Here is a 54,641-nt window from a genome sequence, read left to right as displayed (position 1 = left end):
GTAGCAAGGCGGTCGCGAAGGCGAGCCTGGGCTTGTTGCGCATCGGTGAGCTCCTGATGATGGGTTTTGTCGGCGGCCTGCAGGCGGGCCTCCAACGCAATGCGTCTGGCCTGCTCTGCGTTGTTCCAGTCGATAACGGCGAGCCCCGCCGCCAGGCGCTCGTCCTGGAACAGGCCCGCCTGCACCGCGAGTTGCCGCCGATAGTCGTTGGCCTGCCACTTCCATGCAGCACCGCCACCCAGGCCGAGCCCGAGCAGCAACGCAACAGCGGGCAGGCGCCAGTCCAGCAGGCTCACTGAAGCACCGCCAGCGCCCGTTCATAGAGCTTCTGGCGATCCTCCAGACCATTGGTCCCGCCGTTGATCTTCTTGGTGATCTGGAGGAACTCCCCCCGATCCGCCATACCATTGAGCCCGTTGGTCTGCCAGAACCAGGCCGCCGACAACGACGCGTAGACCGGGTGCTCCAGCAGCTCAGGGTTACCGAGCAGCCGGCCATCACTGAACAGCGCCTCGCTGCAAGCGTTGTAGTTGAACTTACCGGTAATCTGGATCAGTCCCCGGCCGCGATACTTCTGGCCATCACCATCGGCCTCGGGTGTGTTGCCCAGGCGCTGGGCCAGCTTGCCAGTGTCGTATTTCTTCAGGTACTCATCGCCACCCAGCTCACGAACATATCGGAGCTGCCCGGACTCGTGACCGATCTGAGCAATGAAGGCCGCGATGCGCAACCGGGTGATGATCCCGTACTTGCCCATAGCCGCGTTGAGGGCAGGAACAAAAACGCCGGCTTGTTTGCCGGCGTTGGGGAGAATGCGCAGCAGCTGCTGCTCGTTGATGGGCATAGTGTTTCTCCAGGTAGGTGATGGCCATCAGGCCGATGGGGACAGCTCGACTGTCTTGACTGGTTTGGTTTGTTTTTTCTTCTTGCTCTTGGCCTTCGCCTTGCCTTTCTTGCCGCCGTTGCACTCGATCAAGGTCCTCCAGCCTCCGGTGGTGAAGGTGTGCTCCACGCTGTCGACCAAATAGTCGCCGTCGAGCCCGTCCTTGAAGCCCGCCGCCCTGATCGTTTGCTCGGCGATCAGGTCGGCACGCCCAGCCATTTCCAGGCGAACCCCCGCCGTGCTCCGGTTGAATGCCGCCAACCGCGCCTGGGCAGCCTGTTGCGCTGCAGTTTCGTTCGGATAGACATGCCGCTCGGTATGCACTGCCGGCAGGGAGCTGGGAGCTTCATCGTTCGAGACATCGACAGTCTTCAGTTCGCCGGACTTCTTGTCCTGGTACTTGGCCTGGACGGCCTTGTTTGTGGTTTTGTCGCCAAGCCGGAACTGGTACCGGCTGACGTCATGCCGCGTGATCGTCACGACGGGCAGGGTCTTGCCGCTCGCGCTCTTGCCGTCCTGCCGTGGCAGCACCAGCAGCTTGCCCTCGGCGACCTTGGCCGTGCTGTCGTACTGCTTGGCCAGCCGCGTGATGAAGTTGAAATCCGACTCGTTGAACTGGTCGACCCGTGGCACCTTTGTCTGTACCGGGCATACCGCCTCCCATCCGTTGCGCGCCGCGATGTCCCGGACGATCTGTTGCAGGGGCACGCCCTCCCAGCTGCCGCTGCGCGTCGTCTTGCCGGATCCGCGCATGTCGCTGGCTTTGCCCCGGATCACGAGTTGATCAGGCGGGCCGCTCAGCTCCACCTCGTCGACCGTGTAGCGACCGAGCCTAACCAGCGCCTGGCCGGCGTAACCCATCGAGATCTCGATCGAGGCCCCACGTGACGGCAATGCAACGGCCTGGCCTCGATCGTCGATTCGCAGTTCGAACTCGTCGGACTCCAGCCCGGGCTTGTCGGAGGTGCGCAGCATCAGCAGGCGGTCATTGATCAGCGCGGTGATATCGCGCTTGTCCGCCTCAATGCGAAATACCGGTGTCATTGCTCAGCTCCAGAAATGAAAAGCCCCGCTTGTGCGGGGCGTGTGGGGTGCGCGGCCAGGTCAATCCCAGAGCCGCACGGTCGCATCGGTGGCAACTTCGATATCAGGCAGCACGATCAGTACACCCGCGCTGTAGGGCTGCGCGATATCAGCCAAGCCCTGATTCGCGGCCAACACCGCTTCCACCGTGCCCACCAGGTGCCCGTAGTAGTGCTGGCACAGGGTGTCCAGCAGATCCCCGTCAGATGTTCTGCAGGTCGTCGCCATAGCTCACAAACTCCAAGCTGAAGCCCTGCCGGCGAGGGATCCCTCCGGCGAGCAGGTTGCTCTGTTCCTCATCAACGCTCAGTAGGCACCAGTTGCCCAGGACCTCGCCGTATCCTGTCGTGAGCCCTAGCGGTTGCAGTGCCCGGCCGAAGCTGCGCAACGTGTCCAGTTGCTTGATCCCGGCCTTCTGCCCTGGGTAAACGACGCCCCTGATGCTGAGCTTGTCATCGCCCTGGCCAACGCTCTGCTGCGCGATCGAGCGCGATAACCGTTCTTGGCCAGCCCAGCGGAATGCCGTCTGTCGCCGCAGCTCATCAAACGCTGCAGTGTCCAGGTTGAAGTAGTACGGCTGGGAGTCGGGCTTGAGCGGCTGAATGATCAGCAGGTGCGGGAAGGGCTTCACCGCGTCGACCGCCGGCGTCTGATCCGACGCAAACGATGCGGTCGGCATGATGCTGTCCAGGGAAGGGCTCACCTTGCCGGCGATCTTGTTGATCGCCGCCCCGGCTTTTGCGGCCTGTTCCTTCAACGTACCCAGCCGTTCTTGCACCTGTGCAACCGCTGACGTCGCCTGGCCATACATCGACGCCACCCGTCCGACCGTCTCCTGGGCGGCGGTGATACCACGCATAGTGCGCTGCAGCTTCGCACCGATAGCAGGCCCGACGAACGGGATACCTTCCAGTTCCGAGGCCGCACCCGTGATATCGCTGATGGCCCCGTTCACCGGCGCTAGCATTTCATCAGCACTTCGCCGGCCAGCCTCTCCCGCTGCAACCAAGGACTTGAGCCCTGATTGCAGTTGCTCCATATAGGCCATGGGCCCTCCTTATACGTGTGGCTCATCGCTCAGTTGGCGAACCTGCTGCTGACGCGCGAAGTCCTCCATCTGCCGTTGGATGTGCGGCCAGATTTCCTGAGCCATCTGCGCGGGATCTTTGACGTCGCCATGCACGTTCACCGGAATGTTCGGTGCGAACGTGAACGACTGCTCGACCTTCGGCGCCTCCGGCTTGACCGCTGCCGCCTTGGCCAACTCCGGAACGCTCGGTACCGCTGCAGGCGCAGTAGCCAGATCCCGCACAACATCACCCATCGCCGCCGACTGGGATTGGGGCTTGACCAACTCCGCGCCGGGGAACCTCACTCGATTCTCCGTCAGCGCCGGCAGGAGGAAAGGATCTTTCGAGTTCGGGTCGCGTGGGTCATACGACACCTGCGGCGCCAAGGGCTGGGCCACCGCCGGGGGTATCGCGACCGGTGGCTGAGCTATCGGTACCTGAGGCTTAACCAACGCGGCGCCGGGGAAACCCACACGGTTGGCAGTCAGCGCAGGCAACAGAAACGGGTCTTGCGAGTTGGGGTCGCGGGGATCGTAAGACACGGTCGCTACCGGCTTGGTGACAGTCGTCGCTGCCGGGGGCAGCTCTGCCTGGGCTACTGCTTCCTCTTTCTTCTCGCCGAACAACGCCTTGCCCAGCCACGAGCCGCCCTCCTCCCCCGCCATTCCGCCGATGATCGAGCCAGCAATGCCGCCAATGGCCGTGCCGATCACCGGCAAGATCAGCGTTCCCAACGCCGCACCGGCCGCCGCCCCCGCCGCCGAGCCCGCTGCCCCACCCAGCAAGCCACCAAAGCCTTCGGCCTTTTCGTCCTGGGTATGGGCGTTCATTGCGAGATCGACCGCACCGACGCCCAAGTCGATCACGTTCATTCCCGGCAACCGCTTGCCGGCTTTGGTGAAGTTTCGGGCAGACTTGAACATGTCACCCACTGCACTGGTCGGTGCAACAGGGACCTTGGGGACCTTCGGCACATCAGGAACCTTGGTGACCTTCGGCACCCCTTTGGGCCGGCCAGGCCGCTGGGGAGGTCGTGGCCGACCAGGACGGCGCCGAGGACGACGACGGCGGTCCGGCGCGCCATCGCCCCCGCTACCAGTCCCACGGCCGAAGGCGTCCGCATTGACCACGAACACCTTCTGCGTGTCCCCCACCTTCGGAAGCGACTCGCCTGCACCGTCGTTGCCTGCACCGCGCAGGCGGTCCAGCAACCCAGGCTTGCGGCTCGTCCCCGGCCCCCTCGATCGCGATCCAGCGGCGTCACCAGCAGCGGAAGCGCGCTCGGCCAGACGCTCCAGCACGTTACCGCGGCCAATGTCGGCCAGGCCCTTTGTGATCCGGTAACCGCTGATGATCGACTTCAAGGCCAGATAGCCTGCCACGATGGCCCCGATTCCCATCACGGCGACCTGGGCGCCGTCCGACAAGCTGACCAGGCCTTTTGCCACCCAGCTGATTCCCTTCGCTGCCGCGTCCGTCGCAGGACGGATCGCGTCCCCGATAGACCGCATGGCCTCGTTGATGTCGTTCTTGGCCTCGGTCCACATCTGCGCCGACGTCTCGCGGCGCTCCTGCAGGTTCTTGTCGAGGATCCCCGTGGCATCCTGAGCATCCTTTTTCAGCTGCTCATATAGCCCTCGGTTTTGCCCGTATGCCGTCAGCGCAGCCTTGACTTGCATGTCCGCAAAAATGTCGCCGGTCTTGAGACTTTGTTCCAGCGCCTCCAAGGCCTTAATGGCCTTTTTCGGGTCGACCTCCTTGTCAATCTTCGCCTGAGCGTCAGCCATCTTCTTGGCCTTCGCCGGGTCCGTCGTTTGGACGTACTTCTGCGCGAGGGCCATGGACGATTCCAGAACCGACATGCCCTTCTGGATACCAGTGTTGAGCGATGCCTGGTAGTCGATTCCCGCGTCCTTGTAGGCTTTGACGACGTCACCGGCGCCGATCTTTTCGATCCAGTTCTTGAGGTTGTTGGCCGCTTCGTCCGAGCTGCCGGCAGTTTTCATCTGCACCTGCAACATTGCACCGAGCTGGGCCACCGCCTCGGGACCGGTGCTACCGGTTTTTTCCATACCGGCCAGCAACACCGGGAACCAGCGGGCCATGTCCGAGGCTTCGAACGAACCCGCCTGGCCCTGCAGGGCGATCCCTTCCAGGGTCTTTTCCATAACCTTGGGGTCGCTGATCTTCGCGTTCTGCTCCAGGGCCTGGATCATCGACGCAACGTCGACGCCACTGGCCCCCTGCCCTACTGAGAACTTGGCTGCCACGGTGGAATAGGACAGGGCCTTGTCCAGTTCCATACCGGCACCGACCAACTGGTTGACCAGGTCGGCAACACCATCACGGCTCATCCCGGTATCCTGCGATACTTGGATGATCTGCTTGGCCATCGCCTGCTCTTCGGGCTGATTCGCCACCCCGGCCTTGATCGCAATATCGCGGATCGTGGCCTGGTACCCTGCACTGATCATCGTTGGGATGGTCACTGCTGCAACCGCAGCCGTGGCCTTGCCTACCGTGGACTTGGCCCCCTCCTTGCCCTTGTCCAGTTGCTGCCGGCCTTTGACTTGCAGATCCACGGCTTTGGCCGTCCGGCCGAGGCGCTGGTATTCCTTTTCCAGCCGGCCAACCTGGACGCCCTGTTTGCGCAAGGCATCCAGGTTCGCGTCCAACCGGCGGAGCAGACCAGCGGCCGAGGCCGAGCCGGTGTCGTGCGCTTTCTTCCACTCTTCCCTGAGCTTGATCGTCTCGCCAATCGTGCTCTTGAGCACCTTGGCCTTGTTGCCTTTCTGTTCCAGCTTTGAAATGCCGTTTTCGGCAGTCTTCAAAGCAGACCCAAACGACGACGCAACTGCGCCGCCGATCACTAGCGAGAGCGCCAGATTGCTTGCCATTGCTCACACTCCCCGGGCTCAGTCCGTGAGCCACCAGACCATGTCCGCGTAGGACATGGTCATGATTTCAGCAGCGGAAAAGTGCAGCTCTTGGGCGAGCCGCTTTGCTGCCAGTTTCTGCCAGGCGGCATTAAAACTCGTCGTCTTGCACCAGACGAAAATAGCCGGTCTGCAGGCGGGTGTAGTCTTTCAGCGTCAGCCCTTCCAGATCCTTGGTACCGACCTCGGCCAGCGAGGCGAACAGGTTCAGCTCGCGCTGCTCGTCGTTATCGCCACCCGTGGCCTGGGCGTTGCGCAGGTCGCGCACGGTGGGGGCACGCAGGCGCAGTTTGTCGACCTGGATGCCGTTGGCTTCGGATGCCTTCGTCAGAGTCACGGTAACGCTGTCTGGGGTGATGACCAGCCAGCTCGGGGTCTTTGCTTGAACGCCCATAGATGCAGTCCTTACGAGTAGTGAGAGGGGTTAGAGGCCGAGGGCGGAGCGCTCAGCGGCCAGTTGGTCAACACCGTTGATGACGCGCTTCATGCCGAGAGGGTCGATTTCGTACATGACGCGGCCGTCGAGTTCGAGCTTGTAGTACGTCACCGCGACGTTGTGCTTGATCTCTGCCTTATCACCAGGCTTCCAGTCCCCCATGTCGACTTCCTTCAACGCACCACGCAGCGTCACCACCACTGCGGTGACTGCGCCTTTGAGCCCGCGATAGGAGCCCCGGAACGTGCCGTTGAACGCGGTACCGTCAGCCAGGCCGAAGAACCGCATCGAGTCTTTACGAACGCCGGTAGTGACGAAACCGGCTTCCATCTTTTCCATGCCCTGGATGATCTCGATCGGCACATCCATGCCGCCGACGCGATGCTCTTCCATCTTGAGCGTGAGCTTGGGGAGCGTGAGGCTCGGCACGTCACCTTGAAAGCTGATGCCGTCGACGAACAGGTTCAGGTTTGAGAGGGTTTGAGGAATCATTGCCATTGCAGGGGCTCCTTAGGAATTCTGGTCCAGGACTTCGGTCAGCCACTGGTTGGTGACCTCGACGCGGAAATTGGGGTTTTCAGCAGGCGGGACATCGGTAAAGCGGATGTTCCAGTACACCTTGCCCTGCTCCAGTTGGCTGGCCGTGTTCAGGTCGGGGTCAGCGAACACCTCGAAATTGATGATTGCGCCCTGGGCCTTCAGGTCGCGCATGAAGTTCTCCAGGCCCTCGGTCACGTCCTTGACGTAGGTCGCGGTGATCGAGCGGTCCACGGCCCACTTGTGCCCGTAGAGGATCGCATCCATGACGATATCCATGGTCCGGACACGGGTGACGAACGCCCATTTCGGATCACTCGACAGCGTGCGGTTGCCCCACAGGCGGTAGCCATCGTCGCGGATGATGGTGGTGATATTGGCGTTGTTGAGCAGGTTGGCCCGGCAGGTTTCGTCGCCGTCGAGGAACTCGACCGAACGCGTGGTTCCGGTGATGCCCACGAACTCCTTGTTCGACGGCGAGGCCCAGAAGCCATATTCGTTGTCGGTCCAGGCGAACAGGCCGGCGACCCAGGCCGACGACGGCGAGTTAACCGTGGCGTCGGCCGAGGTGTCCCAATACTGCACACCCGGGTCGACCAGATACGCGCGCTTGGCGCCGAAGTTCTCCGCGTAGGCCAACGCCGCCTCGTCGGTAGTGCCCGGGCCGTCGATGATGGCAATACCGCGCAGCTTGTCGGCTAGCGCCACCAGGGCAGTGCCGACGGCCTGGGTGGCGCTGTGCTTCGGGGTTACCAGCAGGCGCGGCTGGGCGTTGAAACGGCTTTTGCCGTCGAGCAGCGCCTGCAGGCCGGTACGCTTGCCGTCGACAAGCACCCCGCCGATGATTGCGGATGTCTGCGCGGCCGCGTCTTCCAGCTTCGCCACGCCGCAGGCGACGATCACCGCCTTGGCGCGGGCATAGATGGCCTTGCACGCTACGGTTATGGCCGAGGCCGGACCGAAGGCGGCGACGGCTTCGCGCTCGTTGGTGATCAGCACCAGGTCATTGGCCTTGGCCGTGGCATCCACCCCGGGGGTGAAGGTGTCGACCAGGCCGATGATCGAGGACGACGGGAGCGCGATATTGCGCGCGCCTGTGTCGACGTTCGTTACGGTAACGCCGTGAAAGAAACCACTCATGTGAACTCCAGATATGGAAAAGCCCCGAAATCCGGGGCTGAAGGGTTGAAGCCGGAGACAAAAACGCCCCGGCAGTGCGGGGCGTCAGCCAAGCAATTCGGCCAGCCAAGGCGGCTGTAGCGGCCGCTGTTCAATGTCGGGAAAGTGTTCAGACTCCGGCCAATCGCGCAAAAGTTGCAGAAACGCCAGCAGCGTTGCGAACTGCTCGGTGGTCAAAGTCGTCGGCCGCCCCAGATCCTGCTCATCGCGGTGCCGCTCACGCAGCCAGCTCACCTGCGTAATCGCGGAATCGCGCCAAGCACGCTCCTTGAGCACCGCATATTTCGGGTCTACCGGTGGATCAACCAGCTCCAGATCGCCGCCAATACCCACCCGAATAACCTGGCCGAGAGACAGTCCCTGCAGCAACTCAACCCGGCGGGCCGCCGAAACTTTGATTGCATCTGCCGGGATCTGCCCTGATGCATGAACCAGCGTGTCGAAAAACCCGGTTTCGCCCGGGCTGTAGAAAGTAGTCATTTGCCCCCCTTACTTACCAATCACCAGGTAGCAGATCTGGCCACCGGAGTTCGTATAGTTGTTCTGCACCCGGATCACGGAGTTGGAGACGATGGTGGCCCCCGGGGCGTAAGACGATTTCGTCGACATGGTCGTAAAATTCATGGTTGCGAGCACTCGCCAGGCTGCGGTCGGAAACGTCAACGGCAACGGTATGTCCACCGTTGGACCGACAACATCAGGTGCGTCGATCGCCTGGGGCACGCCAACCGCACGCCCCCACTGCACAATCAACCCACCCATCCAACTCGGGAAAGCGATATAGCCGTTATCGGTGAGCAGTGCGGAAAAGCCGGCGCGGAGCTTCTTCGGCGTGACAATGACAGCATCGTCAGTGCCCGCATCGACTTGCGTCTGCGTACCAATCCTGGCCCAGCCAAACGCGTTTTCTGTCGCTTGTTTTACAACCGCCGCGATTGCTTGAAAGACCCGCAGGGCACTCATGGGGCGTTCGTTATCAGCGCCGGCCTCGGCCATGCCTTGAGTTGCCACCACAAGGCCTAGCGTCGGATTGCCGTCGAGGCCGGCGGCGTTAGAGATGCTGAGCCCAGCACCGGCGACAGCAATCGACCGCACCTCGATCACGCCACCGCCAAGGTGCGCGTAGAACCCTAGACCCGCAACATCCCCCATCGTCTTCAGTGCTTTCGGCACGCCTTCCAGGCCTGCCCAGGGAAGCTTGCTCAGGCCAGATCCGACTCCGGACAGCACCCCCTCAATGGCGACCCCAGCCGAAGTGATGCGAACGCCATTTCCAACCGCCCAAGGCTGATCACCCAAGGCGAGGAAAACGCTTTGAATTGCACCCGATCCTCCGACAAAACCCATACCCGCTTGAATTGCCCCCCGATCATCTGTGCCCAGCACCCCGATGTTCCATGCTTGAGCCCCGCTCTGCTTGAGGAACATGTTGTAGCCATCGAGCCAGAAGTTTCCGAGAACGGTCCCGCCTTTTTTGCTCAACGCATCGGTGATGCCGTAGTCCGCCAGGGTCGTAGGGTTCCAACCTTCGACGACCAGCCCGCGCTCATTGATTCGTACCTGGGTATAAGCGCCGGGCGTTTTGTCGCGAGGCAAAACATTCAGTAACGATGTATCAACGTACTCTCGCGTTGCCAGAACCACGGACGGGTCGATCTTGAGCTGCACGTTGGCCGTACTGGTGACAATGATATTCAGCCGCACGACTTGCGTTTTGCCCGTACCCTGGGAGAGCAGCGGCTTGAAACTCGGTGCACAGTTTGCGACCGCCACCAGATCGCCAGCAGCGTCGTAGAGACCGATTTCGCGGATCCACCAGCCGCCGGCATCAGGCGGTATGACCTGCTCGGCGATGATGATGCTCGCATTGCCCGGGTCAACCTTCAGCTGATTCAAGGGAGCCCGACGGCGTTCGTTAATCAGTTTGGTCTGGGTGCGACTTGGAATGGGCTCTGCCCCATTGGCATCACCGACGCCCATCTGGGCGAAGGTCCATGGCACACCCAGGGCATCTGCATTTGCCTGCTTGGCCTCCCCCACTGCGGTGAGGATGGCGAAGAACTGGCTGTTCTGGTCAGTCATGAGTACACGTCCAGGTATTCGATTTGATGGTCACGGCCGACATGGCCAGAGGTACCCACTACTGCAATGTCGCGGGGCATCGGCGGGTAAACATCGATTTCCTCGCCTTCGGCCAGCCCCGCCGCCACGCGTAGGTAGCCGCTGCTGGAAAGTGCGATAGCCAAGCCAGTGAGGTGCCGACTGACTGGCTTGGCGTCATCGATCAGTCGCGTCAGCTCCGCATACATTTCTTCAGTGATACCCTGATCGAGGACTCCGACTTGGAGTGCAAAGGTGCCGGGCACTCCCTCAGGGTGGGTTTGCCACCACTCGAGGACCTCGATCAGGTAGCCCAAGGGCTCAACGACTCTGCGCAGCGCGCCAATCGTTCCCTTGCGCGTATGCACGTAGAACGCCGAGCGAATCACCGAGCGCTTTACAGCCTCGCTCCAGCTCTCTTCCCAGCGGTCCACCGACCAAGCCCAGGCGAGCTGGTGCAGCATATGAGCCGGACAGGTGTCAGGGTTGTAGAGAGTGCGCAGCGGGAGGTCGGGATGGTCGTGGTTAGCGGCCTCGATAGCGCGCTCCAGCAACGTGCTGTTGAGCGGTAGCAGGCTGGACATGTCAGCTACCCCATTCGACGGTGAAGCCAGTGCACCAGGCCGCCTGCGCTTTGGTCGGGGACAGGTCCTGCCAGTCAATCAGCTCAACCCGGCTCACGCCGGCGATATGCAACTGGGCGTCAATCGCAGACCGGGCGATCTCGACGCCGAGGCGGCGGCGCGGGTTGATCCACGCCGCCAGACGACGCCGGCATTCGGCCAGCGCGGCCTCCGTCTCCGGGCCGCTGCCGGACTTGTACAGCACCGCATCGATTCGGTAGTGCAGCACCTCGGCGCTTTCAACGAACAGCCGGTCACCGACCGGACGCACGTCGTCATCGCTCAGCTTGACCCGCACGGCCTCCAGCAGCTCCGGGCTGGCCCTCCCTTTGTCCTCCAGCGACAGCACTGTTACGGTAACGACCGCCGGCGACGGGCTTTCCGCCGTGGCGTCCGCGACCAGCCCCGAGGCGTTGCGGGCATGCAGGATGTAGCTGTTGCGCGGGCCGGCCGTGGTCAGCCCCTCGTAGACCAGCTGGACACGCTCGCGCAGGGCGTCGTCTTCCTCGAGCACCTGCAGCGTCGGCGGCGACGTGCTCAGGTCTTCGGCTTGCACCACCAGGCGCTTGAGCTCGACGTTGGCCGCCAACTGGTCAAGGTCGCTGCCCCGGGCGTAGGCCAGCAACAGGGCCTTGGCCGCGTCATTGATCCGCGCCCGGTTCTGCAAGCGCCGATAAGCGCCCAGCTCCAGCAGCTTGGTCACCGGGTCGCTTTCAAGGTTGGCTGTCCAGTTATCCCCCATGAACGTCTGAAAAGTCGCCAGCTCCTGCTGATACGTCTCCTCGTAGTCCAGATCCTCCAGCACCTGCGGCGCCGGCAGGGCCGACAGTTCAACAGTGCTCACGCGCTCACCTCCAAAATCTGGTTATCACCCAGGTACTGCCCCGTCAGTTGCAAGGTGATCTGGCCGCCAACGACGGCCGTCACCCGTACCCGCTCAAGCTTCAACCGGGGCTCCCAGCGACCCACTGCCCGGGCGACCTCGGCCTGTACAGCGCTTTTCCAACCCTCATTGACCGGCAGGTCGACGAACCGGCGCAGCTTGCTGCCGTACTCCGGCCGCATGCGACGACTGCCAAGGGAGGTGGTGAGAATGTCCTCGATGGACTGCCGCAGGTGGGCGATGCCCGACAGCGGCTGCCCAGTGTGGCGGTCCACTCCGATCATCGATTACTCCTCGGGAACCAGGTCCTGGTGGGAGGCGAGATATTCCAGTCCGACGGTATCGTCCGCCATGGTCGCCACGATGCCTTGCGCCACCGACAGCAAACGCCCGTCCGGCAGTTGCAGCACTCGGGAGGTGTAACGGGTGTCGCGGTAACGCAAGGCCGGGCCGGGCTTGGGCTGCGGCTGCGGCGGGTGCACAACCTCGAGGTCTTTATTTCGCATGTTTCCTCCAGGAACGAAAAAGCCCGCACTTGGCGGGCCTGTTGATACAGATGGATCAGTGCTTGTGGTTCGGTGTGTTGCCGGCGGTGTCGATGATCTTGGCACCGCCGAGGATGTCGCCGGTGACCTGCAACTTGCCGTTGACCTGGACGTCACCGGTGAGTGTGATTGTGGTCGACGTAGCGGTGATGGCGTCATCCGTGACAACCGCAGAGCTTCCTCCCACTCGCACCGTTGCGGTGCCGGTCGGCAGGTCGATGCTGTAGGTGTTGGCCTGCCAGTCATACACCAGCGACCCGCCGTCGTCGAAACGCCAGACTTCGACGTGGTCGCGGTTGTCCGGCTGGTCACCCGCATTGCCGTACAGGCCGGGCACGAACGTGCCCTGGGCGGGCTCGCCGCTGGGGCTGATCAATGCGCCCTGCTCGCCCAAGCTAGGCGACCGCCAATGCCGCGCCTTGCCGGCCGCCTGGCTGTGCCACCGCACCCAGGCGCTAGTCCAGCCGGCGCCATCGGAAACCCGCACCATTGCGGCTGCAAGGTCTACTGCCACGACCCTGCACGGGATGATCAGGCCCGCGATCATGCGGTCATGGGCTGCGCTGGCCTGACTCATTCGAGGGACTCCGGAGCAACATACGCGCCCTGCTGTCCCGATCCGGTATCCGGCACGAAGCCCAGCATCAGGCTACTCGGCGGCTGGTTCGGCCAAGGCCACTCTTCCTCCCCGAGGTACAGGGTCTGCGTCCATTCAACGACCCAGACCGCGTAGCCATCCAGCTCCGGCCGCGTGAAGTCCTGGGAGGCCTGCAGGAACTCTGCAGGCTCGACTTCCTGACCCCAGGTCTGGAGACGCAGCAACACCGCCAGCCGGGAAGCAATGAAGGCAGCTTGCCGATAACATTCCGCCTGCTCGGCGCCGACGATTGCCCTGGCCTCGAAGCGAGCAACAACCGCCGTCTCGCCGGTTCCTTGATCTCGCCCCGGATCAAGCCCCACCAGCTCCAGCAGCACCATGGGAACTGGCAGGGTGGTCATGTGCGCGGGCATGAAGCAAACCGCCTCAAGCCCGGGTATGGCTTCCTGGACATGATCCTCGATCGCCTGATACAGGTCGTCGAGACTAAAGGTTTGATCAGACACGTCAGGCCCCTTTCAGCATCTTCTGCATTTCGTAGTTGAGTTCTTGCTCCAGGATCTCCAGCAGCCGTTGGTTAGCCCGCCGCGCCCAGGCGTCAAAGTGAGGCCGGACGCCCTCCAGCGAGAGCTTGGCCTTGGCCAGGGGAAAGCGACTGTCGTTGCCGTCCTCGTAGAGCCAACCATTGCCGCCCCCACCTGAGGCGGTCTCCGGGTAATCGCTGGCCTTGAAGTGCTTGCTGGCGGTGCGGATCCAGATGTCCGGCTTGTCGCCGTAGACCTTCTTGTAGAACGCCCCCTCATAGCGGCGACCTGCAACCGAAACTCCGGTCCGGGTCTGCCGCGCCCGACCAGCACGACTGGCCTCGATCGCGTTGATCCCGAACCAGAGCTTGCCCTGGCCGTTGCTGTTGACCGGATAGGCCCGGAGCCGTTGTCGCACCGCCGACTGCGCGATCCGCTCCTGTTGCCCGATCGCCCGGGCAATGTGCGTGCGCATCCACCGCAACGTCTTGTTGATCGCCCGGCGGTGCGCAGCAGCGAAGGCTTTCGGCGCGAGCGTGCCGAACCGGGTGAAGCGCTGCTTGTCCGAGCTGGACAGCTGCAGCGTGAGCATTCCGTGCTCGGACTTGTTCTCGAAGTAGCTGCCAACGCTCATCGCACCTCCCTAAGCACTAGGTTGACCCAACCGGTTCCATCCGGCTCAAGCTTGACGATGATGTACGTCCCGCCTCCGTCTTCCGGGGGCAGGTCCACCACCAGCCGCTGCGGGGGAGCCACGCCGGCAGCGTCGGCAACCCTGATCGAAAAGGTCGGCTCCCTGACCTGGGTCTTGATCTGACCCAGCTTGGGTTGCAACCAGGGGACCGACATGAAGCCGGGTACCGCCTGGTCTCGCCCATCGATCAAAGCCTCATCACCCATCACGGCCAGCAGCTGCTCATCCATGGCAGCCACCTGCTCACGAAAGCCCATGGTCACTCCCCGTCGTCTTGATCATCCTTGGACGGGAGCTGGCCACGCTTCGCGATCTTGCCCTCGGCGAGCAGCATCTCGGCCAATTCCTTGCTGGGCGGGGTGTAGACCTCATCTTGGCGAATGACCTTGGTTCCGTCCTGGATGCAGCCGTCCACCACCACGTACTCAATCTTTGCGGCCATGTCACACCACCTTTGCGTAGAGGAATGCGTTGGGTTCCAGCATGCCCGCCAGCGCAGCTGCCTGAAGCTTCAACCACCGCGCACTTGGCTCCTTCGTGACCCAGCTTTTGGGAAAACGAGCCGCTTCGACCAGGCCGCTCTCGATGGCTTCCAAGTCCTGAATCGCTCCGTAAAGCATGGCGTTGCGGGTATTGGTCGAGCCAAGAATCAACCCGCCAGCGGGGATAACCGGCTGCTCGTTCTCATCGTCGTCCAGATACCACTCGTCGTAGGCATACAGGTCCACGCCCGGATCGTTGAGGTAGCCCAGGTAGGTGACACCATCTGGCAACTCCTCGGGCTTGATCAGGCCCATGTCGACTCGACGGGAGTTGAGCTGTTTCAGAACGGTGTCGTTGCCTTGGAAGGCGTCCTGCGCCTCGGCGCTCAGCACCGCAACGTTGGCACTCCGACCGGAGTCCTTGGCCACCAACCGCCGCCACTGCCGCAGATTGGCGATAGGATCGGAATCACTGGTGTTCCAGCGACCGTTTGCCAGCGTAACTTTGTGGGTGTCTTCCATGAGGAAATCGATGGTGTCATCGACCCCATCGCCAACTACGCGAATACGCCCTGTGGTCAACGCTTGCGCGCACATCCACTCTTCTCGACGAGTGATTTCGCTGTCCAGATCCGTCAGGTCACGGCCCAGCTGCTCTCCGGCGCGATCGAGCGGAGTCCGCGTGGAGAACGCCGTCTCGCCAGCGCCACGCTTGAGGATCAACTCTGCGCGGGTTTCGCGCTTCGGCTGGATGTAGGGCGGCCTGTAGGTCGACGAGCTGAAACCCGTGCGCTGCGAAACACTACCCGGAAGCGTCGGGTGTACGAACGGCGCCATCTTGCGCTGGCCTTTGACGATGTCGATGGTCACAGCCTCGGTCCCGAAGGTCGATGGCGCGCCGCCGTTAAAGAAGGTGTTCATCAGGAAGCGCCGTGGCAGAGCCATCTGCTCTACCGCTTCCAGCATGGTCAGGGTGTCGAAAATGTCAGTCATGGAGGCTCCGATCAGCGGATGAAAATGGACAGAGGACGCAGGGCGGCCTTTGCAACAGCGAGGGTCAAGCCCTCGCCCAGGTGAAGTTGGTTGGCCAGTACCTGGCCAGTCAGGCGAATCGGCACAGTCAGTGCGCCACCGGTCGTGTCTGCGTCCTGGTCAAGGATCGCGGTAGGGGCCTCAGAGCCATCATCGGCAGCGGCTTTGCACAGCCGATACTCGTTGGAAGCACTGACCTGCCCCAGCACTGCGCCGCGCTTCAGGACCTGCCCGGCAGCGATAACGCCGGTGTCCATGACGACAGGAAAATCACCCGCCGAGAGTTGGCTCGGCTGATAGGTTTGACGTTGCGGGTTGCTCATGTTGGTCTCCTTCAGCGGCGTGGGCCGCCGGCTACGATGGCGCCGACAGCGGCCTTGCGCTCGCCTTGCTTGCCGTCAGCGGATGGGGCGGCACCAGTCACGCCCTGAGCGTCACTCTTGATGGATGCCAGCGAGATGCCGCGGTCCTGAGCAGCCTTGAACAGCACCAGCGCCGTGGCCTCGACAGAGCTGCCATCGTCGATAGCAGCCTCGATCTCTTTCTCAAAGCCCTTGCTGGCCAGGGTATTGATGCCCTTGATGCGCTCGCGCTCCGCAGCCGAAGCCTCAGCACGAACCGCGTCGAGGTCCGGCTGATCGGCCTGGGCGATCTCGATAGTGCTGGGGTCAGTGCCCGCTGCCAGAGCGGTGCGCAGTTCTGCCGTGGTCTTGACGGTGGTCATGGTGTGTATCCTTGGTGAGTTGATGGCCGGCTTGGCCAGTTCGGTTATCAGGGACTCCAGCGAGCCCAAGCGGTGGGCCAGGCCGTGCTGGACTGCGGCAGCGCCGACGCGAAGCCCGCCGTGATCGCCCATCTCGGGCACCTTCTCAACGGCGACGCCGAGGTTGCGGGCAACCTTGCTTTCGAAGACTTCACTCATTGCGTCGATGGTTTCGCCAACCTTCGCCCGGCCTTCTTCGGTGCTCAGGTCCGGACGCTTGTTTGGCGCATTGCGGCTGACGATCTGGTACCTGGTGCGGCCTGTGGCCTTCTCGTTCTCAACGACCGCCTCGACCACGACGCCAATGCTGCCGGCCAGACTGGCCTCATCGATCACGATCTCGCTGGTCGCCGAGGCGATCCAGTACGCGGCACTCGCAGCCATTCCGCCTACGTAAGCCACGATCCGCTTGCGCGAGCGTCCGGCGTAGATCATCTCTGCCAGCTCGTTGATGCCCGCAGCAACACCACCGGGACTGTCGATGTTGAGTACGATGGAGCGGACCTTGGGATCATCCAACGCTCGCTGGATGTCAGTGGCCAGCACCTGCGTACTGGTGGCGCCGCTGATCTCGGTGAACAGGTTGGCGTAACGGAAAATCGGTCCGGTGACCGGCACAATCGCAACGCCATTGCGAAGGGTGACCTTACGGGTGTCCTCCAGCCGCTCGCCGCGCTTGGTCGCCAGCGCCAGCGGATCGCCCATGCGATCTGCGATGGTCAGCAGGTTGTCCAGGGCGTCGGGCATCATCAGCCATGGCTGCGCAGCAGCCAGCTCAAGAGCGCGAGGCATGTTTATTCCTCTTCGGGTTTGGGTTCAGGCGGGTTTTCCAGTCCACCTTTGGGCAGCGGCTGCAGGCTGTGTTGCCGGCGCTGCTCGACTTCGCGCACACGCTGGCGGAACACCTGTTGCCAGGGCTCGCCGGTCATGGCTGCGGTTTCGAGGGTTTCGTTGCTGACCCCGATCTCGATGCGCTTGCCGGCGGCGTTGGCCTCCTTCAGCTCATCGATCGCACCCCGAGCCGGACCTATCCAAATGGCCTGGATATAGGCCTTGCGCTTGACCGGATCGGCGTAACCGGGAAGGTTGATCAGGCCTCTTGCAACGGCTTCGTCAATCACCAGTTCCCGGCTGGGCTGGCAGAAATCGCACGCAAGCCACCAGCGGCGCAGACTGTAGAACCGCCAGGCTTGGAGCATGGCTGCGCGAGCTGCGCTGTAACTGCTGCTGTAGTGCAACAGCAGTTCTTCCAGCGGCAGCTCCAGTGCGGCACCGATCTCCTTCACCACTGCGGTAAAGAACGGATCGAACTGGGCGTTGGGTCGGCCAGGGTTGGCCACCACCGGTTCCTCACCGACCCCAAGGTCAACGACTGCGCCCTCTCCAAGACTGAGCACCCCGTCTGCAGTGTCGTCGCCACCAGGCTGCTCCTCTTTCAAGGCGGACATCGGCAGGTTGCCGGTCGGGAAGTCCGATCCCTTCTTGATGAACACGGTGAACATCGCCGAGATCACCGCAGCCATCAGCTCGGCACTGCTGTAGCGCTCCAGCTTCTGCAGAGGCTCCAGCACCGGCGCCAGGTAGGGGACACCACGCTTCTGCCCTGGACGTTCCTTGTCGGCCATGACATGCAGCACACGCCGACGCCCAGTCTCGGCACCAAAGACCGGTAACCGTTCCCAGTTCAGCGGCTTGCTGGCCAGATGCTCGCCGATGTAACCCGTGCAGACGTGGTAAGCGACCGGCGCCCCGAGGTCATCGAACTCCACGCCGTCCACCAGATTGGCACGATCAAGCCCATCGTTTGGGTTACTGACCCGGTCACCTTCGATCATCTGCAACCGGGTGCTGAAGATGCAGCCGGGGCGCTCCTGGTCAGGACTGGCGACGAAAATGTCGCCCGCAACCATTGATGACACCAACACAAGCGCCTGCAGTTGGTAGTGGTTGAGCGTGGCCTCAGCATCACACTCGCGGGGATCGTCGGCGTACAGAGACCACACCCGATCAAGCTGGCCATTCAAGGCGTCCGCTTCCTCGTCAGTGAGTCCCAGTGCGACCTGGTCGACTTGCGCTCGGCAGACCAGGCCAGTTCCCACCACGTTGGTCCGCAACCGAGTGATTGCGGCGCGGGCCACCAGGTGGTTGCGCATGGCATCCCGCGAGCGGGCCAGCAGCATCCGCCGCTCACTGCGATTGAAGTCACGCCGTGGGCTACCCAGGCCGGGGATCCAGCTGGCCATGCTGCGCAGTACACGCGAGGCCCCGCGCCAGCGAGTCTCCACGCCCCCGCCACCGCCTTGGGCAACGATCTGCTGATCGCCTGCCGAGGCACGGGCTACCCGGATCGCCTCCCGCATCAACTGCTCTGCAGCGGGCTCAGACTTTCGAAATGGCCACATGCTCAAAGCCCTAGGTAGGAGATGCGGTTACGGCCCTGACGCTGCAGCGCCGCTTGTTCCTGGGCAACCTGGTCTGCGTACTGTTTCTCTAGCAACCGGAGGCTGTTCAGCTCGGCCATCTGAACCTCGCGGTCGGCCCGGCGCAGCCGTTGGCCGTTCTTCAGGACGGCCGAGATCGCCGCCCGTACTTCCGCAAGGCGTTGTTGTGCTTCTGTCATGGTGAACCTCGGTTAGCCGACGCGGCTCCGTGTCCCACGCCCGCGAGAAACCGCACGACGAGGCACCGGCGCGATCGCCTGCTCAGTGGTGAATAGCGTGGGCTGCAACTGCTGCTGTTCCAGCTGATCCCACTCGTTGTCGCGTAACAGGTGGGTTTTGAGGCTCCGCGCTGCATGCAAGGCGTACACCTCACAGTCCCATGCTTCGTTTCGCCGACCGGCCTTTTTCTGCCACACCATCTTGCTGGGCATGCGCGGGTGTGGCGCCAGAACTTCGTTGGTGACCTGCTCGTAGTAGTCCGAGCGGATCTCGCTGTACCAGTGCATTCGACCAGGGCCGCTGCCGGTGAGACGCATACGGCCGTCAATCAGTGTCTTCGCCTTGTGAGTCCCGACGATGTACACCCGAAGGCCATACTTGGCCGCCTTCGTGTTGTCCTGGGTGGTGTCGCTCGACTGGGCCGGCTTGGTGAAGATCTCCCGATCGAGGCTGTCGATGGATGCTCCCTTGATCGCCATGATGTTGTATCGCTGGCGGTCTCGAACGTAGGTGTACACCGCATCGTTGGTGTTACCGTCCGAACTGTCGATGCTGACGGCCGACACTGCGATCTGCCCGCCCCCCTCTGTCGCGATGGGAGTGGAGATGATCTTGTCGAGCTCGGTCCAGACAGGGTCGTTAGGGTCGATTGGGTTGCCCGGCAACTCACCCCAGTAAAGGCGCCAGGACTCCTCCCCTCGCCCCCAGCCCACGATCATCAGCGCCAACCGGTCGCCTTGGACGTCCACGCCGACCGTGACAAGCAACACACCCTTGGGCGCGCTCAGCTCGGCATAAGGCTCGGCGCGCTTCTCCAGCTCGTCGGTCTTCGGAGCGTTGCTCTTGTATTCGTAGCTCTCACCCATCGAGCTGTTGGTGAAAGCGATCATCGGGCCGATGTTGCCGATCGAGGCGGCATGCATGGCCTGAAGCTTCTTCTCCATCAGGATCTCGAAGCGTGAGCCGTGGAAGGTTGCATAGAGCTCGTTCAGGATGTAACCCGCGATCCCCCGGAACTCGGCTGTTGCCTCCCAGCGACCATGCTTGAGGTTCGCGTTCTTCTGGTGGTCATCCCAGATCTCGCCGCAGTGAGGGCATGCGTAATACGCCGTCTCCGGGCGGCGCTTGCCGTACACCTCATGGAAATAGGCCGGGTCCTCGTCGCAGTGCAGATGCTCGAAGCTCAGCGCATGCGACAGGCCGCAACCGTGGCACGGCACCAGGCCAACGCGCTTGTCCGACAGTTCCAGCTCAGCATCGATTGCTGAAAGGCCTTTGATGGTTGGGGTGCCACCAATGATGATCTTGGAGCGCCGGAAGGTCTTGAGACGTTCCTTCGCCAGCTTGATGCTGTCCCCCTGCCCCCGCAGGTTCAGGTTGCAGTCATCAGGCTCCTCGATGCCGACCCTCGGTACCGGGGTGGACTTCACACTGGCCGGGCTGTTGGAGCCGACCATCTTCAGGAATCCACCAGGGAACCGCTTGAAGTCTTGGCGCTGCTGGAGCTTCCGGCTACGCAGGTCGACCTTCTTGCGCAGCCGAGGTGTGGCCTCGATCATCGGCTCCAGCTTCTCGGCCACATATTGCTTCGCGGCTTCCGCCTTCGGGAACAGAACCAGGATCGGTGAGGGGTCCAGGTCGATCCATTTGCCGATGGCGTTGCCGAGCACGCCGGAGGTCCATGCCACCTGGGCAGACTTGCGCCCGACGATTTCAATCACGTTCGGGTCGTCCAGCGCTTCCAGCGGCCCGCCCGGCCAGACCAGGTGAGGGGTGATATCGAAGCGGTACTTGCCAGGCTTGGCGGTTTCTTCCGGCGCAAGCCAGCGGAACTTGCTGGCCCACTCGATGATGCTCATGCGTGGCGGTGGCGCCCACTTGCGGCAGGCCCGGCGCATCCCCTCACTCGCTGTCTTCTTCAGCGCCCTCCTCGTCGCTCGACTGGTCAGGATCCCAATCGAGATCGTCATCCTCGGCATACGCGGACAACCTCCTCAGTATTGTGTCGATGGGATCGCGGATCAGCTGGTCATCGACCTCAATGCCGTAGCGCGCAGACAGGGCAGCTGCCAGCTCGTCCGGGTAGGTGTTGAGCAATTCGATCTTGGCTGCGGTGATCATCGCTTCGAAGCGCTGGACCATCTCGGCCTCGATCACGACCTCGCCCAGGTCTTTGGCCAGGGCCAGTTCCTCGCGGTCACCCCGGATCCTGTCCAACCGATCCCGGGTGGTTTCCTTCTTGCCGTTCAGCGCCGCCTGCCGCATCAGCCACTCGATCACCGCCTGGGTGTCGTACTGGTTTTCGTTGCCGCGCCCCACGCCGAACTCGATCACCGGCATCCCGTCGTTCTGCCAGCGGCTCAGCGTGCGCTCATCGCGGCCGACGATCTCAGAGAGTTCAAGTTTGCTGACGGTCTTACCCATCGCTAAGTCCTTGTAAAGACGGACATCCCTGTCACCTGCTCAGCTGCAGGGATTCCGCGAGTCTGCGCACCCGTGTAGGGGGCGGGGCCGGGTGAGGACCCAGATTTCACTAAGCACCGCCCCCACCCGCTGGGCCAACGGCGCGGGCTTCCGACCCTGTACCCTAGAAAATCTCCTAGGGTCCCCGCCGCTCGCGGCCCGGCCGGCACCTCGCGCCCCCACTGTTTGACGGTCTAGTCACGAAGGCGTTTATCGCACAAGCAAAGTGCTACCATCCCAAGGTCCTTCCCAGCAGAAGGCGTGCCGAGGAAGGACTCCCTCAAAAACGAAAAGGAATTGAGATGGCAAAGTACAAAATTGCTCATGTGCACCACAGCGGGCAGGACATGATTGTCTTCCCCCTGGAATCGTCGTTCGGAAGCAAGTCCGACAGTCAACAGCAGGACATCATGGACTCGCTCCAGCAAGCAGCTTGGAGCGCGGATCTTGCGGGGCATGTGGTGGCGATCTGGAAGTCAGGCAACAGGGTTTACTTCCGGGCCCCGCCCGCATGGCACTCGTTCTTCCGCTCCCCGAACATTTGGGGATGGGTGATGGCCAACATCAACAAAGAACTGACGATCTAACATCTCCTCAAGGGCGGCAGAATTCTGCTGTGCCACATCTCCGCCCGTCTCTTGGCAGATCAACTCTCCCCGAGCCTGCTCCAGTGCAGATTCCAAGTGAGCAATGATCTTTGCCAGCGTTCCATCCCGGCGGTGCGACAAGCTTGTCAACCCGCCGGTTTCTGTTTTGACCCAAAGGACATTTTTGGCCTCATCAAGAACTCGTACTTGCATGGTCTCCCTCCTCTGGTCACTGATTTGCATTACCGCCGGGCGGCACTTCGCAGACCCCGATCCGCTTTGCGGCCCAGCGTTCGTACAGGGCGATCACCACGTCGGCACCTGCCACCGCAGCAATGCAACCGAACGCCGCAGCTGCCCAGATGGTCATCCCCGCCGAGTAGAGCAGCATGATCGTCGCCATCCCGGTGATGATGCAGGCACCGGAGCGCAATGCGATGCGCCGCACCAGGGCCCAACCATGCACCCCCGCTTTGTCTGCTCGCCATGCCTCGCCGGACACCCCGCCGACCAGGGCCAGCAAGATCACCACCCAGATGGGCATTTCGATTAACGCTTGTTGTTCGCTGGTCATGCGGATTCCCCAATAAAAAACCCGGCGCGGTGGCCGGGTTTGCGGTGTGTCGCGGGTCGCTTTGTGCGCCCGCACGTCTCGAAGATGGGTACTTTTTACAGGTGCAGTTTCCTGGCAGCAAGCGGGATTTAATGCCACCTGCGAATAAGTGGGCTACGTCTGGGTAATGTCTGTCGAATGTCGGGTGAATACACCTACCCGGATTGCCTCCCCGTTCGCGCTGTCCCAAAGGCCTCAAAGGGATAGGCGATGGTGGGACCATCGCAGGGCCTCAAACACGGGGCCTGTCCTGCTGTCCCACCTTTCTACTTATTTTCCCGTGTATAGAGAAAGAATTAAAACACGCTGCGCGCAATGCGCGCGTAACGCTACGCCCGCGCCCTACGTGTGCGCCTATGTGTGAAAGGTGGGACGGTGGGACAGGCCACATAATGCGCGGGTTTGAGGTGCTCAGCCCGTGCAGGACGAGGCTGGACAATGGCGGGGCGGTAGGCCACAGAAAGGCGCATCATGCCGCCCTCTTCCCCATCAGCATGGACTCGATTGCCTCGTGGGCCTGGTGCAAGCGCTCATAGTAGGTCTTCCTGCTGCACCGGCAGTGCGCGATCTTCTGACTCAGAAGGCTCTCCTGGTTACAGTAGTGCTCCCTGACAATGACATAGAGCTCCGGCGCCAGGTGCTTATTCACAATGATCTCAATGTCAGCGGACTCGTCCAACAACACCCGACTACCCCGGGTCCCCCGGATCAACTCGCCCTGGCACTCTATCAACAGGGCCAGCATGCTACCACCACCCACACCACTTCTGACATCTGGCGTGTGCAACTCCTGAGCCCACAGTTTGAGCATCTCATCAATACGCTTGATCAAAAGCATTCCTCCTTGGCCATGATCGATTGCTCAAGAGGACTGGGCGCCCCCCACCCTGTGGGCTTTTGGTACGCCCAGGGCCGCACCCCGCTTTTAGGCAAAGCCGGCATCCTGCGGCGTCGCCAACCAAGTCGGTGCATGATGGCCCCCACACGCATCTGCTCGGGCTTGCTCCAGTGGCCGATGTCCAGGTTCAACGCATCCTTGAGCAAGTCACTGCCGGTGACCGTTTCACCAACCTGCGACTCTTCCAACCATTTCAGGATCGGGCCTTCCCATTCGTCCACCACGAACCGCTCCTCCTGCTCTTTGGTGAACAGCTCCTCCTCCTCGCGGGTCGTCCACCAGATATCGCCGGCCAGATAGCAGAACATCGCCTCGGCCCACAGCTGGTCGCGAACCCGGCGGAGTGTTTCGAGGTCGACCTTGGTGCATGCCACCGGCCAGTACCGTCGGTTACCGGTGGCGTCCTTTAGGTACTCGTCCTGGTTGGTCGTACCGACGAAAACACACTGGCGTGGCACATCGCTGGTTCTTCGCCCGTAACTCTCGCGGTAGGTGTCGGTGGAGGCCGAAAAGAACTGTTTGGCCTTGGTGCTTTCCGCCTTGTTGAAGCTGTCCAGCTCACCGAGCTCCACTATCCACTTCCCCCGAATGGCCTGGAACGCATCCTTGTCACCCAGGGTGAAAGGAGTGTCCATGAACCACTCACCGCCCAGCACACTCATGGCGGTCGATTTACCAGCGCCCTGGGCGCCTTCGAGGATCATCACCGTGTCGGCCTTGCAGCCGGGCCGCATGACGCGAGCGACGGCGGAGATCATCCAGCGCTTACCAACTTTGGCGCTGTAGTCGTTCAGGGGCACGCCCAGCACCTTATGCAGCCATACCTCTAACCGTGGTACCTGATCCCACTCCAGCTTTGCCAGGTACTCGCGCACAGGATGAAAGGCGTTGTCATGGGCCACCACACTGACCGCTTCGACGACGTGGGTAGCCTTCACACGCAGGTTGTACTGCTGGGCCAGCCACTTCATCACCCGCGTGTCATCGATGTCGCTCCACTCTCCGGGGTCGCCGCCATATGGCGCCGCACGCAGCTTCATGATCTTGGAGCTGAAGGAGCTGTAACCGATGACTCCTGCCCAGCGCTCGTCGTTGCTGAGGATCAGCTCGACGTTCTGCATGTGGGCAATCAGGGCACCGCTCTCAGTCCTGGCCAGCATGTCTTTCCAGCCGCCGGTGGCCGGGGGCTTGATCACCGCCATCACCTGACGGCGTACGGCCTCCAGGCCCTCGGCGCAGTGCAAGTCGTTGAAGTCGGTCCACTTCACGTCGCGTTCAACGGAAAAGACTGGGGCGACCACCTGGCCGCCCACTACTACTGCTGCGTTGTTGGCCTTCTCCTCGCCAGGGTTCCACGGCTCGCCACCAGGCCGTGTGGTCTTCCAGTCGTCGTCACGACAAATTATGATCGGCCGGCCAGGGAAGCGCTCTCGCATATGCTTGGCAACCGCCAGCAGGTTGCCGGCGTCGAAAGCGATTGCCACAGCTTCAGAAGTCGCCATGTGCAGGCTTGCGCCAGTCGCGTAGCCTTCACACACCAACACGGGCTCGCCGGGCTCAGGATGCCCACCGATCATGTGGAATGCTCCCTCCTTTGCCATTCCGTGGGGCCAGTAGGACTTGTCGCGGCCGGTGGTTTCCTGCACGGCCGGGAAGATGACCTGCAGGCCCACGATGGTGTCTTGAGCATTCTGCATGGGGATCAACACAGCCCCGGTCTTCGGGGCATAACGCACCCCGAGGCCCACCACCTGCTTGCGGTCGAGGTAGGCGCTACGCCCCTTCACCGGCATGCGCTTGAACAATCCACCTGCGCGATTGGCTGCACGGCGCGCGGCATTCGCCGCGATCTCAGCTGCGCGGCGCTTGGCATCTGCCTGCCGTGCGCGCATGACCTCGCGGTCCTCAGGGGTCAGCCCCTTGCCATCGGTCTTTATCTTTTGCGTTTCACCATGCCGCCAGTCACCAAAGCTGCCGAAAATAAGCGTGCCGCCCTTCTCGGTCATATGCTCATGAAGGACATACCAGCCGTTCTTTTCCTTGCCCTTGTCCTGCTGAGTGCGACACCGCACAAGTTTGCCGAACAGCAGCGGCTGCTCCGGCTCCAGGCCATAGTCATGCAGTTGATCAAGCACCTTATCCAGCATGGCGAAGTCCCTTTTTGTCTACGTCGCATTGGCAATCGATGCAACGCTCGCAGCCCTTGGCTGCCAGCCTCCGCGCCTCGGGAATCGGATCGCCACAGTCCAGGCACTCGGTCAACGAGTCACGCACTGCCGCCAGCTTCCTACGCGCGGCAAGGGACAGCTCAAGGAACAAGTCAACGCGGTCGTTGGCAACATCAGCAACATCAGCCACGGCGAGCCCCCCGAGTAGTCTGGTTGACGTATTCAGCGCGGCGATACATGCCGAGCAATCCCTGAATACCTCTGAACACCTGGTGCTGGATCTCAGCTAGCTCCTGATCGTCAACCTTTCCATCGCCGATGCTGCGCGCCCAGGTCTCGGCCAAACCGGCGACCTGCCGGAAGAAATCGGCCAGGCCCATCGTTAGCGTTTCGGGGATGTCATGTGTGTATGCGTCAGACAGCTCTTGCCAGATGGTGTCACCGACAAGGGCATGAACTGCGTCAAGGATCCGGGGATCCTTGGTCAACTCGAGGATCTCGCCGAACTCCTGCACGTTCACGATGTGGCTTGGATGGGTGGGGGACAGCTTGTGCTGCAGGGTGGTGGGGTTGCGGCCGGTAGTGGCTGCGATGGCGGCCGCGCCGCCTGGGTATTCACGTACAGCGTGGTACAGCGCGAGATCGAGCGGCAGGACTTCGCGCTTGGCGCGGTCAGTAGAGCTCATTGCGGTTCGGCTCATGGCATTGTCCTTGTCGGTAGCCAGTGCCAGCAGCGTGCAGTGGTGGTGCGTGCGCCGCATAGCGTTGAGAGAGTAAATAGCCGGCCAGCGGGGCTGATACGGCCTCTGGCCGGGGCGTCGATCCATCGACTACCCCTGGCGAAACAACGCCTCCCGTGGTGGTGGAGGCGGCACCTCGGCTCCCTGCCTAGGTGTTGCGGTCAAGGTAAATGGACCTATGTGGTGTGCCCACTTACCTGTCGCGCTCCCGGCAGCATGTGGTGCTGCTGCCGAGTTCGGGAAGCGATCAATCGCCTCCCCTTCAGGCACATGGCATTACGCCATAAAGGCTGCCAGTGCCTGCGACGAGCCGTGGTGCTACACTCGCCGCGTGGCTTGAGAGAGTTACTGCCGAAACAGTCCATTGGACTAGCCCGGCACCGCCGCCCTATCTGTGGTGGAGAAGGCGGCAACCCTAGGCACTTGTGCCTAGACCCCGGGTTTAAGGTGAGTGGTTACGTGGTGTGCCCGCCCATCTTGAACCCGGCCCGGTAACACTGTGGTGGTGCTACTGGGGGAAACGAGGCGACCTTCGGGTCGCCTTTTTTCTTTGCGTGCGGACTATGCCGCTCGCGGCTCGTCCAGTTCGGGTGGGAACACATCATCTAGAGCACATTCCGCTCCCAGCCCATTCAGAGCAGCAGTGATAGCGCGGCACTCACTCAGCCCTGGCATACGAAGCCCAGATTCATAGTTACTCAATCGGGCCTGGGTCCATCCCAATCGAGCAACCAGGTCTATTTGCTTGATACCAGTGCTTTTTCTTATCTCAGCGATACGATTCATGATGAAGACTCCGGTTGACTCGCCGCCGAAGATATCACGATTCGTGGACCAATCAACACAGTTAGTGCAAAAAAAACATTTCATTACGTGTTAAAAATCAGGAATGAAAACACTCGCACAACGCATCAAGCATTTCCGCAAGAGCAAAGGCCTGAGTCAGCAGTCACTAGCGAACGCCTGCGGCTGGGAGTCTCAATCCCGTGTAGGAAACTATGAGCGAGGCATCCGAGAACCCAACCTCGCAGACATTGAAAAGATGGCGCGGGCTTTGAATATCAGCCTGGGAGAGCTGCTGCCGGGCTCAGCCGCCACTGAAGTCCCGCCCAGCGTCAACACTACATTAGCAAGACGGGCCTTGGAGGGCGCGGTGCCAGTGGTAGGTTATGCACAACTAGGGACTAACGGATACTTTGAAGCTCTTGACTTTCCCTCAGGGCATGGAGACGGCTATCTAAACATCCATAGTGATGACCCGGACGCCTATGGTTTAAAAGTGACAGGCGACAGCATGCATCCGAGGATCAAGAACGGGGAGTACGTGCTTGTAGAGCCAAGCAAGCGCTACTTCAGCGGAGATGAGGTATTGGTCAGAACCGCAAACGGCAGGACGATGATCAAAGAGTTCATCTATTTTCGCGACGGCACCTACCGCTTCGATAGCGTCAACACCGACCACGCGCCAATTCACGTCAACGAGAATGAAGTTGAGCATATCCACCTTGTTGGAGGCATCCTCAAGTCATCACGTTTCATGCACACCCCAAAAAAATAAAACGAACCGTGTTGACAGCATAAAGCACGATGCGTGATATTTGCTTCACTCTTCAACCACAGAGTGAGGCAACATCATGCACACCACAGCATCACTGCACGTCCACCCGGCCGCTGCGTCCACCGATCTGATCTTCGAGATCCGCCGCCTGGCCAAGCAATACGGCTGCGCATTTGGCACTACCAAACGCTCAACCTCGCCCATCAGCAAAGGGTCGGCACAAACCGCCGACCCTTTTCCCCGCCCATCGAATCCGAGTGACGGAGGGCATGCGGCGTGAACCACCCAATCCATCGCACCTTTGAAAACCACAACGTCCGCCTGCTGATGATCGACGGCGCCCCGTGGTTCGTAGCGAACGACGTATCCGCAGCACTGCTTTACAGCGAAGCGTCGGCAATGACCCGCCACTTGGACGATGACGAAAAGGGTCTGTCAATTGTGCAGACCCCCCCTAAAAACCAGCATGGCAACTTCGGAACAACCGAACAGGAAATGCTGATCATCAACGAGTCCGGCCTGTTCTCCGCGATCCTTCGCAGCCGCAAGCCGGAAGCCAAGCGCTTCAAAAAGTGGGTGACTAGCGAAGTGCTGCCCAGCCTGCGCAAACACGGCTCGTACTCCATCATCGACACCACCGAAGCGCAGCAGCCAGCGCCCATGGCCGAGCACATCGAGGCCGACCGCATCGTCAGCGCAGGTCGTGTGTTCAATACCATGTTCCGCACCGGCCGAGTCATCGGCATGAACCGCCGCATGGCCGCGTCCCGAGCCAACCAGGCCACCCAGCGCTCCACTGGGGTCGACCTGGTGGCCGAGCTGGGGGCCAGCGACTGGATCGACAGCGCCGACACCCCTACTCCGAATCGTCGCCAGTATCAGCTTCAGCAACAGCTCCGCTCCCACCTGGCCGAAAACGACTGGCCCCCGATGGTAACCGGGCCAAGCCTGATCGAAGCGCTCGGCCTGACCGAAGACCGCGCCAATCAGATGGCGATTGGGCAATGCCTGCCACTGCTCGGCTATCGCCGCGTCCGCTTGCCTGCCAGCACCACCAATGGCATTCGCCCTTGGGGGTACGCCCTGCAACAACCCGTCGTCATTGAGGAGCTGTCCGCATGAACTTCGCACTGAGCCGCAGCGCCTTCACATGCCTGAAAGCACAGACCAACCTGACTGGGCAGTTCACTCAAATCCTCCACAACGATGCGACCGGAGCTCGCATCAAGGCCACGCTACAGACCGAGGTCTATCTCGACCAGGTGACGGTAGTCATCCGCATGGAATCCACGGTCAACACCTTGACGCTGCCGGCGAACAGCCTTTCCAGCGCAAGAAAGATCGCGGCCCACCTTGAGGCGATCGCCAACGGCCAACTCGACACTGCCGAGACGCCTTCGAATAAACAATCACTTGCCGAAGCAGCATAGGAGGTGACCATGGAACGCGACCTGGCAAAAACCGCCAAGCTGTTCGGCATCACCCGCAACGAGCTGATCCGCTTGATGCGTGAGCAGGATCTGCTGGACGAGAAGAATCTTCCTCGCTACCCCACTCGCGACCGCGACTACCTGCGGAAGAAGGAAGGCAGTTGGTTCCACCCGGTAGCAGGCATGCAGTACAGCGAGTCCACCCGCGTTAAGCAGGCCGGGATCCCTTGGCTCGCCGAGCGCCTGCAGTTGCAGCTTCCGACACCACCGGAAGACAAGCGTCATGCGGCCTAGGGAATACGCAGCCCAGATCCTGCAGCTTAGGACCCGCGAGGAGCGCAATGCCGCCCTTCGCGAGGTTCCCGAGCACCTGCAGGGCCTGGTGCGCAAACACTGCGAGATCACCTGGAACCATCCGTCACGCCACAAGCTCAGGGAGAGCCAGACGCCTGATGAGCACCAACAACCAAATCGCGCTGCGCCTGCCGCACGCACCTGACTCGAACACCGTAGAACTGCTGTACCGAACCTTCGGCGACGTACTGATCCCTGCGGAGAAAATCCGAGTGCAGTATTTCCGAAACCTCAACGAACAGACCTTCGCCGATCACCTGCAGACCGGGCGAATCAATCTGCCCGTAACAACATTCGGAGTAAGCCGAAAAGACCCGAAGTACATCCACATTCGCCACGTTGCAGCCCTTATCGATGTCAGGGCTCACCAGGCAGACGAGGAGCATGCGCGCCTCATCCTGGACCAGCAAGACCAGCAGTAACCCACGCATAGGCCGCCACCACCGGCCGCACACCACAAGGAGCAATACCATGACCACCCAACAAGTGATCGCCCTCACCGTTATCAGTGCATTCATGCTCGGCCTGTTCGCTTACGCGTACTGGACCGGTCGCCAGGCGGGCAACGCAAAGGGGCGCGCTGCCAGCGATCGCATACACAAAGCGACTATCGAGGACCTCAAGGCATCTCTCGAGACCTCCCACATCAACAACCAGCGGTTGGCCGCCCAAGCCAGAGCCCTCAAGCTCAATAGCGCCTTGAAAGATCACCATCGCAATACCCTCCTGCAGATCGCGGAAAACCTGCGCATCGCAGCCGAGACCTGGAGCGCTTTCAAGACTGGCAAAAAGCTCGAGCGCGACGCGCGACGCCTACGTGACGAAGCCATCGCGATCGCCGACCTCTTGAAACCCGCAGAACAGGAGGCCGCAGCATGAATCAGGCCCACCACACCACCGGCTTGCTTTTCGTTTCCGCGCCCTGTGCAGGACGCGCGCGCGACACCCGACCGGGACCAACCCCAACCCTGACCTCGGAGGAAAGCGGGCACGCGGAAGTACAGGTAAACGACACAGCTGCCCCCGCTTTGCTCCGCGAAGCAGCATGCGTCGACACTCAAAAAACAAAGAGCCTCTGCTGCGCAGCTGCAGGCATTATTTCCTCACTTGGCGCCCCCGCCGAGTCGCAGGTACCCCACGACAGGCTGCGCCAGGCAGCGCCCCCTGATACAACGCTGATCGCTTCAGATCGCCCGCACGCGCAGCCTGTCAAGGGGTATACGCACAATCCCGACCACGCACCAACGCCAGAAGCCCAGGCCGTATGCGATCGCATCGCCGACGCCATCTACTCGAAATTGGAGGGGAGTGCTGCAGGTGTGCTCACCACCGTCGAGGGGATGGCCTTGGCCATCCACCATGCCCTGCAACTGGCTGGCACTCTGGATCCCATCGCGGCCGACTTGGCACTGGACGCTGCCAAACAGCAGTTTTCCGCCGCGATACAGCGCGCGTATCCAACAGGGAGCAGACTGCGCGCCGTTCTCGGTGGCCACCTGGTCACCATTGAGGTAACCGGTTACGGCGCATGGTGGAGCCAGCCCGGCTACCTGTTCGGCACAAATCCGGCAACAGGGAAAGTCCGCAAGCTCTACCACCGCGACGTAGTGGAGGTGCTGTCATGAACGCCACCATTCCACGCAAGCATGTCTTGAAGCACTTCCACATGTGCTGCGGCCTGGGCGGCGGCGCCAAGGGTTTCAACCGCGCTAAGCCCATCGTCGGCAACCTTCAGGCCGAGTGGCAGTGCCTCGGCGGCGTCGACGTAGACCCGGCCGGCCTGGCGGACTTCGAGCGCCTGAGCGGCGTGAAGGGCACGCTGCTGGACCTGTTCACTCGCGACCAGTACACCCGTTTCCACGGGACAGAACCGCCGCTAGGCTGGCGGGAGGCGACCCCAGCAGAAATTCGCCGTGCGGCTCGCGACCAGCGGCCGGACGCAGTGTTCATCAGCAGCCCGTGTAAAGGCGCGAGCGGGCTGCTGTCCGAAGCCACCAGCAAGACCCCCAAGTACCAGGCCCTGAACGAGCTCACCCTTCGCTGCATCTGGCTTATGGGCGAGGCCTGGGCTGACGATCCAGTCCCACTGATCGTGTTCGAGAACGTCCCCCGCCTCGCAACACGAGGCCGCCATCTGCTTGACCAGATCAACGCATTACTGGGCCACTTCGGGTACGCGGTGGCGGAAACCACGCACGACTGCGGTGTCATCGGTGGTTTGGCACAGAGCCGCAAGCGCTTCCTTCTGGTTGCGCGCCATGTCGAGAAAGTTCCTCCGTTCCTGTACGAGCCGGAAAAAAAGACGCTCAAGTCTGTCGGATCGATCCTCGGCCGAATGCCAGTGGCCGGCGACATCGAAGCTGCCGGCCCTATGCACCGGGTACCAGCGCTGCAATGGAAAACCTGGGTTCGTCTTGCATTAGTCGAAGCCGGGAAGGACTGGCGCAGTCTGAACGATCTGGCGATTGAGGACGGGTATCTCCGGGATCTGATCATCGTTCCTGAGTACCGGCGCGGATCTCTCGGAGTGACTGACTGGAACGAGAACTGCGGGGTCATCGCCGGGGCGAATAGGCCCATGAACGGTAAGTTCTCGGTCGCTGATCCCCGGGCCAGAGCGGGAGCGTTGCAGTACCAGCAATACGGCGTTCGTCGCTGGGCAGACACTACCGGAGCAGTCATCGGGGTAAAGAGCCCAGGGCAAGGGACCTTCAGCGTGGCCGATCCACGCCCGAACGGCATTCGGCACAACAACGTGTTCCGGGTCTGCCGGATGGATGGTCCGGCCGGGGTGGTAACTGGCGGCCAGTCACCAAGCGCTGGCGGCCAGTGCATCGCGGATCCTCGGCCGAACTGGAAGCGCCACAGCAACAACCTGGCGGTGATGGACTGGCATAGGTACAGCTCGACCGTCATTGCCGGCGGTAAGGGCGTCCAGGGTGGACAGCTATCGATCGCAGATCCGCGACCAGGAATGCGCCGTACGAAAGGCGATGCTTACCTGACAGGCGGCCACTATGGTGTGGTTGAGTGGTCTGGGTCAGCAGGTGCTGTTTCCGCCAGCGCCATGCACGACAACGGACGCTGGAGCGTGGCCGATCCTCGCCTACCCGAGGCGAATGATCGGCTCACATGCGTGATTGAGTCACTCGATGGCACCTGGCACCGTCCGTTCACCACGCTGGAGCTCGCCGCCCTGCAGAGCCTGGTCGAGCCCGAGGATTTCCTGGAGCTGGACGGCCTTTCTGACCAGGCGTGGCGGGAGCGAATCGGCAACGCAGTGCCGCCAGCGGCGGCAGAAGCGATCGCCCACGTGATGGGTACCACTCTCCTACTTGTCGCCCAAGGCGAAACCTTCGTACTCAGCAGCTTGCCGATCTGGGTACGGCCAGTAGCTGTCGGCCTGAGCGTGGCTCAGCGGGAGGTTGCATGAATCACCACCAAATTGACCCAACGGTAGAGCTGACAGCCGATACCTACCAGTCAGACTTTGTGCCTGAAAAAAAGATGGCCGAGCTGGTGGGCACCACCAACCGCGCCCTGCAGGGGAAAAGGGCCAAGGGACTTATCCCCAAAGGCGTCTGGAACACTATTGATAACCGCGTGTACTACAGCATCAGGAGATACGAGGCATGGCTCGAAAGCCTATGGGTTTGCCCACCGGAGTTGAATTTGTCGGCGAGTCCATCCGCATTCGCTTCACCTGGAAAGGGCAACGCCGTTGCGAAACCCTCCCCTATCCCCAAACGCCAAAGGGGCTTAAAGCGGCAGCCGATCTACGCGCTAACGTAACTAGCCAGATCAAACACGGCATACTGGACGAACAACGATATGCCGAGCTGTTCCCGAACTCCTCCTATACGACTCACTCGGCTACTCCCCTCTTTGGGGAGTATGCCCAAGAGTGGCTGAACAGCCGGGAAGTGGTGGCCGGCACCCGGAAGAACTACCGCATCTCGCTGAACCTATATTGGATGCCAACGCTTGCCACACTGCCGATCGACAGCATTACCTCAATGATGCTGCGTAAAGTTGTGGGTAATACCGACTGGACGTCACCTGGTGCGAAGCGCTCAGCCATTCAACGATTGAAGACACTGTTCACTACTGCCGTGAAAGACGGACTGATAAACCGCAATCCAGTGGACGCCATCGAACTGCCACCCCGAGCGAAGAAGGTTATTGACCCGTTCACCGTGGCAGAGGCTGATGCTGTCATCGCCTACCTGTATAAAACACTCACCAGCTCGATGCGGATCTATGCTGCCTATTTCGAGTTTGCCTTCTATACCGGTATGCGTCCGAGCGAGATGGCTGCTCTACGCTGGGACGCAGTAGACCAGGACAAACGCTTGGTCGAGGTCTGCCGCATCGTTGCGGATTATCAGATCGAAGAACGCACCAAGACTAAGGGCGCCCGGCAAGTGATGCTCAACAGCCGGGCTTTGCACGCTCTTGAGGAAGCGGAGAAAGTAGCTCGCCAACGCAACCGTCAGAGCCGCAGAAAGCACCCTCAGTCGGCCTTTGTGTTTCCTCCCACCAAAAATTTCGAGTTCATCCAGCAGGCCAGCGTGACCGATAAGCACTTCCAGGCCGCGCTGGCTGAGCTGAACATTCGCGCCCGTCGGCAATACAACTGCCGACACACATACGCTACTATGTGCCTCATGGCGGGTATGAACCCCGCGTTTATTGCCAATCAGCTGGGTCACAGCGTGCAAATGCTACTGTCGACGTATGCCCGGTGGCTCAATTCCAGCACCGACTGGAGCGAGCTCGGGAAGCTTGAAAGCAAGTTGGTTGGTACAAAATCGGTACAGACTGAAACAGTACCCCCTCTGAAACCCTTATGGAATCAGCCCCTGTGACACTGGAACAGAACTACACCGCAATCCTCGGCCAGCTCGGCGAGGATGTCTCCCGCGAAGGCCTGCTCGACACGCCGAAACGGGCCGCGAAGGCCATGCAGTACCTTTGCCGCGGTTATACCCAAACCCTGGAAGAAGTGACCAACGGCGCTCTGTTCAGCTCTGACAACAGCGAAATGGTCCTGGTCAAGGACATCGAGCTGTACTCGCTGTGCGAACACCACCTGCTGCCTTTCATCGGCAAGGCGCACGTCGCCTACATCCCGAGCGGCAAGGTGCTGGGCCTGTCCAAGGTGGCCAGGATCGTCGACATGTATGCCCGTCGCCTGCAGATCCAGGAAAACCTGAGCCGCGAAATCGCCGAGGCGGTGCAGACGGTTACCGGCGCCCTGGGCGTCGCCGTCGTCATCGAAGCCAAGCACATGTGCATGATGATGCGCGGCGTCGAGAAGCAGAACTCGTCGATGATCACTTCGGTGATGCTCGGCGAATTCCGCGATAACGCCGCGACCCGCAGCGAGTTTCTCAGCCTGATCAAGTGATCGGGAGCGTTACGCGAGCCGACCTGTCCAGGTCGGCTTTTTCATTTTGAGGAGTTGCCATGATCGTCAAAGCACTGCGGGTCGGCCTCGGCCAGGTGATCGTCTTTCTCGACTGGATCAGCCGCCCGGCCAAACGCAAGCGTGACCCCGCAGCGCAGGCTCGGGTCGAGCAGGAAGCCCGCGGGTTGAGCCTGTACCAGTTCCACGCCTGCCCGTTCTGCGTGAAGACCCGCCGCACCCTGCACCGCCTCAACGTGCCGGTCACCCTGCGCGACGCGAAGAACAACGAACAGGATCGTCAGACCCTGCTCACCGAAGGCGGCAAGATCAAGGTGCCGTGCCTGCGCATCGAAGAAGACGGCAAAACCACCTGGATGTATGAGTCCAAGGCGATCATCGCGTATCTGGACCAGCGTTTTTCGGCTGCCTGATCCTTTCGGGGCCTGCTGTGCAGGCCTTCGCGACGGTTCGGCGCCCCGACAAGCTCGCTCCTTGAACCTCAGCCTTCCATCGCCACATGCCGCGGGTGCTCTGCCACTCGCGCCAGCCACTCCCGCACCTTCGGATAAGCGCTCAGGTCGAAGCCGCCCTCATGCGCGACATGGGTGTAGGCATACAACGCCACGTCGGCGATCGAATAGCGGTCGCCCACCAGATACGGCGTCACTTCCAGTTGCCGCTCCATCACCTTCAGCGCCTTGTGCCCGCCCTTGTGCAGCTTGCGGTATTCCTCCAGGCGTTCGTCCGGCAGGCCCAGATAGAACTGGATGAAACGCGCCACCGCGATATACGGCTCGTGGCTGTACTGCTCGAAGAATTGCCATTGCAGCACCTGGGTGCGCAACCGCGGTTCAGAGGGCAGGAACTCACTACCGTCAGCGAGGAAGTTGAGAATCGCGTTGGACTCCCACAGGCAGGTGCCATCTTCCAGTTGCAACACCGGGACCTTGCCATTGGGGTTCATTGCCAGGAATTCCGGCGTCTGTGTCTCACCCTTGAGAATATCCACCGGCTGCCAGGTGTAAGGCAGATCGAGCAGGTGCAACATCAGCTTGATCTTGTAACAGTTGCCCGACTGGTAATCCCCATAGACCTTGTACATCTTGCCCCTCCCCCTTTTTCTGCAAAAGCGAACCGACCTTCATGGTTGGCGACTGTACGGCTAAATGCAACGGTTGCTGTATTGCAATCGACACCCTGTCCCACGGTAGTCTGAAAAATCTGCTGACACCCGTATAAGGATTTCGCCATGCCCGACGCCACCTCCGCACATTTGCGGCCGCTGGCCGACTCATCACCCTCGGCGGTGGTCGCCGGCTTCATCGCCATGCTCACCGGCTACACCAGTTCGTTGGTGCTGATGTTCCAGGCCGGCCAGGCTGCGGGGCTGACCAGCGCGCAGATTTCCTCGTGGATCTGGGCGCTGTCCATCGGTATGGCGGTGTGCAGCATCGGCCTGTCACTGCGTTACCGCACACCGGTGACCGTTGCCTGGTCGACGCCGGGCGCGGCATTGCTGATCACCAGCCTCGGCGGCGTGACGTACGGCGAGGCCATTGGCGCCTACATCACCTGCGCCGTGCTGGTGGTGATCTGCGGCCTGACCGGCAGTTTCGAACGCCTGGTCAAACGCATTCCCGCGTCTCTGGCGTCGGCGCTCCTGGCCGGAATCCTGTTCAAGATCGGCAGCGAAATCTTCGTTGCCGCCCAGCACCGCACCACCCTGGTACTGGGGATGTTCTTCAGCTACCTGCTGATCAAACGGGTGTCGCCGCGCTATTCGGTGCTCGCCGCGCTGGTTGTGGGTACAGCGCTGTCCGGCGCGCTTGGACTGCTGGACTTCAGCGGCTTCAAGCTGGAAGTGGCGACACCGGTGTGGACCACGCCGAGCTTCTCCCTCGCCGCAACCATCAGCATCGGCATCCCGTTGTTCGTGGTGGCAATGACTTCGCAGAACATGCCCGGCGTCGCCGTGCTCCGCGCCGATGGCTATCAAGTACCCGCCTCGCCGCTGATTTCGGTTACCGGCCTGGCCTCGCTGGTGCTGGCACCGTTCGGCGCCCACGGGGTCAACCTGGCAGCGATCAGCGCGGCAATCTGCACCGGGCCGCATGCCCATGAAGACCCCAAAAAGCGCTACACCGCCGCGGTCTGGTGCGGGATTTTCTACGGTATCGCCGGGACCTTCGGCGCCACGCTGGCGGCGCTGTTCGCCGCCCTGCCCAAGGAACTGGTGCTGTCGATTGCGGCTCTGGCGCTGTTCGGTTCGATCATGAACGGCCTCAGCGTAGCAATGAACGAAGCCAAGGAGCGCGAAGCGGCGCTGATCACCTTCATGGTCACCGCCTCGGGATTCACCCTGTTCTCCATCGGCTCGGCCTTCTGGGGCATAGTCGCCGGGGTGTTGACGCTGTTGATCCTCAACTGGCGTAAAAGCGCCTGACAGGCATTTCCGGACTCAGATCCGGAAGTGCCCGACCATCCCTTTCAACTCCGCCCCCAACTGCGCCAGCTCGATACTCGAGCTGGCGTTGCCTTGCATGGCCATCGCCGACTGATCGGCGCTGCTGCGAATCTGGGTCACACTGCGGCTGATTTCCTCGGCCACCGAGCTCTGCTGTTCTGCGGCGGCGGCAATCTGCTGGTTCATCTGCTGGATCAGCGACACTGCCGCAGCGATGCTGCCCAGCGCACTTTCGGTTTGCAGCGCATCAGCCACCGCCAGCTTGACCAGTTCGCCACTGTTCTGGATCTGCGTCACCGATGACTGGGCATTGGCCCGCAAGCTACTGACCAGCCGCTCGATCTCTTCGGTGGACTGCTGGGTGCGCTTGGCCAGGGCCCGCACTTCATCCGCCACCACGGCAAAACCACGGCCCTGCTCACCCGCGCGGGCAGCTTCGATGGCGGCGTTGAGCGCCAGCAGATTGGTCTGCTCGGCTACGCTCTTGATCACTTCCAGCACCGAACCGATGTGCTGAATCTCGGCGCTGAGGTTCTCGATGCTGTGACTGGCCGAGTCGGCGGCACTGGCCAGTCGCTCGATGCGCTGCATGCTCTGGCGCACCACCTGCTGGCCGCTTTCCACCTTGCCGTCCGCCGATTGCGCGGCTTGCGCAGCCTCCTCGGCATCACGGGCAACGCTGTGCACGGTAGCCGTCATTTCCTGCATGGCGGTGGCAACCTGATCCGTTTCTTCTTTCTGGCTGCTGACTTCGCGGTTGGTCTGCTCGGTCACCGCCGACAAGGTGTGGGCGTTGCTGGCCAGCTTGTCGATCCCGGACTGCAAGCCACTGACGATACCGCTCAGGCCGCTGCCCATCTGCTGCATGGCCAGCAGCAACTGCCCCACCTCATCACGGCGATCGACGTTGATTTCGCCGCGCAAATCACCCGCGGCAATTTCCTGGGCACGGCTGATCACCCGGCGCAGCGGCAGCACGATGGCCCGGGTAATGAGGATCGCCGCGACAATGCCCACCAGCAGCGCCAGCAATGACGACAGCAGAATCAGCAAGGCATTACGCTTCAGCTCGGCCTGCATTCCCGCATCGATGGCCGCGTTGATCTGCTCGACCCGAGCCGTGACCTGTTCCGCCCGCGCCTGCAACTGCTGGCGTAATTGCTCCTCGCGAGCCAGTAAGTCTGTGTATTCCCCAAGTTTCTCGCCAAAGCTGGCGATGTGGGTGGTCACCTCGCCGAGCACGCTTTGATAGCCAGGGTCCTGGATACTGCCCTTGAGTTGCGCGGCCAGTTCCGCGGCCTGATCAGCCTGCTCGATACGCCCTTGGCGCACATCGTCGGCGCCCTTGCGGTTCTGCTCCAGGCGCACCCGTGCCTCATCCATCGCCAGCAGCATCAGCCGCGCCACCTGACCGACCTGGCCGGCCTGCTCGACGAACTCGGCGCCTTTCTGGCCTTGGGAGTCTTTCAGCGTCCAGGTTCCATCGTCCGCCAGCCCGGACTGCAACACGTCCAGGTTGTTGGCAACGCTGGACACCGACCAACTGGCCATGTCCAGCGCCAGCTCCTTGGCCTGGGTCAACTCGACGAATTGGTCGAAGGCCTGGCGGTAGGCATTCAACTCGGCACCGACATCGCTGCCGGCCAGCTCCGGCAACTGCCCGGCCTGGTCGCTCAAGGCTTCCACACCCTTGCGCAGTGCCTCGGCCGCCTTGGGGTCAGAACGCTGGGCGAAACGCTGCTCGCTCAAGCGCAAGGCCAGCACCCCGTTGTTGAACGCGGTCATCTGCTTGAGCCCATCGACGCGCTGGCCGAGGCCATACAGCGCGGCAATACCGATCGCGGCCACAACCGCCGTCAATAACAGCACCAGGGTGAATCCCAGTCCCAGCTTGCGGGCCATGCCCAGGTTGGCGAAACCACCATTTGCGCCCGACTTCATTGCTCGCTGCCCCCTTCTGCCCCTGGATAACTCGCCGCATAGCCAAGGGTGCAGAGTGGCAACGGCGCCCGTGGCAGCACAAGACACCGGCGCCGGAATAATGGCAAAAAGCTACGGAGCCGTCGTTTTCAGGAAACTGAAGGTCGTCGCGGCGATAGTTGGCCAACCGCCTGAAAAAACGCTTGAGCACGCACATCCTGGGTGTAGGCAACATTGATCCGCAGCCAGTCACTGTCGGCGCCCTCCGGGTCGAATGCCGAACCCGGCGAGAGCACGACACCTTCGCGCTGGGCGATCTGTTGCAGCGTGCTGGAGTCGACACCCGGGCAGCGGGCCCAGACGAACATGCCGCCGTAAGGCTCGGCGAAAACCTCCCAGCCGGTGGCCTCGAGGAGGCGCAAAGCACTGGCCATATGCTGGGCCAGGCGCACGCGCAAGCGCTGCACGCTCTTGCGGTACACCCCGCTGGCCAGCAGTTGCGCCAGCACCTGCTCGGCGAACCGCGACGTGCCAATCCCGGTGATCATCTTCACCTCGGCGAGGCGCGCGATCAGCCCCGCATCGGCGACCAGGTAACCGACCCGCAGCGAACTGCTCTGGGTCTTTGAAAAACTCGCGAGGTAAATCACCCGCTGCTGGCTGTCGAGGGTCGTCAAGCGGGTCGCCTGGCTGTCCTGAAAGTCAGCGTAGATGTCGTCCTCGATGATCCTCATGTCGAATTCGCCGGCCAGTTCCAGCAACCGCTGGGCGGTGCGCGGGCTCAGACTGGTGCCGGTGGGGTTGTGATAAAGGCTGTTGATGAACAGATAACGCGGGGCGTGCTCGCGCAACAGATCAGCCATCACCTCAAGGTCGGGGCCGTCCACCGTGCGCGGCACCGGCAGCATGCGCACGCCGTGCAGGCGCAGCAGGTTGTAGAGGTTGTAATAGCCGGGCGTTTCCACCAGCACGGTATCGCCCGGCTTGAGCAGGGTGCGCACCAGCAGGTCGAGGGCCTGGCTGGCACCCTGAGTGGTGAGAATCTGCTCGGGCTGCACTTGGATACCCAACAACCCGAGGCGCTTGCGCACCTGCTGGCGCAAGGCGGTGAGCCCCAACGGCGGCCCGTAGCTGAACAGATCCTGCTCCGCGCCGCGACTGACCTGGCGAATTGCCAGGGCAATTTCCTCGCTTTGCCGCCAGTTGTCCGGCAGCCAGCCGCAGCCAAGCCTGAGCAGCGCATCACGATCGTCGCTGAACAACCGCCAGCGACCGTCGATGCCTTCTTCCCAGTGCGGTTCTTCGGCGAAAGGTGCCAGGCCCTTACGTTCGGCGACGAAAAAACCCACACCGTGGCGCGCCTCCAGCCAACCCTGCGATACCAACCGGTCGTAGGCCTCGATGGCACAGGACTGGCTGACCGCCTGTTCCTTCGCCAAATGACGAATCGACGGCAGACGGCTGCCAGGACGCAGCCGCTGGGCGGCAATCCAACCCTGGAGGCCATCCGCCAACTGCTGCACCAGCGGGGTCGTCAATTGCCGATCAAGGTTCAGTTTCATGGCTTGAGTGTTTGGTCATTTTGGCCGAACAGTTAATCACAAAAGAGCCCGGGGTGTGCCTTTCCCCCTGTCTACGGTCACCCGAAAATCACCTTGTCACTACAAGGAGTCCCCCATGATTACCCGCCATGCGTCCGCCATACTGGCTTTCGCCCTGTGCCTGGTCACTTTTGCCGTCAATCTCCAGGCCCCGCTTTACACCGCCTACGCGGCGCTTTCCGGTCAGGGGGCGGCGGCGACTGCGGTGGCTTTTTCCGGTTACGTCGTCGGCGTCCTGCCAGTACTGCTGTTGCTCGGCGGACTGGCGGACCGGGTCGGCCACAAGCCGCTGATCATTGCGGCACTCTGCCTGTCGATGCTGGCCACGCTACTGACGATGCTCGCACCCGGCCTGACCACCCTCGCCTCTGCCCGCACCCTGCTGGGCGTGGGGACTGCGCTGGCGTCGGCCACCGGCACCGCGTACATGGGCGAGTTGATGCGCAACGGCGACAGCCGCGCCGCAGCCAACCGGGTCACTGCCAGCACTTCGCTGGGCTTCGGTCTCGGCGCGGCGGTCACCAGTCTGTTCCTGCTACAAGGTGCCACACTCGTACCCGGCAGCTTTGCGCTGCACCTGAGCCTGGCGTTGGTTGCACTGCTGGCGGTGTCGGGGTTGCCAGATCCTGGCGTTCGCCGCCAAACCGCGCTGCTGCGCCTGCCGTTCTACCCGACGGGAAGCCTTCCCTACGGCCTGGCGATTCTGCTGGCCTGGGGTTGTGTCGGCTTGGTCATCGCCCTGATGCCTTCGATCCTGGCACGCCATCAACTGGCCAACTGGTCGGGGATGTCGACATTCTGTGTCATCAGTTGCGGCCTGCTGTTCCAACCACTGGCACGACGCATGACGCCAGCCCGCTCGACCGGACTGGGCTTGCTGGTGCTGCCATGCAGTTACGCACTACTGGCGTGGGGCGCGCATAGCGGCACATTGCCGGCCGTGTTGCTGGGAGCAATCGGGGCCAGCAGTGCCTGCTACGGGTTTATCTATCTGGGAGGGCTGTCGGCGGTCAATGCGCTGGCCGGAACAGAAAAAACCCGCGCCAGCGCCGGATTCTTCCTGCTCGCCTATCTGGGGTTCAGCCTGCCGGTGATCTTCACCGGCTTGCTGGCCGACCGCTTCGGTGCCGGCACCGCCTTGAGCTTGTTCGGCGCCTTGTTGCTGGTAGGTTGCCTGGTGGTCGCCGGCGCCCTGCTGCGCTCCAGCAGAAACGCCACGGTCCAGGCCATGCTGGCCGTCAAATAGCCGTGGCCCCACCGTCCACCGCCAGCGCCTGGCCAGTGGTGAAGGCTGCACCGTCGCTGCACAGGTAGAGCACGGCGCTGGCGATTTCCTCGACCTTGCCGATGCGTCCAACCGGGTGCATGGCTGCGGCAAACTCCGCCTTGCGCGGATCGGCCTCGTAAGCACGGCGGAACATGTCGGTATCGATCACCGCCGGGCAGACGGCATTGACCCGGATCTGCTTTTTGGCGTACTCGATCGCAGCGGACTTGGTCAGGCCAATCACCGCGTGCTTGGAGGCGCTGTAGATACTCATCTTCGGCGCCGCGCCAAGGCCGGCAACCGAAGCGGTATTGACGATCGCGCCACCACCTTGAGCGAGCATCAGCGGCAACTGGTACTTCATGCACAGCCACACGCCTTTGACGTTGACGCCCATGATCGCGTCGAACTCCGCCTCGCTGCCTTCGGACAGACGGCCCTGCTCAATCTCGATACCTGCATTGTTGAAGGCGTAGTCCAGGCGGCCATAGGCCTCGACAGTCCGCGCCAGCAACTGCTGCACTTCGGTGTCCTTGGTCACGTTGCAGGCGACGAAGATAGCCTCGCCCCCCTCTTCGCGGATCAACGCCACCGTGGCCTCGCCACCCGCAACATCCAGATCGGCTACCACCACCTTCAGCCCTTGCCGGGCAAACGCCTGCGCCGTGGCACGGCCGATGCCTGCGGCGGCACCAGTGACCAGAGCGACCTGGCCGGAAAACGTCATACTCATCGAAAGCTCCTGCAACAAGGTGAGGAAAGTGGCGTGAGTCTAGTCAGCCGATAGAGCGGATGGGCAGCATCATCAGGGTTCCGGTTGATGCGCTATGAGAACAGGTGATTATCAACGTGCCGTTTCATCACCCTGTTAGATAATCAGGTATTCGCCGCAAAGGCAGAACTTGCCGAGCGCGCCATGAAGGTCTATCACAAAGCTTTTGCCCAACCTTGCGAGGCTTCCATGACTGCCCAGACCAACCGCCGCTTCCTGCTCGCCAAACGCCCGGTAGGCGCTGTGACCCGCGACGACTTCAACTACGAGCAGGTGCCGGTAGGCGAACCCGCCGACGGCCAGGTGCTGGTGAAGAACCTCTACCTGTCCCTCGACCCGGCCATGCGGGGCTGGATGAACGAAGGCAAGTCCTACATCCCACCGGTAGGCCTCGGCCAGGTGATGCGTGCACTGGGGGTCGGTGAAGTGATCGCCTCGCGTAACCCGAAATTCGCCGTGGGCGATCACGTCAACGGTGCACTGGGCGTCCAGGACTACTTCCTCGGCGAGCCGCAGGGCTTCTACAAGATTGATCCAAAACTGGTGCCGTTACCCCGCTACCTCTCGGCGCTGGGCATGACCGGCATGACCGCGTACTTCGCCCTGCTCGACGTCGGCGCGCCCAAGGAAGGCGAGACCGTGGTCATTTCCGGCGCCGCCGGCGCAGTGGGCAGCATCGCTGGGCAAATCGCCAAGATCAAAGGCTGCCGCGTAGTGGGCATCGCCGGTGGTGCGCAGAAATGCGCTTACTTGAAAGAAGAACTGGGCTTTGACGGGGTGATCGACTACAAGGCCGAAGACGTACTGGAAGGCCTGAAACGCGAGTGCCCGAAAGGGGTGGACGTGTATTTCGACAACGTCGGCGGCGACATCCTGGACGCCGTGCTCAGCCGCCTGAACTTCAAGGCCCGGGTAGTGATCTGTGGCGCCATCAGCCAGTACAACAACAAACAGGCGGTGAAAGGCCCGGCCAACTACCTGTCGCTGCTGGTCAACCGCGCCCGCATGGAAGGCTTCGTGGTGATGGACCATGTTGCGCAGTATGGCGCGGCCGGCCAGGAAATCGCCGGATGGCTGGCAAGCGGCAAGCTCAAGAGCAAGGAAGACATTGTGGAGGGGCTGGAAACCTTCCCCGAGACGCTGTTGAAGCTGTTCAGCGGTGAGAACTTCGGCAAGCTGGTGCTGAAGGTCTGAAACGAAAACGGGGCTCCCTTGGGAGCCCCGCCTGGTCTGGTCTGGCCTTAGCCGCGAATTTCCGCAACCACCGACGCCAGCGCCTTGGCCGGATCAGCCGCCTGGCTGATCGGGCGACCGATCACCAGGTAATCGGACCCGGCATCCAGAGCCTGACGCGGGGTCAGGATGCGGCGTTGATCATCCTGGGCGCTGCCTGCAGGACGAATGCCCGGCGTCACCAGTTGCAGCGACGGGTGCGCGGCCTTCAGCGCCGGCGCTTCCAGGGCCGAACAGACCAGACCATCCATCCCCGCCTTCTCCGCCAGCGCCGCCAGACGCAGCACCTGCTCCTGAGGCTCGATATCCAGGCCGATACCGGCCAGGTCTTCGCGCTCCATGCTGGTCAGCACGGTCACGCCAATCAGCAACGGCTGCGGGCCGCTGCGCTTGGCCAGTTCGTCACGACAGGCCGACATCATGCGCAGGCCACCGGAGCAATGCACGTTGACCATCCACACACCCATTTCCGCCGCAGCCTTGACTGCCATTGCCGTGGTGTTGGGGATATCGTGGAACTTCAGGTCCAGGAAGACTTCGAAGCCCTTGCTGCACAAGGTCTCGACGATACCGGAAGCGCTGCTGGTGAACAGCTCCTTGCCGACCTTCACCCGGCACAGCGCAGGATCCAGCTGATCCGCCAGCTTCAGGGCGGCCTCACGAGTGGGGAAATCCAGGGCGACAATCAGGGGCGTCTGGCAGACGGACATGGGCAAGGTCTCTTTGGCAAGTCGAAAACGGCGCGCATTGTAAACGATGCAGCGGCGCAACGGGGGTCAGTCATCGCGAATTCCCTACTGGCGTTCCCCCCTATAATTGAACCAACACAGAGAAGTTTTACTCGAAATTACAGGTACGGCCCTATTCGCCGTGCAAAGGAGAGTGCCATGCCCTGGTATGCCTGGTTGATTCTGGTGGTAGCGATCGGCTCGATCGTCGGCGGCCTCATGATGCTACGGGACACCGCGAAAAAGTTGCCCCTGACGGAAGAGCAGCTCAAGCGGGTTCATGAAAGGAATGCGGAAATGGATGCAAAGGAGGCGAAGGATCGCTGATGAACAACGAAAAGGCCGATCTTGAGGATCGGCCTTTTGCTTTCAGTAGCGTCAGTTCACGGTGAGCTTCTCACGATTGCGTTCAAGCAACGCCTTGCCAATACCCTTGATTTCCAGCAGTTCATCCACCGAAGCGAAATCACCGTGCTCTTCACGGTAAGCCACGATTGCTTCAGCCTTGGTCTTGCCGATGCCCTTGAGCTCACTTTGCAGTGTGGCGGCGTCAGCTTTGTTGAGGTCAAGAACCGGTTGCGGCAGCTCTACCATGACCGTGGTTGCTGAAGTCGCCACAGCCGGTACAGCGCTCACTGGGAGCGAGAACATACCGAGTAGGGCCAACAGAAGCGAAGCAAAGTAAGCATGGCGCATGAATAACTCCTTGAGTTGTAGATCACAGAGGCAGCATTTCCTTGGCTGCCTCTCTAACCTAGACCAACACAGAAGAGCGTCAAACGAGCATTCATTACCAAATTTTTAGTGCTTTTTCCCAGAGCAATCTACAGAGCCCACCTGCTCAGGGATCCAGACGTCGCTGTTGATAGATCCAGTCGACGATCTCTCCGTCAGGCGCGTAACCGCTAACGGTTTCCCGCAGCAATTGCCTCACTCGATTGTAATCATCCGCTTCGATGGCCCTGAGCAGCTCGCTCAGGCGCTCCTTGAGAACATCCCAGGACAGATAGTCCTCGTTGGCAGTCATGATCATGGGATGCCGCGTTGCGGCAACGTTGTCGCCGATCAGCAACTCCTCGTAGAGCTTTTCTCCAGGGCGCAAACCAGTGAACTCGATAGCGATATCACCATGCGGGTTGCGGTCCGAACGCACGCTCAGGCCGGAAAGGTGAATCATCTTTTCCGCCAGCTCGATGATGCGTACCGGCTCGCCCATGTCGAGGACGAAGACATCGCCGCCCTGCCCCATGGAGCCTGCCTGGATTACCAACTGGGCTGCTTCGGGGATGGTCATGAAATAGCGGGTGATGTTCGGGTGGGTCACGGTGAGCGGTCCACCGGATTTGATCTGCTTGTGGAATAGCGGAATTACCGAACCGGACGACCCAAGTACATTGCCGAAACGGACCATGGTGAACCGGGTCTTGTTCACCTGGGACACATTGCCCTTGTCACCGAACAGGACCGGCGCCAGCTCGCGGCTAAGTGCCTGCAGGGTCATTTCCGCAAGACGCTTGGTGCTGCCCATGACATTGGTCGGGCGCACCGCCTTGTCAGTGGAAATCAGGACGAAGTTGGCAATGCCGGCCTGCAACGCGGCTTGGGCGGTATTCAGGGTGCCGATGACGTTGTTCAACACACCTTCGGCAATATTGTGCTCGACCATAGGCACATGCTTGTAGGCTGCCGCGTGATAAACGGTATCGACGCGCCAGGTCTTCATAATGTCGAGCAACTGTCCTTGATTGCGCACGGACCCAAGGATTGGCAGGATCTTGGTCGGGAGCGACTCGCGACGGACCCGTTGCTCAAGTTCGGACAGAATGCTGTAAAGATTGAACTCACTGTGTTCGAACAACAGCAGTATCCGCGGCTGCAGGCCGAGAATCTGGCGACACAGTTCAGAGCCGATCGAGCCACCTGCCCCCGTCACCATAACCGACTGATCGGATATGCAACGTTCGAGAAGATCCTCCTGTGCGGGAACCGCATCGCGTCCAAGCAAGTCGGCGATGTCCACTTCCTGAATGTCGTCAACCTTGACCCGGCCACTGGCAAGGTCCATGAAGCCGGGAACGCTTCGGACGTGCAAAGGGAACTCTTCAAGGAAACCGAGAATCTCGCGGCGTCGCACGCGGGTCACCGAAGGAATAGCCAGCAGGATCTCTTGCGCACCTGTGCGATCGATCATCTTTTGCAAATGACGGGGCTTGTACACCTGCAAACCTGAAATGACACGATCGGCGATGCTGTTGTCATCGTCGATGAAGGCGACCGGGCGCATCATCTTGCCCAGACGCAAAGCTGCGACCAACTGGTTACCGGCAGAACCGGCACCGTAGATCGCAACCTTGGGTAATCCATCGTCTCGATTGGTGAACGGCACATGTTGCGCAGCGGTGAACCAATCGCCGAGAAAATACTGGCGCATGGCCAGACGCAAGCCACCCACCAGAATAAGGCTCAACCACCAGTAGTTGAAGATGATCGAACGTGGCACGACATTCTGATGGTTGCTGTACCAGTAAACCACCACACCCAGGATCAGGGCCGAGAGACTGACCGCCTTGATGATCGCGATAAGCGCATCATTGCCGAAATAGCGCATTACCGCCCGGTACATACCGAAGCGGATGAACAGGGGGATAGCGATTATCTGCGCGCTGATAAACAGCCAGAGGTGGTCGCGGATGGGGTTCGCCATCTCGTCGATGCCCAGACGCACGACGAACGCCAGCCATAGCGCGCCCCAGACCAATACAACATCGGTCAATACCTGCAACAGGCGCTTCTGACGGCGGGGCAGCCCAAGCAACATCGCCCGCAATCTCTCCATAACCCCTTCAAACACCTTTACTGCTCCCATAGTGAATCTGTACCTGAAACCACGTGCCTCCGCTGATGCCTGCCAGAGGATCAATCAGCTCTATTCAAGCGCACCAGCACGGTAACGCACGGCCAGGATGACCAATGGTACATAAGCAATGATCACGCCCAACACTCCGTCCAGCCCCAGCAGCATGACGCACAAGGCAACCGGTAACAACCAGAACAGATTGAGCGCGCCGACCGCGACGGTCACAGGCAAATGCTTGCCGTAAAGGCGCGAAGCGAACTGGTAGGCATGGCTGCGATGAGCCTCATAGACCTTATCCCCCCTGGATAGACGGCGAATCAGGGTATAAGTGGCATCAACTATGAAAACCCCAAGCAGAATCAGCCAGCACCAGAACAATTGCGAGGATACCCAGGCAGCCTGTAATGACAGCACACCCAAGGCGATACCGAGAAAACCGCTGCCAGCGTCGCCCATGAAAATACGTGCCGGCGGGAAGTTCCAGTAAAGGAAACCGGCGACAGCCATCGCCAGCAACAAGGGCATCATCAATAGTTGCTCGAATCCGCCGAGCCAATACAAGAGACACGCCCCCAGACAGGCACAGATTGCCTCAACGCTGGCAATCCCATCGATCCCGTCCATGAAGTTGTAGAGATTCAGCAGCCAGACCAGATAGAGCGCTGCGACGATCGCGCCGAACCAGCCAAGATCCAGCCTCGCGCCAAAGACCTCCAACGCAGGCAAGCCACCTAGCCAGGCCAACGCCCATGCGGCAGCGACAAAATGCCCCAGGAGGCGCCAGCGCGCGGCGATATGTCCATGGTCGTCCATAAAGCCTATGATCGCGATCAAGGCTCCCGCGCCACCCAACGCAATGATTCCATTCAGCTCGGTACCGCTGTCCGCAATCAATAGTGTCAGAGCGAGGAGAAAGGCGAGCACGATTGCCACGCCACCACCACGCGGTGTCGGCACCGCATGGGAGCTGCGCGCATTGGGGATATCCATGATGCTCCTGGCCAGCGCATAGCGCCGCAACACGGCGGTCAACACCAGGGACAGCCCCCCTACCAATGGAATCAGCCAGGTTTGAGTCATTTTCTTGTTTTTTCCTGATAGTCCTGGGCCGTCAGCCGAAGCGCGTCGTCAACGCTGATCGGTGGTTTCCAGCCCAGCAAAGAACGCGTTTTTTCAATATCGACTTGCAAGGAGCCACACAACCGCTGCGACAAGGAGCGCTTGCCCAGCAGGCCTGCGCCAAGCTCTAGCAGGCTACTTGGAACCGGCAACAGCCTCGCGGGCTTGCCCAGTGCCTTGGCCATGCGGCGCAGCAAGTCGCTAGTGGACAGATCTTCACCGTCGCTGACAAGAAAGGTCTGGTTGGCTGCCGCCGGGTGGGCGACGCAAGTGACCACGAGATCCGCCAGGTTGCCCAGGGCTAAAAGGCTGCGACGGTTATCGATAGCACCAAAAGGCAACGGCACGCCCTTGTCCAGCCAGCGCATCATTGCCAGGAAGTTGGCTTTCACCCCGGGACCGTAGACCAATACAGGGCGCACGATCACCACCTCAAGCCCGGTCTCACTGGCAAGCAAGCGCAGCGCCTGTTCCGCCTCCATCTTCGACACGCCATAAGGATCGGCCGGGGCTGGCGCATCGTCGGCATTATAGGGGCGACCCTTGGTGGTGCCCTCGCCGTTGACCTTGATCGAGCTGATGAACACGAAACGACGGGCACCAGCCTGCGCAGCCTGGCGCGCGAGGTTCAGGGTGCCCTCTACGTTGACCTTGCGGAACGCTGCCAGCGGATCTGTTTCGGTGTCATTCATGTCATGCACCCGTGCAGCGGAATGAATGACTGTACGCACCCCGGCAAGCGCAGTTGACCAGTTCGTCGAACCATCCAGCGCCTCGAAACGGCTGACGATGACGCGAGGATCCAGCTCGGCAGACGTATTACGCAGTGCAGCAACTACCGAATAGTCCCGCGTCAGGAGTTCTTCAAGGACCGCCTTGCCCACAAAACCGGAAGCACCGGTCAACAACACGGTATGCGACATCACTTATCTGCCTTGCGTAGGGTAGCCTCACGAAATAGCGATTCCAGGCGTGCCATGAGCTTGGGCTTGGAATAATGCTCGAGGTAGTACTGACGCCCGGCTTCGCCCATGGCGTCACGTTGCGCCAAGGCGGTACCTGCCAGGGTGCTGGTGATCGCCGCAAGGCCTTGGGCGTCGCTGGAGTCACAAGCGAACCCGGCGCCAGACTCGCGAATCACCCGGGCCGCCTCGCCGTTGATCATGCCCAGCAACGGCCGCCCAGATGCCAGATAAGCCTGCACCTTGCCGGGAATGGTCCTCTGGAAGACATCGTTGGTTTTCAGGCTCACCAGCAAAGCATCTGCTTGGGCGAACAGGCCTGGCATAGCCTCTAACGGGTGACGACCGAGCAAATGCACGTTATGCAACTGGCGCTCCCGAACCTGCTCCGTCAGCCAAGCGCTCATGCGGCCAGCGCCAACGATGACCCAACGAATCGCCGCGGTATCACGCAGCGCCTCAGCCGCGTCGAGAATCGCCGGAAAATCCTGAGCCTCGCCCAGGTTACCGGCGAAGACCACAGTGAACACGGATGGATCCGTTGCTATCAAAGGGCTTGTGTTCGAACCGGAGGAGGAAAAGTCATCTTCCGCCCAACTGGGGAAATAAACCAATCGCTCATCGGCGATCCGGCGTGTGCAGTATTGCTTCACGTTCTCCAGGAAACCGTGAGACTGCAGCAGCAAATAGTCGGTGCGGTTGTAGATCCACGACACCATCTTGCCTACCAGTGCCAGCAACCGCGGGTTGCGTACCACACCCACAGCGCGCAGCGACTCCGGCCAGAGATCCAGCACCCAGACGAAAACCGGCGCCTTTTTCAAGCGCCCGATGACCAGCGCCGGTATCGCCGCCATGATCGGAGAAGCCCCGTAGACGAACAGTACGTCGTACTGGCGGCGACGTAACTTGAAGACACCCAACGTCGACGCACTTAGGATGAAGGATGCGTAGTTGAGTATCAACTGGATGCTGCGCTTGCCCCGCGGCAGCAGCGGCACCCTGACCACATCGGCGCCGTGATAGACCGCAAAATCCCCCGGGGCAGCACGATAACTTTCAAACACTTCACCCTCGGGATAATTGGGCAGCCCGGTGAGAACCGTCACCTCGTGGCCCTTTTCCTTCAGGTCGCGGACCAAATCATTGATCCGCATATTTTCCGGCCAAAAATACTGCGTGACGACAAGCACTCTCAGCTTCTTATCAGACATGCATCCAACTCGGTTCATTAACGCTTCCATACGGTCCGATTCACATAGTCGGTATAACTATGAAGAATACGGACAACTTTATCCGAGACGTTCGGCATGCTGTAGTCACCCACCAGCCGAAGAGTACGCTGATCGCCACGAGCCTGGGTCTCAAGAATGGCAAGGCCCTGGAGAACGCGCTCGACTTCCAGTCCCACCATCATCGCAGCAGCCTCCTCCATGCCCTCAGGACGCTCATGGGCTTCCCGGATATTCAGCGCAGGAAAATTAAGAATCGAAGCTTCTTCATTGATCGTGCCACTGTCCGAAAGAACGGCCTTAGCTTCTACCTGCAGCTTGTTGTAATCCTTGAAGCCCAACGGCTTCAGAAGACGTACATTCGCGTGGAAACTGACGCCCATGGCGTCGATCCGCTTCTGGGTACGCGGGTGAGTCGACACGATCACCGGCAGGTCGAACTCCCCGGCGACGGTGTTGAGCACGTCCACAAGTTTGAGGAAGTTCGTGTCCGAATCGATATTCTCTTCACGGTGCGCGCTGACGACGAAGAAGCGCCCCTTTTCCAGGCCTAGACGGGACAGTACGTCCGAGGCATCGATACCGTCACGATAGTGATTCAGCACCTCGAACATCGGGCTGCCCGTCTTGATCACGCGATCAGGCGGCAGACCTTCGCGTAGCAGGTAATCGCGGGCGATAGTGCTGTAAGTCAGGTTGATATCCGCGGTGTGATCGACAATCCGGCGATTGATTTCCTCCGGCACGCGCATATCAAAGCAACGGTTGCCGGCCTCCATGTGGAAGGTCGGAATCTTGCGGCGTTTAGCCGGTAATACCGCCATACAGCTATTGGTGTCGCCTAGGACAAGGAGCGCCTCGGGTTGTATTTCAGCCAGCACCCGATCAACGCTGATGATTACATTGCCAATAGTCTCTGCGCCCGTAGCCCCGGCAGCATTCAAGAAGTGGTCAGGCTTACGAATCCCCAGGTCCTGGAAAAAAATCTCGTTCAATTCGTAATCATAGTTCTGCCCAGTATGAACAAGCACATGCTCGCAGTGCGAGTCGAGAGCCGCCATTACGCGCGAAAGGCGAATGATTTCCGGGCGGGTGCCTACAACGGTGACAATCTTGAGTTTCTTCATTGCGATATCCTGTGACTAGCGCTTAGGCCTCGGTTCCCACTGGGCGTGCGTAGGTATCCGGGTGCTCACGATCAAAAATTTCATTGGCCCAGAGCATGACGATCATTTCATCGTCGCCGACATTGGTAACGTCGTGGGTCCAGCCGGGAACGGTTTCGACAATTTCCGGTTTTTCACCCGTCGTGTGCAATTCGTAAAACTCGCCGGACACGATATGGCGGAAACGGAAGCACGCGTGCCCCTTGATGACGAGAAACTTCTCGGTCTTCGAATGGTGGTAGTGGCCACCCCGGGTGATACCGGGAAAGGCCGTGAAATACGAAAACTGTCCGGCATCCTTGGTTTTGAGCATTTCGACAAAAACGCCCCGAGGATCGCCATATTTGGGAACTTCGTAAGTGAAGCGCTCGCAAGGCAGATAGCTCAGGTAAGTCGAATAAAGCGCGCGCGTCAGGCCTGTTCCTACCGCTTCGGTAATGATGGATTTGCGACTGTCTCGAAATGCATGGAGCTGTTCAGCCAGTTCACCAACCGTGGTTGCATACTGCGGGTTGACCTTGACGAATGGATCACCGGCCAGCTTACCCTCCATGACGGCTACAAAGTGGCTGACCACATCATCGATGTACACCAGGGTAACCGGCGCCTTCGGATCATTGATCGTAATCGGCAGGTCGCGAGCAATGTTGTGGCAGAACGTAGCCACTGCCGAGTTGTAGTTCGGCCTGGCCCATTTACCAAACACATTGGGCAGCCGGAACAGATGTACTGGTACCGCATGCTCGGCCTGCAGTGCCAGCAGGGCATCTTCAGCGCCCCGCTTGCTGCTCCCGTATGGATTTTCGAGCTCCGCCTGGCTGGACGAGGTATACAGCACAGGCACTTTGCGCCCACTGGCAAGCACGGCGTTGCACAGGGCTTGGGTCAGGTCGGTGTTCCCCACCTGGAGCTCCGAAGGATCCTGAGGTCGATTGACACCCGCCAGGTGAAAAACGAAATCGACTCCGGCTACCCGATCCGGAAGATCCGAAAGCGAATCGTCACGGGTGAATCGTACGACCTCGACATCGCTGCGCTCGCTCAGATGGGCGATCAGATTCTGCCCGACGAAGCCGTTGGCACCAGTAATCAGAACTTTCATCAATCACTCCTCTGGCGTAGCGTTCTCACCACGCTGGATGGCTCGCATGAAATCAAGTTTGAGCAGCAACTTCTGCATCCCGTCGACATCCAGACGCTCAGTATTATGAGAGTTGTAGTCTTCGGTACGGGAAATCTTGGTTTCGCCCTGCTCCACAAACTTCGCGTAGTTGAGGTCACGCAGGTCAGGCGGAACGCGGAAATAATCCCCCATGTCCTCGGCGCAAGCCATTTCCTCGCGGCTGAGCAAGGCTTCGTAAAGCTTCTCACCGTGGCGGGTACCGATAACCTGAATCGGATGCTCGGGCTTGCCAACCAGCGAAGTCAGCGCCTGGGCCAGCGTTTCGACGGTAGCAGCCGGCGCCTTCTGCACGAACAGGTCGCCGTTGTTGCCATGTTCAAACGCGTAGAGCACCAAGTCCACGGCATCGGCCAGCGTCATCATGAAGCGAGTCATGTTCGGATCGGTGAGCGTTAGCGCCTTGCCGGCACGAATCTGATCGATGAACAACGGAATGACCGATCCGCGGGACGCCATTACGTTGCCGTAGCGCGTGCCGCAGATGATGGTCTTGGTGTCGTCTACGACACGCGACTTGGCAACCATGATTTTCTCCATCATGGCCTTGGAAATACCCATCGCATTGATGGGGTAAACCGCCTTGTCGGTGCTCAGGCAGACTACACGACGCACACCATTCTGGATGGCCGCCTCGAGCAGGTTCTCGGTGCCAAGGACATTGGTCTTGACAGCCTCCAATGGGTGAAACTCACAGGAGGGAACCTGCTTCAACGCTGCGGCGTGGAAAATGTAGTCGACACCACGAGTGGCATTTAGAACGCTTTGATAATCGCGAACATCACCGATATAGAACTTCAGCTTGGAACTGGCATAGCGCTTGCGCATGTCGTCCTGCTTTTTCTCGTCTCGGCTGAAAATGCGAATTTCAGCAATATCAGTATCGATAAA

Annotated in this window: 62 protein-coding genes and 1 pseudogene (2 of these 63 running past the window's edge); 16 read left to right on the top strand and 47 right to left on the bottom strand. The window is 61.1% G+C overall.

Annotation, left to right across the window (positions count from 1 at the left end; all coding sequences use genetic code 11):
• From DM374_RS07530 to DM374_RS07400, 27 genes are all read right to left on the bottom strand, one after another.
• On the bottom strand, positions 1-296 hold the 5' portion of the coding sequence (locus DM374_RS07530) for a lysis system i-spanin subunit Rz (protein ID WP_110969301.1). It extends 220 nt beyond the left edge of the window; 296 of the gene's 516 nt are visible here — the first part of the coding sequence; its start codon is at positions 294-296; its stop codon lies off the left edge, out of view.
• Complete coding sequence (locus tag DM374_RS07525; protein WP_110969300.1) at positions 293-844, bottom strand: glycoside hydrolase family 19 protein; 552 nt, start codon at positions 842-844, stop codon at positions 293-295. Before DM374_RS07525 ends, DM374_RS07530 begins: the two co-directional genes overlap by 4 nt.
• 27 nt (positions 845-871) lie before the next feature.
• Positions 872-1,927: a phage late control D family protein gene (locus DM374_RS07520; protein WP_110969299.1), complete on the bottom strand. Its 1,056-nt coding sequence runs from the start codon at positions 1,925-1,927 to the stop codon at positions 872-874.
• 60 nt (positions 1,928-1,987) lie between these two features.
• Positions 1,988-2,194: a tail protein X gene (locus tag DM374_RS07515; protein ID WP_110969298.1), complete on the bottom strand. Its 207-nt coding sequence runs from the start codon at positions 2,192-2,194 to the stop codon at positions 1,988-1,990.
• Positions 2,169-3,014 carry a phage tail protein gene (locus DM374_RS07510; protein WP_177431527.1) on the bottom strand — a complete coding sequence of 282 codons (846 nt, stop codon included), beginning with the start codon at positions 3,012-3,014 and terminating at the stop codon, positions 2,169-2,171. The genes DM374_RS07515 and DM374_RS07510 overlap by 26 nt, the downstream gene beginning before the upstream one ends.
• Positions 3,015-3,023: 9 nt before the next feature.
• The gene (locus DM374_RS07505; RefSeq protein WP_110969297.1) at positions 3,024-5,933 is read right to left on the bottom strand and encodes a phage tail tape measure protein; all 2,910 of its coding nucleotides are present in this window, start codon (positions 5,931-5,933) and stop codon (positions 3,024-3,026) included.
• A 130-nt stretch (positions 5,934-6,063) separates the two neighbouring features.
• The gene (locus DM374_RS07500) at positions 6,064-6,366 is read right to left on the bottom strand and encodes a phage tail assembly protein (RefSeq protein ID WP_110969296.1); all 303 of its coding nucleotides are present in this window, start codon (positions 6,364-6,366) and stop codon (positions 6,064-6,066) included.
• Positions 6,367-6,396: 30 nt separating this feature from the next.
• Positions 6,397-6,906 (bottom strand): phage major tail tube protein, encoded by a 510-nt coding sequence (locus DM374_RS07495; RefSeq protein ID WP_110969295.1) that lies wholly within the window; start codon positions 6,904-6,906, stop codon positions 6,397-6,399.
• A gap of 12 nt (positions 6,907-6,918) precedes the next feature.
• A complete protein-coding gene (locus DM374_RS07490) occupies positions 6,919-8,085 on the bottom strand; it encodes a phage tail sheath subtilisin-like domain-containing protein (protein ID WP_110969294.1) in 1,167 nt (388 codons plus the stop codon).
• A gap of 84 nt (positions 8,086-8,169) precedes the next feature.
• Entirely contained in the window at positions 8,170-8,604 is a 435-nt protein-coding gene (locus DM374_RS07485) for a tail fiber assembly protein (protein ID WP_110969293.1), read from the bottom strand.
• 9 nt (positions 8,605-8,613) lie between these two features.
• Entirely contained in the window at positions 8,614-10,206 is a 1,593-nt protein-coding gene (locus DM374_RS33670; protein WP_225422456.1) for a phage tail protein, read from the bottom strand.
• Complete coding sequence (locus DM374_RS07475; protein ID WP_110969292.1) at positions 10,203-10,808, bottom strand: phage tail protein I; 606 nt, start codon at positions 10,806-10,808, stop codon at positions 10,203-10,205. Before DM374_RS07475 ends, DM374_RS33670 begins: the two co-directional genes overlap by 4 nt.
• A gap of 1 nt (position 10,809) precedes the next feature.
• Entirely contained in the window at positions 10,810-11,691 is an 882-nt protein-coding gene (locus DM374_RS07470; RefSeq protein ID WP_110969291.1) for a baseplate assembly protein, read from the bottom strand.
• Positions 11,688-12,014, bottom strand: a complete 327-nt coding sequence (locus tag DM374_RS07465) for a GPW/gp25 family protein (RefSeq protein ID WP_110969290.1) — start codon at positions 12,012-12,014, stop codon at positions 11,688-11,690. Before DM374_RS07465 ends, DM374_RS07470 begins: the two co-directional genes overlap by 4 nt.
• Before the next feature lie 3 nt (positions 12,015-12,017).
• Positions 12,018-12,236, bottom strand: a complete 219-nt coding sequence (locus DM374_RS07460; RefSeq protein ID WP_177431521.1) for a hypothetical protein — start codon at positions 12,234-12,236, stop codon at positions 12,018-12,020.
• A gap of 55 nt (positions 12,237-12,291) precedes the next feature.
• Positions 12,292-12,852 carry a phage baseplate assembly protein V gene (locus DM374_RS07455; protein WP_110969289.1) on the bottom strand — a complete coding sequence of 187 codons (561 nt, stop codon included), beginning with the start codon at positions 12,850-12,852 and terminating at the stop codon, positions 12,292-12,294.
• Entirely contained in the window at positions 12,849-13,379 is a 531-nt protein-coding gene (locus tag DM374_RS07450; RefSeq protein WP_110969288.1) for a hypothetical protein, read from the bottom strand. Before DM374_RS07450 ends, DM374_RS07455 begins: the two co-directional genes overlap by 4 nt.
• 1 nt (position 13,380) lies before the next feature.
• Entirely contained in the window at positions 13,381-14,031 is a 651-nt protein-coding gene (locus tag DM374_RS07445) for a hypothetical protein (RefSeq protein WP_110969287.1), read from the bottom strand.
• On the bottom strand, positions 14,028-14,348 hold the full coding sequence (locus DM374_RS07440; protein ID WP_110969286.1) for a head-tail joining protein: 321 nt from the start codon (positions 14,346-14,348) through the stop codon (positions 14,028-14,030). The genes DM374_RS07445 and DM374_RS07440 overlap by 4 nt, the downstream gene beginning before the upstream one ends.
• Positions 14,349-14,350: 2 nt before the next feature.
• A complete protein-coding gene (locus DM374_RS07435) occupies positions 14,351-14,533 on the bottom strand; it encodes a hypothetical protein (protein ID WP_110969285.1) in 183 nt (60 codons plus the stop codon).
• Between the two features lies 1 nt (position 14,534).
• Positions 14,535-15,566 (bottom strand): major capsid protein, encoded by a 1,032-nt coding sequence (locus DM374_RS07430; RefSeq protein WP_110969284.1) that lies wholly within the window; start codon positions 15,564-15,566, stop codon positions 14,535-14,537.
• An 11-nt stretch (positions 15,567-15,577) separates the two neighbouring features.
• On the bottom strand, positions 15,578-15,928 hold the full coding sequence (locus DM374_RS07425; protein WP_110969283.1) for a head decoration protein: 351 nt from the start codon (positions 15,926-15,928) through the stop codon (positions 15,578-15,580).
• An 11-nt stretch (positions 15,929-15,939) separates the two neighbouring features.
• A complete protein-coding gene (locus DM374_RS07420) occupies positions 15,940-17,160 on the bottom strand; it encodes a S49 family peptidase (protein WP_110969282.1) in 1,221 nt (406 codons plus the stop codon).
• 2 nt (positions 17,161-17,162) lie between these two features.
• Complete coding sequence (locus tag DM374_RS07415) at positions 17,163-18,770, bottom strand: phage portal protein (protein ID WP_110969281.1); 1,608 nt, start codon at positions 18,768-18,770, stop codon at positions 17,163-17,165.
• 2 nt (positions 18,771-18,772) lie between these two features.
• On the bottom strand, positions 18,773-18,988 hold the full coding sequence (locus tag DM374_RS07410; protein ID WP_110969280.1) for a hypothetical protein: 216 nt from the start codon (positions 18,986-18,988) through the stop codon (positions 18,773-18,775).
• Positions 18,989-19,000: 12 nt separating this feature from the next.
• The gene (locus DM374_RS07405) at positions 19,001-20,887 is read right to left on the bottom strand and encodes a phage terminase large subunit family protein (RefSeq protein WP_177431526.1); all 1,887 of its coding nucleotides are present in this window, start codon (positions 20,885-20,887) and stop codon (positions 19,001-19,003) included.
• A gap of 43 nt (positions 20,888-20,930) precedes the next feature.
• On the bottom strand, positions 20,931-21,452 hold the full coding sequence (locus tag DM374_RS07400) for a terminase small subunit (RefSeq protein ID WP_110969278.1): 522 nt from the start codon (positions 21,450-21,452) through the stop codon (positions 20,931-20,933).
• A gap of 341 nt (positions 21,453-21,793) precedes the next feature.
• Here DM374_RS07400 and DM374_RS07395 point away from each other — a divergent pair, with 341 nt between their 5' ends.
• Complete coding sequence (locus DM374_RS07395; RefSeq protein WP_110969277.1) at positions 21,794-22,078, top strand: hypothetical protein; 285 nt, start codon at positions 21,794-21,796, stop codon at positions 22,076-22,078.
• A 229-nt stretch (positions 22,079-22,307) separates the two neighbouring features.
• On the opposite strand, the gene DM374_RS07390 is transcribed toward DM374_RS07395, so the two are convergent.
• From DM374_RS07390 to DM374_RS07365, 6 genes are all read right to left on the bottom strand, one after another.
• The gene (locus DM374_RS07390) at positions 22,308-22,652 is read right to left on the bottom strand and encodes a phage holin family protein (RefSeq protein ID WP_110969276.1); all 345 of its coding nucleotides are present in this window, start codon (positions 22,650-22,652) and stop codon (positions 22,308-22,310) included.
• A gap of 508 nt (positions 22,653-23,160) precedes the next feature.
• Entirely contained in the window at positions 23,161-23,523 is a 363-nt protein-coding gene (locus tag DM374_RS07385; RefSeq protein ID WP_110969372.1) for a PA0613 family protein, read from the bottom strand.
• On the bottom strand, positions 23,520-25,736 hold the full coding sequence (locus tag DM374_RS07380) for a VapE domain-containing protein (RefSeq protein ID WP_110969275.1): 2,217 nt from the start codon (positions 25,734-25,736) through the stop codon (positions 23,520-23,522). The genes DM374_RS07385 and DM374_RS07380 overlap by 4 nt, the downstream gene beginning before the upstream one ends.
• Complete coding sequence (locus DM374_RS34270) at positions 25,726-25,863, bottom strand: TraR/DksA C4-type zinc finger protein (protein WP_404821320.1); 138 nt, start codon at positions 25,861-25,863, stop codon at positions 25,726-25,728. The genes DM374_RS07380 and DM374_RS34270 overlap by 11 nt, the downstream gene beginning before the upstream one ends.
• A 76-nt stretch (positions 25,864-25,939) precedes the next feature.
• Positions 25,940-26,458, bottom strand: coding sequence for a phage regulatory CII family protein (locus DM374_RS07370; RefSeq protein WP_110969273.1), 519 nt, complete (start codon positions 26,456-26,458; stop codon positions 25,940-25,942).
• Between the two features lie 600 nt (positions 26,459-27,058).
• Positions 27,059-27,283, bottom strand: coding sequence for a helix-turn-helix domain-containing protein (locus DM374_RS07365; protein WP_110969272.1), 225 nt, complete (start codon positions 27,281-27,283; stop codon positions 27,059-27,061).
• Between the two features lie 103 nt (positions 27,284-27,386).
• On the opposite strand from DM374_RS07365, the gene DM374_RS07360 reads away from it, so the two are divergent.
• From DM374_RS07360 to DM374_RS07300, 11 genes are all read left to right on the top strand, one after another.
• Positions 27,387-28,055, top strand: a complete 669-nt coding sequence (locus DM374_RS07360; protein WP_110969271.1) for an XRE family transcriptional regulator — start codon at positions 27,387-27,389, stop codon at positions 28,053-28,055.
• A gap of 327 nt (positions 28,056-28,382) precedes the next feature.
• Positions 28,383-29,177 (top strand): BRO-N domain-containing protein, encoded by a 795-nt coding sequence (locus DM374_RS33665; RefSeq protein WP_110969371.1) that lies wholly within the window; start codon positions 28,383-28,385, stop codon positions 29,175-29,177.
• Positions 29,174-29,485: a hypothetical protein gene (locus DM374_RS07345; RefSeq protein WP_110969269.1), complete on the top strand. Its 312-nt coding sequence runs from the start codon at positions 29,174-29,176 to the stop codon at positions 29,483-29,485. Before DM374_RS33665 ends, DM374_RS07345 begins: the two co-directional genes overlap by 4 nt.
• 9 nt (positions 29,486-29,494) lie before the next feature.
• On the top strand, positions 29,495-29,779 hold the full coding sequence (locus DM374_RS07340; protein WP_110969268.1) for a phage antirepressor KilAC domain-containing protein: 285 nt from the start codon (positions 29,495-29,497) through the stop codon (positions 29,777-29,779).
• A 158-nt stretch (positions 29,780-29,937) separates the two neighbouring features.
• Entirely contained in the window at positions 29,938-30,261 is a 324-nt protein-coding gene (locus DM374_RS07330; protein ID WP_110969266.1) for a pyocin activator PrtN family protein, read from the top strand.
• Between the two features lie 49 nt (positions 30,262-30,310).
• Positions 30,311-30,718, top strand: coding sequence for a hypothetical protein (locus DM374_RS07325; protein ID WP_110969265.1), 408 nt, complete (start codon positions 30,311-30,313; stop codon positions 30,716-30,718).
• Complete coding sequence (locus tag DM374_RS33440; RefSeq protein WP_177431525.1) at positions 30,715-31,464, top strand: hypothetical protein; 750 nt, start codon at positions 30,715-30,717, stop codon at positions 31,462-31,464. Before DM374_RS07325 ends, DM374_RS33440 begins: the two co-directional genes overlap by 4 nt.
• Complete coding sequence (locus tag DM374_RS07315; RefSeq protein WP_110969264.1) at positions 31,461-33,272, top strand: DNA cytosine methyltransferase; 1,812 nt, start codon at positions 31,461-31,463, stop codon at positions 33,270-33,272. Before DM374_RS33440 ends, DM374_RS07315 begins: the two co-directional genes overlap by 4 nt.
• 199 nt (positions 33,273-33,471) lie before the next feature.
• On the top strand, positions 33,472-34,707 hold the full coding sequence (locus DM374_RS07310; protein WP_110969263.1) for a tyrosine-type recombinase/integrase: 1,236 nt from the start codon (positions 33,472-33,474) through the stop codon (positions 34,705-34,707).
• Entirely contained in the window at positions 34,704-35,249 is a 546-nt protein-coding gene (gene folE / locus DM374_RS07305) for a GTP cyclohydrolase I FolE (protein ID WP_110969262.1), read from the top strand. Before DM374_RS07310 ends, folE begins: the two co-directional genes overlap by 4 nt.
• Positions 35,250-35,308: 59 nt before the next feature.
• The gene (locus tag DM374_RS07300; RefSeq protein WP_110969261.1) at positions 35,309-35,680 is read left to right on the top strand and encodes a glutathione S-transferase N-terminal domain-containing protein; all 372 of its coding nucleotides are present in this window, start codon (positions 35,309-35,311) and stop codon (positions 35,678-35,680) included.
• A 68-nt stretch (positions 35,681-35,748) separates the two neighbouring features.
• Here DM374_RS07300 and DM374_RS07295 read toward each other — a convergent pair whose 3' ends face one another.
• A complete protein-coding gene (locus DM374_RS07295; protein WP_095155539.1) occupies positions 35,749-36,351 on the bottom strand; it encodes a glutathione S-transferase family protein in 603 nt (200 codons plus the stop codon).
• 147 nt (positions 36,352-36,498) lie between these two features.
• Between DM374_RS07295 and DM374_RS07290 the strand changes: the two genes are divergently transcribed.
• Positions 36,499-37,692, top strand: a complete 1,194-nt coding sequence (locus DM374_RS07290; RefSeq protein WP_110969260.1) for a benzoate/H(+) symporter BenE family transporter — start codon at positions 36,499-36,501, stop codon at positions 37,690-37,692.
• A 15-nt stretch (positions 37,693-37,707) separates the two neighbouring features.
• Here DM374_RS07290 and DM374_RS34265 read toward each other — a convergent pair whose 3' ends face one another.
• The 3 genes and pseudogenes from DM374_RS34265 to DM374_RS07280 all read right to left on the bottom strand — a co-directional run bounded on the left by DM374_RS34265 (position 37,708) and on the right by DM374_RS07280 (position 41,195).
• Positions 37,708-38,412, bottom strand: a complete 705-nt coding sequence (locus DM374_RS34265) for a methyl-accepting chemotaxis protein (protein ID WP_404821319.1) — start codon at positions 38,410-38,412, stop codon at positions 37,708-37,710.
• Between the two features lie 207 nt (positions 38,413-38,619).
• A pseudogene (locus DM374_RS34260) lies at positions 38,620-38,793 on the bottom strand (methyl-accepting chemotaxis protein); the annotation flags it as partial.
• 989 nt (positions 38,794-39,782) lie between these two features.
• On the bottom strand, positions 39,783-41,195 hold the full coding sequence (locus tag DM374_RS07280) for an aminotransferase-like domain-containing protein (RefSeq protein ID WP_110969258.1): 1,413 nt from the start codon (positions 41,193-41,195) through the stop codon (positions 39,783-39,785).
• A 67-nt stretch (positions 41,196-41,262) separates the two neighbouring features.
• On the opposite strand from DM374_RS07280, the gene DM374_RS07275 reads away from it, so the two are divergent.
• The gene (locus DM374_RS07275; RefSeq protein ID WP_110969370.1) at positions 41,263-42,480 is read left to right on the top strand and encodes an MFS transporter; all 1,218 of its coding nucleotides are present in this window, start codon (positions 41,263-41,265) and stop codon (positions 42,478-42,480) included.
• Here the strand turns inward: DM374_RS07275 and DM374_RS07270 are convergent.
• Positions 42,473-43,234 carry an SDR family oxidoreductase gene (locus DM374_RS07270; protein WP_110969257.1) on the bottom strand — a complete coding sequence of 254 codons (762 nt, stop codon included), beginning with the start codon at positions 43,232-43,234 and terminating at the stop codon, positions 42,473-42,475. The two genes, DM374_RS07275 and DM374_RS07270, sit on opposite strands and share 8 nt — an antisense overlap.
• Positions 43,235-43,462: 228 nt before the next feature.
• Between DM374_RS07270 and DM374_RS07265 the strand changes: the two genes are divergently transcribed.
• Positions 43,463-44,467 (top strand): NADP-dependent oxidoreductase, encoded by a 1,005-nt coding sequence (locus tag DM374_RS07265; RefSeq protein WP_110969369.1) that lies wholly within the window; start codon positions 43,463-43,465, stop codon positions 44,465-44,467.
• Between the two features lie 47 nt (positions 44,468-44,514).
• Here DM374_RS07265 and pyrF read toward each other — a convergent pair whose 3' ends face one another.
• Complete coding sequence (gene pyrF / locus DM374_RS07260; protein ID WP_110969256.1) at positions 44,515-45,216, bottom strand: orotidine-5'-phosphate decarboxylase; 702 nt, start codon at positions 45,214-45,216, stop codon at positions 44,515-44,517.
• Between the two features lie 177 nt (positions 45,217-45,393).
• Between pyrF and DM374_RS07255 the strand changes: the two genes are divergently transcribed.
• Positions 45,394-45,561: a DUF2897 family protein gene (locus DM374_RS07255; protein WP_110969255.1), complete on the top strand. Its 168-nt coding sequence runs from the start codon at positions 45,394-45,396 to the stop codon at positions 45,559-45,561.
• A 51-nt stretch (positions 45,562-45,612) separates the two neighbouring features.
• Here the strand turns inward: DM374_RS07255 and DM374_RS07250 are convergent, their stop codons facing one another.
• The 8 genes from DM374_RS07250 to DM374_RS07215 all read right to left on the bottom strand — a co-directional run.
• Entirely contained in the window at positions 45,613-45,930 is a 318-nt protein-coding gene (locus DM374_RS07250) for a ComEA family DNA-binding protein (RefSeq protein WP_110969254.1), read from the bottom strand.
• Positions 45,931-46,075: 145 nt separating this feature from the next.
• Positions 46,076-48,070, bottom strand: coding sequence for a polysaccharide biosynthesis protein (locus DM374_RS07245; protein ID WP_110969253.1), 1,995 nt, complete (start codon positions 48,068-48,070; stop codon positions 46,076-46,078).
• A gap of 90 nt (positions 48,071-48,160) precedes the next feature.
• The gene (locus DM374_RS07240) at positions 48,161-49,171 is read right to left on the bottom strand and encodes an MraY family glycosyltransferase (RefSeq protein ID WP_110969252.1); all 1,011 of its coding nucleotides are present in this window, start codon (positions 49,169-49,171) and stop codon (positions 48,161-48,163) included.
• Positions 49,168-50,133: an NAD-dependent epimerase/dehydratase family protein gene (locus DM374_RS07235; RefSeq protein ID WP_110969251.1), complete on the bottom strand. Its 966-nt coding sequence runs from the start codon at positions 50,131-50,133 to the stop codon at positions 49,168-49,170. Before DM374_RS07235 ends, DM374_RS07240 begins: the two co-directional genes overlap by 4 nt.
• Entirely contained in the window at positions 50,133-51,386 is a 1,254-nt protein-coding gene (locus DM374_RS07230; RefSeq protein ID WP_110969368.1) for a glycosyltransferase family 4 protein, read from the bottom strand. The genes DM374_RS07235 and DM374_RS07230 overlap by 1 nt, the downstream gene beginning before the upstream one ends.
• Before the next feature lie 17 nt (positions 51,387-51,403).
• Positions 51,404-52,531, bottom strand: coding sequence for a non-hydrolyzing UDP-N-acetylglucosamine 2-epimerase (wecB, locus tag DM374_RS07225; RefSeq protein ID WP_110969250.1), 1,128 nt, complete (start codon positions 52,529-52,531; stop codon positions 51,404-51,406).
• A 22-nt stretch (positions 52,532-52,553) separates the two neighbouring features.
• Positions 52,554-53,672: a UDP-2-acetamido-2,6-beta-L-arabino-hexul-4-ose reductase gene (wbjC, locus tag DM374_RS07220; RefSeq protein WP_110969249.1), complete on the bottom strand. Its 1,119-nt coding sequence runs from the start codon at positions 53,670-53,672 to the stop codon at positions 52,554-52,556.
• A 3-nt stretch (positions 53,673-53,675) separates the two neighbouring features.
• A protein-coding gene (locus tag DM374_RS07215; protein WP_110969248.1) for a polysaccharide biosynthesis protein crosses the window boundary here: on the bottom strand, positions 53,676-54,641 show its 3' portion. 69 nt of this gene lie beyond the right edge of the window; 966 of the gene's 1,035 nt are visible here — the last part of the coding sequence; its start codon lies off the right edge, out of view; it ends in the stop codon at positions 53,676-53,678.

This window comes from Pseudomonas huaxiensis (assembly GCF_003231275.1).
Classification (GTDB): domain Bacteria; phylum Pseudomonadota; class Gammaproteobacteria; order Pseudomonadales; family Pseudomonadaceae; genus Aquipseudomonas; species Aquipseudomonas huaxiensis.
Note: the sequence above shows the minus strand (reverse complement) of the source record. Positions and strands in the feature narration are given on the sequence as shown.

What these genes read in the sequence shown, in the direction of transcription:
- DM374_RS07525 (WP_110969300.1), bottom strand. Translation starts at nt 844, where the DNA reads ATGCCCATCAACGAGCAGCAGCTGCTGCGCATTCTCCCCAACGCCGGC.
- DM374_RS07520 (WP_110969299.1), bottom strand. Translation starts at nt 1,927, where the DNA reads ATGACACCGGTATTTCGCATTGAGGCGGACAAGCGCGATATCACCGCG.
- DM374_RS07515 (WP_110969298.1), bottom strand. Translation starts at nt 2,194, where the DNA reads ATGGCGACGACCTGCAGAACATCTGACGGGGATCTGCTGGACACCCTG.
- DM374_RS07510 (WP_177431527.1), bottom strand. Translation starts at nt 3,014, where the DNA reads ATGGCCTATATGGAGCAACTGCAATCAGGGCTCAAGTCCTTGGTTGCA.
- DM374_RS07505 (WP_110969297.1), bottom strand. Translation starts at nt 5,933, where the DNA reads ATGGCAAGCAATCTGGCGCTCTCGCTAGTGATCGGCGGCGCAGTTGCG.
- DM374_RS07500 (WP_110969296.1), bottom strand. Translation starts at nt 6,366, where the DNA reads ATGGGCGTTCAAGCAAAGACCCCGAGCTGGCTGGTCATCACCCCAGAC.
- DM374_RS07495 (WP_110969295.1), bottom strand. Translation starts at nt 6,906, where the DNA reads ATGGCAATGATTCCTCAAACCCTCTCAAACCTGAACCTGTTCGTCGAC.
- DM374_RS07490 (WP_110969294.1), bottom strand. Translation starts at nt 8,085, where the DNA reads ATGAGTGGTTTCTTTCACGGCGTTACCGTAACGAACGTCGACACAGGC.
- DM374_RS07485 (WP_110969293.1), bottom strand. Translation starts at nt 8,604, where the DNA reads ATGACTACTTTCTACAGCCCGGGCGAAACCGGGTTTTTCGACACGCTG.
- DM374_RS33670 (WP_225422456.1), bottom strand. Translation starts at nt 10,206, where the DNA reads ATGACTGACCAGAACAGCCAGTTCTTCGCCATCCTCACCGCAGTGGGG.
- DM374_RS07475 (WP_110969292.1), bottom strand. Translation starts at nt 10,808, where the DNA reads ATGTCCAGCCTGCTACCGCTCAACAGCACGTTGCTGGAGCGCGCTATC.
- DM374_RS07465 (WP_110969290.1), bottom strand. Translation starts at nt 12,014, where the DNA reads ATGATCGGAGTGGACCGCCACACTGGGCAGCCGCTGTCGGGCATCGCC.
- DM374_RS07460 (WP_177431521.1), bottom strand. Translation starts at nt 12,236, where the DNA reads ATGCGAAATAAAGACCTCGAGGTTGTGCACCCGCCGCAGCCGCAGCCC.
- DM374_RS07455 (WP_110969289.1), bottom strand. Translation starts at nt 12,852, where the DNA reads ATGAGTCAGGCCAGCGCAGCCCATGACCGCATGATCGCGGGCCTGATC.
- DM374_RS07445 (WP_110969287.1), bottom strand. Translation starts at nt 14,031, where the DNA reads ATGAGCGTTGGCAGCTACTTCGAGAACAAGTCCGAGCACGGAATGCTC.
- DM374_RS07440 (WP_110969286.1), bottom strand. Translation starts at nt 14,348, where the DNA reads ATGGGCTTTCGTGAGCAGGTGGCTGCCATGGATGAGCAGCTGCTGGCC.
- DM374_RS07435 (WP_110969285.1), bottom strand. Translation starts at nt 14,533, where the DNA reads ATGGCCGCAAAGATTGAGTACGTGGTGGTGGACGGCTGCATCCAGGAC.
- DM374_RS07430 (WP_110969284.1), bottom strand. Translation starts at nt 15,566, where the DNA reads ATGACTGACATTTTCGACACCCTGACCATGCTGGAAGCGGTAGAGCAG.
- DM374_RS07425 (WP_110969283.1), bottom strand. Translation starts at nt 15,928, where the DNA reads ATGAGCAACCCGCAACGTCAAACCTATCAGCCGAGCCAACTCTCGGCG.
- DM374_RS07420 (WP_110969282.1), bottom strand. Translation starts at nt 17,160, where the DNA reads ATGCCTCGCGCTCTTGAGCTGGCTGCTGCGCAGCCATGGCTGATGATG.
- DM374_RS07415 (WP_110969281.1), bottom strand. Translation starts at nt 18,770, where the DNA reads ATGTGGCCATTTCGAAAGTCTGAGCCCGCTGCAGAGCAGTTGATGCGG.
- DM374_RS07410 (WP_110969280.1), bottom strand. Translation starts at nt 18,988, where the DNA reads ATGACAGAAGCACAACAACGCCTTGCGGAAGTACGGGCGGCGATCTCG.
- DM374_RS07405 (WP_177431526.1), bottom strand. Translation starts at nt 20,887, where the DNA reads ATGAGCATCATCGAGTGGGCCAGCAAGTTCCGCTGGCTTGCGCCGGAA.
- DM374_RS07400 (WP_110969278.1), bottom strand. Translation starts at nt 21,452, where the DNA reads ATGGGTAAGACCGTCAGCAAACTTGAACTCTCTGAGATCGTCGGCCGC.
- DM374_RS07395 (WP_110969277.1), top strand. Translation starts at nt 21,794, where the DNA reads ATGGCAAAGTACAAAATTGCTCATGTGCACCACAGCGGGCAGGACATG.
- DM374_RS07390 (WP_110969276.1), bottom strand. Translation starts at nt 22,652, where the DNA reads ATGACCAGCGAACAACAAGCGTTAATCGAAATGCCCATCTGGGTGGTG.
- DM374_RS07380 (WP_110969275.1), bottom strand. Translation starts at nt 25,736, where the DNA reads ATGCTGGATAAGGTGCTTGATCAACTGCATGACTATGGCCTGGAGCCG.
- DM374_RS07370 (WP_110969273.1), bottom strand. Translation starts at nt 26,458, where the DNA reads ATGAGCCGAACCGCAATGAGCTCTACTGACCGCGCCAAGCGCGAAGTC.
- DM374_RS07365 (WP_110969272.1), bottom strand. Translation starts at nt 27,283, where the DNA reads ATGAATCGTATCGCTGAGATAAGAAAAAGCACTGGTATCAAGCAAATA.
- DM374_RS07360 (WP_110969271.1), top strand. Translation starts at nt 27,387, where the DNA reads ATGAAAACACTCGCACAACGCATCAAGCATTTCCGCAAGAGCAAAGGC.
- DM374_RS33665 (WP_110969371.1), top strand. Translation starts at nt 28,383, where the DNA reads ATGATCGACGGCGCCCCGTGGTTCGTAGCGAACGACGTATCCGCAGCA.
- DM374_RS07345 (WP_110969269.1), top strand. Translation starts at nt 29,174, where the DNA reads ATGAACTTCGCACTGAGCCGCAGCGCCTTCACATGCCTGAAAGCACAG.
- DM374_RS07340 (WP_110969268.1), top strand. Translation starts at nt 29,495, where the DNA reads ATGGAACGCGACCTGGCAAAAACCGCCAAGCTGTTCGGCATCACCCGC.
- DM374_RS07330 (WP_110969266.1), top strand. Translation starts at nt 29,938, where the DNA reads ATGAGCACCAACAACCAAATCGCGCTGCGCCTGCCGCACGCACCTGAC.
- DM374_RS07325 (WP_110969265.1), top strand. Translation starts at nt 30,311, where the DNA reads ATGACCACCCAACAAGTGATCGCCCTCACCGTTATCAGTGCATTCATG.
- DM374_RS33440 (WP_177431525.1), top strand. Translation starts at nt 30,715, where the DNA reads ATGAATCAGGCCCACCACACCACCGGCTTGCTTTTCGTTTCCGCGCCC.
- DM374_RS07315 (WP_110969264.1), top strand. Translation starts at nt 31,461, where the DNA reads ATGAACGCCACCATTCCACGCAAGCATGTCTTGAAGCACTTCCACATG.
- DM374_RS07310 (WP_110969263.1), top strand. Translation starts at nt 33,472, where the DNA reads ATGGCTCGAAAGCCTATGGGTTTGCCCACCGGAGTTGAATTTGTCGGC.
- DM374_RS07300 (WP_110969261.1), top strand. Translation starts at nt 35,309, where the DNA reads ATGATCGTCAAAGCACTGCGGGTCGGCCTCGGCCAGGTGATCGTCTTT.
- DM374_RS07295 (WP_095155539.1), bottom strand. Translation starts at nt 36,351, where the DNA reads ATGTACAAGGTCTATGGGGATTACCAGTCGGGCAACTGTTACAAGATC.
- DM374_RS07290 (WP_110969260.1), top strand. Translation starts at nt 36,499, where the DNA reads ATGCCCGACGCCACCTCCGCACATTTGCGGCCGCTGGCCGACTCATCA.
- DM374_RS34265 (WP_404821319.1), bottom strand. Translation starts at nt 38,412, where the DNA reads ATGACGGCTACCGTGCACAGCGTTGCCCGTGATGCCGAGGAGGCTGCG.
- DM374_RS07280 (WP_110969258.1), bottom strand. Translation starts at nt 41,195, where the DNA reads ATGAAACTGAACCTTGATCGGCAATTGACGACCCCGCTGGTGCAGCAG.
- DM374_RS07270 (WP_110969257.1), bottom strand. Translation starts at nt 43,234, where the DNA reads ATGAGTATGACGTTTTCCGGCCAGGTCGCTCTGGTCACTGGTGCCGCC.
- DM374_RS07265 (WP_110969369.1), top strand. Translation starts at nt 43,463, where the DNA reads ATGACTGCCCAGACCAACCGCCGCTTCCTGCTCGCCAAACGCCCGGTA.
- pyrF (WP_110969256.1), bottom strand. Translation starts at nt 45,216, where the DNA reads ATGTCCGTCTGCCAGACGCCCCTGATTGTCGCCCTGGATTTCCCCACT.
- DM374_RS07255 (WP_110969255.1), top strand. Translation starts at nt 45,394, where the DNA reads ATGCCCTGGTATGCCTGGTTGATTCTGGTGGTAGCGATCGGCTCGATC.
- DM374_RS07250 (WP_110969254.1), bottom strand. Translation starts at nt 45,930, where the DNA reads ATGCGCCATGCTTACTTTGCTTCGCTTCTGTTGGCCCTACTCGGTATG.
- DM374_RS07245 (WP_110969253.1), bottom strand. Translation starts at nt 48,070, where the DNA reads ATGGAGAGATTGCGGGCGATGTTGCTTGGGCTGCCCCGCCGTCAGAAG.
- DM374_RS07240 (WP_110969252.1), bottom strand. Translation starts at nt 49,171, where the DNA reads ATGACTCAAACCTGGCTGATTCCATTGGTAGGGGGGCTGTCCCTGGTG.
- DM374_RS07235 (WP_110969251.1), bottom strand. Translation starts at nt 50,133, where the DNA reads ATGTCGCATACCGTGTTGTTGACCGGTGCTTCCGGTTTTGTGGGCAAG.
- DM374_RS07230 (WP_110969368.1), bottom strand. Translation starts at nt 51,386, where the DNA reads ATGTCTGATAAGAAGCTGAGAGTGCTTGTCGTCACGCAGTATTTTTGG.
- wecB (WP_110969250.1), bottom strand. Translation starts at nt 52,531, where the DNA reads ATGAAGAAACTCAAGATTGTCACCGTTGTAGGCACCCGCCCGGAAATC.
- wbjC (WP_110969249.1), bottom strand. Translation starts at nt 53,672, where the DNA reads ATGAAAGTTCTGATTACTGGTGCCAACGGCTTCGTCGGGCAGAATCTG.